The organism is Geodermatophilus sp. SYSU D01105, assembly GCF_054050095.1.
The window spans coordinates 56024-111778 of record NZ_JBJGYR010000013.1; the positions used below are offsets into that span (position 1 = coordinate 56024).

Genomic DNA, 55755 nt, shown 5'->3' on the forward strand with positions numbered 1-55755 from the left:
GAGCGTGTCGTGGGGGGCAGCCGGGTCCTTCACCAGCTGGACTTGCTGACGCCCGGGAGCTCGCCGGCGTGGGCCATCTCCCGCAGGCAGATCCGGCACAGGCCGAACTTGCGGAAGACCGAGTGCGGACGGCCGCACCGCTGGCATCGGGTGTAGCCGCGGACCGCGAACTTGGGCTTGCGGGCCGCCTTGTTGATCAGCGCCTTCTTGGCCATCTGTCTGTCTCCTCGCCCCGGCTCAGCGGGTGGTGGTCACGACGGGCTGGCCGGCGAACGGGAAGCCCAGCAGGCGGAGGAGCTCGCGACCCTCCTCGTCATTCGTGGCAGTGGTGACCAGCGTGATGTCCATGCCGCGGGGACGGTCGATCTTGTCGACGTCGATCTCGCGGAACATCGACTGCTCGGTCAGCCCGAACGTGTAGTTGCCGTGACCGTCGAACTGCTTGGCGGACAGGCCGCGGAAGTCACGGATGCGGGGCAGGGCCAGCGACAGCAGCCGGTCCAGGAACTCCCACATGCGGTCGCCACGCAGGGTCACCTTGGCGCCGATCGGCATGCCCTCGCGGAGCTTGAACTGCGCGATGGACTTCCGGGCGCGGACGACGGCCGGCTTCTGACCGGTGATGGCGGTGAGGTCGCGGACCGCGCCGTCCATCAGCTTCGCGTCGCGGGTCGCCTCGCCGACGCCCATGTTGACGACGATCTTCGTCAGCCGCGGGATCTGCATGACGTTGGCGTAGTTGAACTCCGACTGCAGCGCCGGCGCGATCTCCGCGCGGTAGCGCTCGAGCAGGCGGGGCAGCTCACGGGTGGGTGCACTCATGGGGTCAGAGGTCCTTACCGGTGCGCCGCGAGACCCGGATGCTGCGGCCTTCCTCGTCCTTGCGGTAGCCGACCCGGGTCGGCTTGTCCTCGGAGTCGATCACCATCACGTTGCTCACGTGGATGGGAGCCTCCTGCGTGACGATCCCGCCCGACTGGGCACCACGCTGGTTGGAGCTGATCCGGGTGTGCTTCTTCACCCGGCCGACGCCCTCCACGAGGACCTTCTGCTGCTTGGGGTAGGCGGCGATGACGCGGCCCTTGGCGCCCTTGTCCTTGCCGGACAGCACGACGACCGTGTCGCCCTTCTTGACCTTCATCGAGGGGGTCTTCTCGGCCATGGTCACAGCACCTCCGGGGCGAGCGAGATGATCCGCATGAAGCGCTTGTCGCGGAGCTCCCGGCCGACCGGGCCGAAGATGCGCGTACCGCGCGGGTCGCCGCTGTCGCGGATGATGACCGCGGCGTTCTCGTCGAAGCGGATGTAGGAGCCGTCCGGACGACGACGCTCCTTCACCGTGCGGACCACGACGGCCTTGACCACGTCACCGCGCTTGACCCCGGCGCCGGGCAGCGCGTCCTTGACGGTGGCGACGATCACGTCACCGATGCCCGCGTAGCGTCGCCCGGACCCGCCGAGAACACGGATGCAGAGGATCTCCTTCGCACCGGTGTTGTCGGCGACCCGCAGTCGCGACTCCTGCTGGATCACGTCCTACTCCCTGATCTTTCGATGTGACAGCCGGGCCGGAACGGTGAACCGGCTGTCCGGTACCCACGTGCGGACGCACCGGCAGCGTTCGCCGCCGGTGCGTCCGAGGCACGGGTACCGGGATGCGGCGCGCACCCGGAGGGCGCGCCAGTCGTCCAGCGTACCTGCTCCTGGACCTCCCCCGGAGGGGCGCTGGTCACTCGGCCCGCGTGCGGGCCGGGTGACCGGGGATCACTTGGCCTTCTCGAGGACCTCGACCAGCCGCCACCGCTTGGTGGCCGACAGCGGCCGGGTCTCCATGATCTGCACGCGGTCACCGATGCCGGCGACCTGCTGCTCGTCGTGGGCCTTCAGCTTGCTCGTGCGACGGATGACCTTGCCGTAGAGGCCGTGCTTCACGCGGTCCTCGACCTCGACGACGATCGTCTTGTCCATCTTGTCGCTGACCACGAGGCCCTCACGGACCTTGCGGTAGCCACGGCCGGCCAGGCCGGGGCCCGACGCGGTCGCAGTGTTCGGCGCAGCCGCCGACTGGGGCTCGCTCATGCCACACCCTCGTTCGGGGCGACCGAGAGACCGAGCTCGCGCTCGCGCATGATCGTGTAGATCCGGGCGATGTCGCGGCGAACGGTCTGCAGCCGCCGGTTGTTGTCCAGCTGGCCGGTGGCCACCTGGAACCGCAGGTTGAACAGTTCTTCCTTCGACTCGCGCAGCCGCGTGGCGAGCTCCTCGGCGGAGAGCTCACGCAGCTCGGGGGCGGTCAGACCGGCGGCCATCACACCTCTCCTTCACGAGTGATGAAGCGGCACTTCATGGGCAGCTTGTGGATCGCGCGGCGCATGGCCTCGCGGGCCACCGGCTCGGCGACGCCGGAGAGCTCGAACATGATGCGGCCCGGCTTGACGTTGGCGACCCACCACTCGGGCGAGCCCTTACCCGAACCCATGCGGGTCTCGGCCGGCTTCTTGGTGAGCGGACGGTCCGGGTAGATCGAGATCCACACCTTCCCGCCACGGCGGATGTGCCGGGTCATGGCGATACGGGCCGACTCGATCTGCCGGTTGGTCACGTACGCCGGCTCGAGGGCCTGGATGGCGTACTCACCGAAGTTGATCGCGGTGCCGCCCTTGGCCCGGCCCGATCGGCTCGGGTGGTGCTGCTTGCGGTGCTTGACGCGCCGTGGGATCAGCACGTGTCAGCCCTCCGTCGTGTTCTGTGCGGCCGTGTTCTCGGCCGCGGCGGTGGCCTCGGCGCCCACGTTCTCGGCGACGGTCTGCTCGGGAGCGACCTCGCCCGAGGTCGCGGCCACGGCGCTCTCGGTGGTGTCGACCGGACCGGTCGAGGACTCGACCGCGGCGCGGCCGGCCTCGGTGCCGCCGGCGGTGGTGCCGGACGAGCCGGACCGGCGCGGACGCTGGGCGCGCTCGCGGCGCTGCTGCCGGGCGGCGAGGGCCTCGAGGGCCTCCCGCTCGGCACGGGAGCCGCTGACGTCACCCTTGTAGATCCAGACCTTCACGCCGATGCGACCGAAGGTGGTGCGGGCCTCGTAGATGCCGTAGTCGATGTTCGCGCGCAGCGTGTGCAGCGGCACCCGACCCTCGCGGTAGAACTCCGACCGGCTCATCTCGGTGCCGCCCAGGCGCCCGGAGCACTGCACCCGGATGCCCTTGACCTGCGGGCTGCGCTGGGCCGACTGCATGGCCTTGCGCATGGCTCGACGGAAGCTCACGCGGCTGGAGAGCTGCTCGGCGACGCCCTGGGCGACCAGCTGCGCGTCGGACTCGGGGTTCTTGACCTCGAGGATGTTCAGCTGCACCTGCTTGCCGGTGAGCTTCTCCAGCTCGCCACGGATGCGGTCGGCCTCCGCGCCACGCCGGCCGATGACGATGCCCGGCCGGGCGGTGTGGATGTCGACGCGGACGCGGTCACGGGTGCGCTCGATCTCGACCTTGGAGATCCCGGCCCGCTCCATCCCCTTGCTCATGAGCTTGCGGATGGCCACGTCTTCCTTGACGTAGTCCTTGTACAGCTTGTCGGCGTACCACCGGGACTTGTAGTCGGTGGTGATGCCCAGTCGGAACCCGTGCGGGTTGACCTTCTGACCCACTAGCGGGTCCCTCCTCTCGTGTTGCTGCTCTGCTGCTGGGTCGCCGGGCCGGACTGGCCGGTGCGGCGGCGGGCGGTGCGCGACTTGCCGGCCAGCTCGGCGCTGGACGACACCTCGGCCACCTCGACGGTGATGTGGCAGGTCCGCTTGTTGATGCGGTACGCGCGGCCCTGGGCCCGCGGGCGGATCCGCTTCAGGGTCGGGCCCTCGTCGACGTACGCCGCGCTGACCACCAGCGCGGCCGGGTCCAGCCGCAGGTTGTGCTCGGCGTTGGCGACGGCGCTGGCGACGACCTTGAGCACCGGCTCACTGGCGGCCTGCGGCGCGAAGCGCAGCAGGGCCAGGGCCTCGTCGGTCGGCAGGTAGCGGATGAGGTCCACCACCCGGCGTGCCTTCATGGGGGTGACGCGGACGAACCGGGCCGTAGCCCGGGCGACCGGCACCTCCTGTCCCACCTGGGAAGTCATGTGGATTCTCTCTCTACCTGGTCAGCCGCGCCGGGACCGGCGGTCGTCCTTGACGTGCCCACGGAACGTGCGGGTGGGCGCGAACTCGCCGAGCTTGTGCCCGACCATGGCCTCGGTCACGAACACCGGGACGTGCTTGCGGCCGTCGTGCACGGCGATCGTGTGCCCGAGCATGTCGGGGATGATCGTCGAGCGGCGCGACCAGGTCCGGATGACGGTCTTGGTGCCCTTCTCGTTCTGCGCGTCCACCTTCTTGAGCAGGTGGTCGTCGACGAACGGGCCCTTCTTCAGGCTGCGTGGCATGTCTGTCGGACTCCTCTACCCGCTCAGCGCTTCTTGTTGGTGCGCCGGCGGCGCACGATCAGGGCGTCACTGGCCTTCCGCTTGCGCGTCCGGCCCTCCGGCTTGCCCTTCGGGTTCACCGGGTGGCGACCACCGGAGGTCTTGCCCTCACCACCACCGTGCGGGTGGTCCACCGGGTTCATGGCGACACCGCGGACGGTCGGGCGCTTGCCCTTCCACCGCATGCGGCCGGCCTTGCCCCAGTTGATGTTCGACTGCTCGGCGTTGCCCACCTCGCCGACGGTCGCGCGGCAGCGGACGTCGACGTTGCGGATCTCCCCCGAGGGCATGCGCAGCTGCGCCAGGCGGCCCTCACGGGCGACCAGCTGGACGCTGGTCCCGGCCGAGCGGGCGATCTTCGCGCCGCCACCGGGACGGAGCTCGATGGCGTGAACGACGGTGCCCACGGGGATGTTCCGCAGCGGCAGGTTGTTGCCCGGCTTGATGTCGGCCGCGGGACCGCACTCCACCGTGTCGCCCTGCTTGAGGCGGGCCGGCGCGATGATGTAGCGCTTCTCGCCGTCGGCGAAGTGCAGCAGCGCGATGCGCGAGGTGCGGTTCGGGTCGTACTCGATGTGCGCGACCTTCGCCGGCACGCCGTCCTTGTCGGCCCGGCGGAAGTCGATCACCCGGTAGGCGCGCTTGTGCCCACCGCCCTGGTGCCGCGCGGTGACCTTCCCATGCACGTTGCGCCCGCCGCGACCGTGCAGCGGCCGGACCAGCGACTTCTCGGGATGGTCGCGGGTGACCTCGGCGAAGTCGGCGACGCTGGAGCCACGGCGGCCCGGCGTCGTCGGCTTGTACTTGCGGATAGCCATTGCTGACTCAGTCCTCTATCTCTGGTCCGAACGGTCGCGGCGCTCAGGCGCCGGGACCACCGAAGATCTCGATGCGGTCGCCAGGCGCCAGCGAGACGATGGCCCGCTTGGTGTCCTTGCGCTTGCCGAGCTTGTTGCCCCGGCTGCGCTTGCGCTTGCCCTGGCGGTTGATGGTGTTCACGCCGAGGACCTTCACGTTGAAGATCTGCTCGACCGCGATCTTGATCTGCGTCTTGTTGGCCTCGGGCAGGACGACGAACGTGTACTGGTTCTCGTCCAGCAGGCCGTAGCTCTTCTCCGAGATGACCGGGGACAGCAGGACGTCCCGGGGGTCGCGGACGCTCATGCCTTCTCCTCGGGAGTCGCGTCGGTGGTGCCGTCCTCGGTGGGCGGCGTGGCGTCGGCACCGGCGTTGGCGGCCTCGGCCTGCGCGACCGGAGCCGCGGCGGCCTCGGCGGCGGTGGCCGGAGCGGCCTCCTGCGGCGTGGTGGCCGTGGGCGCGGCGGTCCTCGCGGCGGAGGTCGTCTCCGGAGCCGGCTCGGCCGGGCTCTCGCCCAGGTCGAGGTCGGTCGTCCCCTCACCCTGGATCGACGGGATGGCGCCCGGGATGTCCGGCGTCGTGAGGTCGGGCTTCTCCACGCCACGGCCCTTGCCGGCGGCCGGGCCGGCCACGAACTCGGCGAGCGCGGCCTCGGTGAAGACGACCTCGTCGGCGACCAGGACGTCGTAGGTGTTGAGCTGACCGGCCTCGATCAGGTGCACCTGCGGCACGTTGCGCAGGCTCACCCAGTTGAGGACGTCCTCGCGGTCGAGGACCACCAGGACGCGCTTGGCGGAGGTGATCGCCTCGAGGGTGGCCAGGGCGGCCCTCGTCTTCGGCGCGTCGCCCTCGACGAAGGTGCTCACCACGTGCACGCGGTTCTCGCGGGCCCGGTCGGAGAGGGCACCCCGCAGCGCGGCGGCCTTCATCTTCTTCGGGGTCTTCTGCGTGTAGTCCCGCGGCTGCGGGCCGTGGACGGTGCCACCGCCGGCGAACTGCGGCGCCCGGATGGAGCCCTGACGGGCCCGGCCGGTGCCCTTCTGCCGGTAGGGCTTGCTGCCACCGCCGCTGACCTGGCCGCGGGTCTTCGTCGCGTGCGTGCCCTGGCGGGCGGCGGCCAGCTGGGCCACCACGACCTGGTGCATCAGCGCGACGTTGGCCGACGCGTCGAAGAGCTCACCGGGCAGCGTCACGCTGCCGGCGGTCTCCCCCGCCGGGGTCCGGACGTCGACCTGGCGGTCGGTCCGGGTCTGGGTCGACTGGGTCACTGGTTGTCACTCCCCACGGGGCCGCCCTTGACGGCCGAGCGGACGAGCACGAGGCCGCCCTTCGGGCCCGGGATCGCGCCCTTGATCAACAGCAGCCCACGCTCGGCGTCCACCGCGTGCACGTTGAGCGAGAGGGTGGTGGTCTTCACCGCGCCCATGCGGCCGGCCATGCGCAGGCCCTTGAAGACGCGGCCGGGGGTCGAGGCCCCGCCGATGGAACCGGGCGACCGGTGCTTGCGCTGGGTGCCGTGCGCGGCGCCCAGGCCGCGGAAGCCGTGCCGCTTCATGACACCGGCCGTGCCCTTGCCCTTGCTGGTGCCGATGACGTCGACCTTCGCGACGCCGTCGAAGACCTCGGCGGTCAGCTCCTGGCCGACCGTGTAGTTCGAGGCGTCCTCGGTGCGCAGCTCGACCAGGTGACGACGCGGCGTGACGCCCGCCTTGGCGAAGTGCCCACCCTCGGGCTTGTTCACCTTGCGCGGGTCGATCTCACCGAACCCGAGCTGGACGGCGGAGTAGCCGTCGACCTCGGGGGTGCGCACCTGGGTCACCACACACGGGCCCGCCTTGACGACGGTCACCGGCACGATGCGGTTGTTCTCGTCGAAGACCTGGGTCATGCCCAGCTTCTCGCCGAGGAGACCACGGAATGTGCTCGCCATGTCTGCTGACTGCCCTTACTGGATGTTCACGTCGACCGAGGCCGGCAGGTCGATGCGCATGAGCGCGTCGACCGTCTTCGGCGTCGGGTCGAGGATGTCGATGAGCCGCTTGTGCGTCCGCATCTCGAAGTGCTCCCGCGAGTCCTTGTACTTGTGCGGCGAGCGGATGACGCAGTACACGTTCTTCTCCGTCGGCAGCGGCACCGGGCCGACGACGCGCGCACCGGTCTTGGTCACCGTGTCGACGATGCGCCGCGCCGAGGCGTCGATCGCCTCGTGGTCGTAGGCCTTCAGCCGGATGCGGATCTTCTGTCCCGCCATCGCTGTCTTCTGCTCCTGCCGATCGGTGTCTGTTCTAGCTGGGGAACGCCGGGTGGTCGCAGACCTCATCCGGTCTGGCCCCAGCGGGGTGGGTGGCGCTGCACACAGGCGACGGCCACCCGGGGACGGGCGGCGGCACGGGAACGCACCGCCGCCCGTCAGGGGGACTACTTGATGATCTTGGTGACGCGACCAGCGCCGACGGTGCGGCCACCCTCACGGATGGCGAACCGCAGGCCCTCCTCCATGGCGATCGGCTGGATGAGCTCGACCGTCATCTCGGTGTTGTCGCCCGGCATGACCATCTCGGTGCCGGCCGGCAGGGTCACGACGCCCGTGACGTCCGTGGTCCGGAAGTAGAACTGCGGACGGTAGTTGTTGAAGAACGGCGTGTGACGGCCACCCTCGTCCTTCGAGAGGATGTAGACCGAACCCTCGAAGTTGGTGTGCGGGGTGATCGAGCCGGGCTTCACGACGACCTGGCCGCGCTCCACGTCCTCGCGCTTGATGCCGCGCAGCAGCAGACCGACGTTGTCGCCGGCCTGGCCCTGGTCGAGCAGCTTGCGGAACATCTCGACGCCGGTGACGGTGGTCTTGGTCGACGAGGAACGGATGCCGACGATCTCGACCTCCTCGTTCACCTTGACGATGCCGCGCTCCACGCGACCGGTGACGACGGTGCCGCGACCGGTGATGGTGAAGACGTCCTCGACGGGCATGAGGAACGGCTTGTCGATCTCACGCTGCGGCTCGGGGATCGCGGTGTCGACGGCGTTCATCAGCTCCATGAGCTTGTCGCCCCACTCCGCGTCGCCCTCGAGCGCCTTGAGCGCGGACACGCGCACCACGGGGACGTCGTCGCCCGGGAACTCGTACTCGCTCAGCAGCTCGCGGACCTCCAGCTCGACGAGCTCGAGGATCTCCTCGTCGTCGACCATGTCGGCCTTGTTGAGCGCCACGACGATGTAGGGGACGCCGACCTGGCGGGCCAGGAGGACGTGCTCCTTGGTCTGCGGCATCGGGCCGTCGGTCGCCGCGACCACCAGGATGGCGCCGTCCATCTGCGCCGCACCGGTGATCATGTTCTTGATGTAGTCGGCGTGACCGGGGCAGTCGACGTGCGCGTAGTGACGGTTCTCCGTCTGGTACTCGACGTGCGCGATCGAGATCGTGATGCCGCGGGCCTTCTCCTCGGGCGCCTTGTCGATCTGGTCGAAGGCGGAGGCCTCGTTGAGGTCCGGGTACTTGTCGTGCAGCACCTTGGTGATCGCCGCGGTCAGCGTGGTCTTGCCGTGGTCGATGTGCCCGATGGTGCCGATGTTGACGTGCGGCTTGGTCCGCTCGAACTTGGCCTTGGCCACTGGGTTCCTCTCCTCGTGGTCTCGCGTCGTGCGCGAACTCTGGGGTGGGCTTGCTGGGGCCCGGGCGGGGGCTTACCCCCGCCCGGCAGGTCACTCGCCGGTCGCCTTGGCGATGATCTCCTTGGCGACGTTCTGCGGGACCTCGGCGTACGAGTCGAACACCATGGTGTAGCTCGCCCGCCCCTGGGTGCGGCTGCGCAGGTCGCCCACGTAGCCGAACATCTCCGAGAGCGGGACCAGGGCCCGGACGACGCGGGCGCCGGAGCGCTCCTCCATCGCCTGGATCGTCCCGCGCCGGGAGTTCAGGTCGCCGATGACGTCGCCCATGTAGTCCTCGGGCGTGACGACCTCGACGGCCATGAGCGGCTCGAGCAGGGCCGGGCTGGCCTTGCGTGCGGCCTCCTTGAAGACCATCGAGCCGGCGATCTTGAAGGCCATCTCCGAGGAGTCGACCTCGTGGTACTGACCGTCGACCAGCGTGGCCTTGACACCCACCAGCGGGTAGCCGGCGAGGACGCCGTACTGCATCGCGTCCTGGATGCCCTGGTCCACCGAGGGGATGTACTCCTTGGGGATGCGGCCACCGGTCACGGCGTTCTCGAACTCGTAGGTCGGCCCGTCGCCGGAGACCTCGAGCGGCTCCAGGGTGACCTGGACCTTCGCGAACTGGCCGGACCCACCGGTCTGCTTCTTGTGCGTGTAGTCGTACTTCTCGACGGCCTTGCGGATCGTCTCGCGGTACGCGACCTGCGGCTTGCCGACGTTGGCCTCGACCTTGAACTCGCGCCGCATGCGGTCGACGAGGATCTCCAGGTGCAGCTCGCCCATGCCGGAGATGACCGTCTGGCCGGTCTCCTCGTCGAGGCGGACCTGGAAGGTCGGGTCCTCCTCGGCCAGCTTCTGGATGGCGGTGCCGAGCTTCTCCTGGTCGCTCTTGGTCTTCGGCTCGATGGCGACCGAGATGACCGGGGCCGGGAAGGTCATCGACTCCAGGATCACCGGCTTCTGCGGGTCGCTGAGCGTGTCACCCGTGGTGGTCTGCTTCAGACCCACGACCGCGACGATCTGGCCGGCACCCACGCCCTCGCGCTCCTCGCGCTTGTTGGCGTGCATCTGGTAGATCTTGCCGATCCGCTCCTTGCGGTCCTTGGTGCTGTTGAGCACCGGGGACCCGGAGTTGACCTTGCCCGAGTAGACCCGGATGTAGGTCAGCTTGCCGAGGTGCTGGTCGGTCTGGATCTTGAAGGCCAGCGCCGAGAACGGCTCGTCCTCGTCGGCGTGCCGGATGACCTCCGTCTCGCCGTCCAGCGCGGTGCCGACGATCGCCTCGATGTCGAGCGGGCTGGGCAGGTAGTCGACGACGGCGTCGAGCAGGGGCTGCACGCCCTTGTTCTTGAACGCCGTGCCGGTGAGCACCGGGTTGATCTGAGCCGCGATGGTGGCCTTGCGGATGGCCGCCTTCAGCCGCTCGACGGTGATCTCCTCACCGCCGAGGTAGGCCTCCATGAGGTCGTCGTCGGTCTCGGCGATCGTCTCGAGCAGCTTCTCGCGGTACTCGGCGGCCTGGTCGGCGAGCTCGGCCGGGATCTCCTCGACTGCGTAGTCCTCACCCATCTTGGTCTCGCCGCGCCAGGTGAGGGCACGCATCTGCACCAGGTCGACGACGCCGATGAAGTCGGCCTCGGCACCGATGGGCAGCTGGAGCACGGCGGGGTTGGCGCCGAGGCGCTCGACCATCATGTCGACGCAGCGGAAGAAGTCCGCGCCGGTCCGGTCCAGCTTGTTGACGAAGCACATGCGCGGGACGCCGTACTTCTCGGCCTGCCGCCAGACCTGCTCGGTCTGCGGCTCGACGCCGGCGACACCGTCGTAGACCGCAACGGCACCGTCGAGCACCCGCAGCGACCGTTCCACCTCGACGGTGAAGTCGACGTGCCCGGGGGTGTCGATGATGTTGATGTCGTGGCCGTTCCAGGAGCACTTCGTCGCGGCGGACGTGATGGTGATGCCGCGCTCCTGCTCCTGCTCCATCCAGTCCATCGTGGCCGCGCCGTCGTGGACCTCACCGATCTTGTAGTTGATACCGGTGTAGAAGAGGATGCGCTCGGTCGTGGTGGTCTTGCCGGCGTCGATGTGCGCCATGATCCCGATGTTCCGGGTCTTGGCGAGCTGGGCCTGGGTGTCGGCCATCTCTCTCTCCTCTGTGGTTCGCAGTGCGCGTGCAGGTGGTCCAGGGGTGGCCCGGTCCACCCGCCGGCCGCGGGGGCTGGCGGAGCCAGCCGGGGGAGCACTTACCAGCGGTAGTGCGCGAAGGCCTTGTTCGACTCGGCCATCTTGTGCGTGTCCTCGCGGCGCTTGACCGCGGCACCGAGGCCGTTGCTCGCGTCGAGCAGCTCGTTCATCAGGCGCTCGGTCATCGTCTTCTCGCGACGGGCGCGGCTGTACTGGATCAGCCAGCGCAGGCCCAGCGTGGTGCTCCGCGAGGCGCGGACCTCGACCGGGACCTGGTAGGTCGCACCACCGACGCGGCGGCTGCGGACCTCGAGGGCGGGCTTGACGTTGTCCAGCGCGCGCTTGAGGGTCACCACAGGGTCGGTGTCGGTCTTGTCCCGGCAACCCTCGAGGGCGCCGTAGACGATCGACTCGGCGACCGAGCGCTTGCCGTCGACGAGCACCTTGTTGATCAGCTGGGTCACCAGAGGCGACTGGTACACCGGGTCGGCGACCAGCGGCCGGCGCGGCGCGGGGCCCTTGCGCGGCATGTCAGCTCTTCTCCTTCTTCGCGCCGTACCGGCTGCGAGCCTGCTTGCGGTTGCGGACACCCTGGGTGTCGAGCGAGCCGCGGATGATCTTGTAGCGCACGCCGGGCAGGTCCTTCACACGGCCGCCACGCACGAGCACCATCGAGTGCTCCTGCAGGTTGTGCCCGACGCCCGGGATGTAGGCGGTCACCTCGATGCCACTGGTGAGGCGAACGCGAGCGACCTTGCGCAGCGCCGAGTTCGGCTTCTTCGGCGTCGTCGTGTACACGCGGGTGCACACACCACGACGCTGAGGGGAGCCCTTCAGCGCCGGGGTCTTGGTCTTCTCGACCTTGTCCTCGCGGCCCTTGCGGACCAGCTGGTTGATCGTGGGCATGGGTGGCCTGGATCTCCTACCTGCGCTGCGACGTGCTGTGGACGGTGCTCTGGTCTGTCGTACTCGGGGTGCCGGTCCTGCTGGGGTCGTACCCGGCCCGCGGCGTGGACCACCACCGGTCCCCGCGGTCGGGCGTGTCGCCTTCCCCGGAACCGGCCGGCGATTCATACCGGTTCGGTCGCCCCCCGCGACTCGGCGCCACCACCTGTCGGCAGGCGCACCGCGAACGGGAGCAGGCCCAGGGCACCCTGGGCACGGCTGACCACGATACCCGCGTGCCGGAACCCGGTCAAAGCCGGGTCCGCCACACCTCGGCGGGCAGGGTCAGGCCCCGTCCACCGGGCTCGTACGTCCTGGTCAACGCCTCCCGCGCCCGGGGTGTTCCCGGGCGGTGACGCGGCGGAGGGCCGGGCAGTGGCGGCGACTGTACCGCCCCGCCGGCCGGCCGACCGGCCCTCCGGCAGGCGACACCCCGGGCCTCCGGCGGGTCGGGGGCAGTCGCGCGAGTGTCGTACCTCGGCCCTACGGTCGGTGTCAGGACGCCCACCGACCGCCACCGGAGGATGCCGTGCACGTCGACCTGGCCCGCGAGCTGAAGACGCACCTGGCCGCGCGCCTGGCCGAGACCGGGGGGCTGGTCACCGCCAGCGACGTGGGCGGCCCCCGCGGCTGGGCCCGTCCCGCCCTCGGCCTGGCGCCCATCGGCCCCGACCAGGCCCACCTCGCCATCCGGCTGGCGGTGAAGGACGACGCCGACGTCCTCCTCGCCGGCCTGGACGACGCGGTGCTCGACGAGATCGACGTCCGGGTGATCGGACCGGTCCGGGCCCTCTCCTCCCCCACACCGGACCGGCTGCAGCGCCGGACCCGCCCCCTGCACCCCGGCCTCTCCGTCGCGCACGTCGCGGTGACGGCGGGGACCCTGGGCGGGTTCGTACGGGTCGACGGGCGGCTGGCGATGCTGTCCAACAACCACGTGCTGGCCGCCAGCGACGCCGCCACCCTGGGGGACCCGGTGCTGCAGCCGGGCCCGGCGGACGGCGGCGTGCCCGACGCCGACCGCGTCGCCACGCTGGCGGCCTTCGTGCGGTTCCGGGGCGACGGCGGGACCAACCTGGTCGACGCCGCCGTCGCCGTCCTCGACCCGGAGGTCCCGGCCGAGCCCGGCCGGCTGCCGGGCGGCCCGCTCGCCGGCGAGGCGCCCGACGTGGACGACGTGGACCCCGACGAGCGGGTGGAGAAGGTGGGCCGCACGACGGGTCACACGCTCGGCCGGATCACCGCCGTGGAGGTCGACGGGGTCACGGTGCAGTACGACGACGCGGTGCACACCTTCGACGACCAGGTGGAGGTCGAGGGGCTCAGCGGGGGCTTCAGCGCGGGCGGCGACAGCGGCTCGGTGATCTGGCGGAGCGCGGACCGGGCGCCGCTGGGGCTGCTCTTCGCCGGCAGCGAGACCGGCGGGCGCAACGGCGGCGGGGTCACCTACGCCAACCCGATGGCCACGGTGCTGGAACTGCTCGACCTGGAGTGGGTGCCCGCCTAGACGGAGGACCCCCTGCTCCCCCTGCAGGGGCCACCGTCGGCTGCTCGGTCGGGGGTGTCGTGTCCGGCTGATCAGGGGCACCATGGGTGCCATGACCGACCGCGCCTCCGCCTCAGCCGCCAAGCGGACCCTCAGCGCGCGGCTGGCGGCCGATCCCGGCGTCGTCGGCGTGGGCGTGGCCCGCGGCGAGAGCGGTTACGTGGTCAAGGTGGACCTGGCCGACACGCACGCGGCCAGCCGCGTCCCCGGCGACATCGACGGGGTGCGCGTCGTCACCGAGGTCGTGGGGGTCGTCCGCGCCCTCTGAGCCGCGCGAGGCCGTGCTGCGCTGCCGATACGGTCGGCTCCGGTGCCGACGAGGGCGCCGCCGACCTGAGGAGTGGACGTGCGCATCGGCATCCAGGCCAGCTACAGCGGCGGGTTCCGCGAGACCGCCGCGGAGATCCGCGACCTCGAGTCCGCCGGGCTCGACCTCGCGATGGTGGCGGAGGTCTACACCTTCGACGCGGTGAGCCAGCTCGGGTACCTGGCGGCGGTGACCCAGCGGGTCGAGCTGATGAGCGGCATCTTCCCCATCTACAGCCGCACCCCGGCCCTGACCGCCATGACCGCGGCGGGGCTGGACTTCGTGTCGGACGGCCGGTTCACCCTGGGCCTGGGCGCCTCGGGCCCGCAGGTCATCGAGGGCTGGCACGGGGTCCGCTACGACGCCCCGCTGCAGCGCACCCGCGAGATCGTGGAGATCTGCCGGCAGGTGTGGCGCCGGGAGCGGCTCGTCCACGACGGGCCGAAGTACACCATCCCGCTGCCGGCGGACCAGGGCAGCGGCCTGGGCAAGCCGCTGAAGCTGATCAACACGCCGGTGCGGGAGCGGATCCCGGTGCTGCTGGCCGCTCTCGGTCCCAAGAACGTCGAGCTGGCCGCGGAGATCGCCGACGCCTGGGAGCCGATCTTCTTCATGCCGGAGAAGGCGGCCGCGGTGTGGGGCGACTCGCTGGCCGCGGGCCGGGCGCGGCGCGACCCGAGCCTCGGTGACCTCCAGGTCGTGACCGGCGTGCCCGTGGCGATCGGGGACGACGTCGAGCCGCTGCTGGACCACGTCCGGCCCTCCCTGGCGCTCTACATCGGCGGCATGGGCGCCCGCGGCAAGAACTTCTACAACGACCTGGCCCGGCGCTACGGCTACGAGGACGAGGCTCGGACGATCCAGGACCTCTACCTCGACGGCAAGAAGGACGAGGCGGCCGCGGCGGTCCCCGACGAGCTGGTGCGGGCGACGTCGCTGATCGGGCCGGAGGGCCACGTCGCCGAGCGGGTCGCCGCGTTCCGGGAGGCCGGCGTCACCACGCTCATGCTGCAGCCGCTCGACGGCAGCCCGGAGGGGCGCCTGAGGACGGTGGAGACGATGCGGCGCCTGGCCGGGTGACGGCAGCCGTCGCCGTGGTCGTCCTCGGCGACCGGTGGCGGCTGCTCCCGGACCGGGTCGCCGGCGTGTGGCCGTGGTCCCCCGACACGCTCCCCTCCACGGCTGCACAGGGCCGAGCCGGCCGCCGGGACTCCGGTAGCCGGCTCTGGCTCTCCCCCACCCCCAGTGCAGGCGCCCCCATCCGGGCGCTGCGGGAGATCGTCGACCAGCCCTGACCCGGCCCGAGCACGCCCCGTCCGGGACAGGGCCGGTGGAGCCCCGTGCCGGTCAGGACGCGAGAGGGCCCCGCAGGCGGTTCGCCTGCGGGGCCCTGTCTCACTGCCTACCGGGGGTTCAGCCCCGCCAGTCGTACTCCTCGAGGCGGACGGCCTCGCCGGAGCCCTGACCGAAGACGTCCGGGCTGTAGTACTGCCCGTCGTCGTACCCGGCCATCGTGTAGACGGCGGCGCGGGCCTCCTCGGTCGGCTCGACCGTGATGTTCCGGTAACGGCTGATGCCGGTACCGGCCGGGATCAGCTTCCCGATGATCACGTTCTCCTTGAGGCCGAGCAGGCTGTCGCTCTTGCCCTGGATCGCGGCGTCGGTGAGCACCTTGGTCGTCTCCTGGAAGGAGGCGGCCGACAGCCACGACTCGGTCGCGAGCGAGGCCTTGGTGATGCCCATCAGCACCGGGCGGGCCGAGGCCGGCTCGCCACCCTCGGCGACGACCCGACGGTTCTCGGTCTCGAACAGCGTCCGCTCGACCAGCGCCCCGGGCAGGAACTCCGTCGCCCCCGAGTCGATGATGGTCACCCGCTTGAGCATCTGGCGGATGATCACCTCGATGTGCTTGTCGTGGATCGACACACCCTGGCTGCGGTAGACCTCCTGGACCTCGCGGACCAGGTGCAGCTGCACCTCGCGCGGGCCCATGATCCGCAGCACCTCGTGCGGGTCGACCGCACCCTCGGTGAGCTGCTCGCCGACCTCGACGTGGCCGCCGTCCTCGACCCGCAGCCGCGAGCGACGCGACAGCTTGTCGTAGACGACCTCGTCGGACCCGTCGTCCGGCGTGATCGTGAGCTTCCGGAACTGCTCGCCGTCCTCGATGCGGACGCGGCCGGCCAGCTCGGCGATCGGCGCCTTGCCCTTGGGGACGCGGGCCTCGAAGAGCTCCACGACACGCGGCAGACCGTGGGTGATGTCCTCACCCGCGACACCACCGGTGTGGAAGGTGCGCATCGTCAGCTGGGTGCCGGGCTCACCGATCGACTGGGCGGCGATGATGCCGACCGCCTCGCCGACGTCCACCAGCTTGCCGGTCGCCAGCGACCGCCCGTAGCAGGTGGCGCAGGTGCCCAGCAGCGACTCGCAGGTCAGGACGCAGCGGACCTTGACCTCCGCGACGCCGGCGTCGACCAGCTGGCCGATCAGCACGTCGCCGAGGTCCTGCCCGGCCTGCGCGATCAGCGTGCCGTCCTCGGCCACCACGTCGGCGGCCAGGGAGCGGGCGTACACGCTGGTCTCGACGTGCGCGTCCCGGGTGAGCTGGCCGTCGACCACGGTCGCGATCGGCATGATCACGCCGCGCTCGGTGCCGCAGTCCTCCTCGCGGATGATGACGTCCTGCGAGACGTCGACCAGCCGGCGGGTGAGGTAACCCGAGTCCGCCGTCCGCAGCGCGGTGTCGGCCAGACCCTTGCGCGCACCGTGCGTGGAGATGAAGTACTCCAGCACGGACAGACCCTCCCGGAAGTTGGCCTTGATCGGCCGCGGGATGATCTCGCCCTTCGGGTTGGCGACCAGACCACGCATACCGGCGATCTGGCTGATCTGCATCATGTTGCCTCGGGCGCCCGAGTTGACCATGACCCAGACCGGGTTGGTGGTCGGGAAGTTGTCCACCATCGCCTGGGAGACCTCGGCCCGCGCACGGGTCCAGATCTCGATCAGCTCGCCACGACGCTCGGCGTCGGTGATGACACCGCGCTCGTACTGGCGCTCGATCTGCCGCGCCTCGGCCTCGTGCCGGTCGAGGATCTCCTGCTTGGCCGGCGGGGTCACCACGTCGTCGATGGCGATCGTGACGCCCGAGCGGGTCGCCCAGCGGAAGCCGGCCGACTTGAGGGCGTCCAGGGTCGCCGCGACCTGCACCTTGGGGTAGCGCTCGGCGAGGTCGTTGACGATCGCCCCGAGCTCCTTCTTCGGCACCTGGTAGTTGACGAACCGGTAGTCCTCGGGCAGGGCCTCGTTGAACAGCACCCGGCCCAGGCTGGTCGCCACCAGCGCGGGCTGGCCCGGGGTCCAGTCCGCCGGCTGCTCCCACGGCTCGTTGACCTTGCCGTTGTCGACGCCGAAGACCTCGTCGAGGCGGATCAGCGCCCGCTCCTGCAGACCCAGCGCGCCCTGGTCGTAGGCCATGACCGCCTCGGCCGCCGAGGCGTACGCCGCCGGCTGGCCGCCGTCGGCCTCGTACCGGCTGGGCACCAGGGTGGTCAGGTGGTACAGGCCCAGCACCATGTCCTGGGTCGGCGCGGTGATCGGGCGACCGTCGGCCGGGGACAGGATGTTGTTCGACGACAGCATCAGGATGCGGGCCTCGGCCTGGGCCTCGGCCGACAGCGGCAGGTGCACCGCCATCTGGTCACCGTCGAAGTCCGCGTTGAACGCGGTGCAGACCAGCGGGTGGATCTGGATGGCCTTGCCCTCGACCAGCTGCGGCTCGAAGGCCTGGATGCCCAGACGGTGCAGCGTCGGTGCGCGGTTGAGCAGCACCGGGTGCTCGGTGATGACCTCCTCGAGCACGTCCCACACGACCGGCCGGGCGCGCTCGACCATCCGCTTGGCGGACTTGATGTTCTGCGCGTGGTTGAGGTCGACCAGCCGCTTCATGACGAAGGGCTTGAACAGCTCCAGGGCCATCTGCTTGGGCAGACCGCACTGGTGCAGCTTCAGCTGCGGGCCGACGACGATGACCGAGCGGCCCGAGTAGTCGACGCGCTTGCCGAGCAGGTTCTGGCGGAACCGGCCCTGCTTGCCCTTGAGCAGGTCCGACAGCGACTTGAGCGGACGGTTGCCCGGGCCGGTGACCGGCCGGCCGCGACGGCCGTTGTCGAACAGCGCGTCGACGGACTCCTGCAGCATGCGCTTCTCGTTGTTCACGATGATCTCGGGCGCGCCGAGGTCCAGCAGCCGCTTGAGCCGGTTGTTCCGGTTGATCACGCGCCGGTACAGGTCGTTCATGTCGCTGGTCGCGAAACGGCCACCGTCGAGCTGCACCATCGGGCGCAGGTCCGGCGGGATGACCGGGACGCAGTCCAGCACCATGCCCATCGGCGAGTTGCGGGTCTGCTGGAACGCCGCGACGACCTTGAGCCGCTTGAGCGCCCGCAGCTTGCGCTGGCCCTTGCCGCTGCGGATGGTCTCGCGCAGCGAGGCGGCCTCGGCGTCGAGGTCGAAGTCGGCCAGCAGCTTCTGCAGCGCCGCGGCACCCATGCCGCCCTCGAAGTACTCACCGAACCGGTCGCGCAGCTCCCGGTAGAGCCCCTCGTCGGCGATGAGCTGCTTGACCTCGAGCTTGCGGAAGGTGTCGAGCACCTCCTCGAGGCGGTCGATCTCCCGCTGGGCGCGGTCGCGCAGCTGGCGCATCTCGCGCTCGCCGCCCTCGCGGACCTTGCGGCGGACGTCGGACTTGGCGCCCTCGGCCTCGAGCTCGGCCAGGTCGGCCTCCAGCTTCTGCTGGCGGGCCTCGACGTCGGCGTCGCGGCGGGTCTCGAGGTTGTGCTTCTCCGCGCTGATCTCGGCCTCGATGGTCGGGAGGTCGCGGTGACGCGTCTCCTCGTCGACCGAGGTGATCAGGTACGCGGCGAAGTAGATGATCTTCTCGAGGTCCTTGGGCGCCAGGTCGAGCAGGTAGCCCAGGCGCGAGGGGACGCCCTTGAAGAACCAGATGTGGGTGACCGGCGCGGCCAGCTCGATGTGGCCCATCCGCTCACGGCGGACCTTGGCCCGGGTCACCTCGACGCCGCAGCGCTCACAGATGATGCCCTTGAACCGGACCCGCTTGTACTTGCCGCAGTAGCACTCCCAGTCCCGGGTGGGACCGAAGATCTTCTCGCAGAAGAGACCGTCCTTCTCCGGACGCAGCGTCCGGTAGTTGATGGTCTCGGGCTTCTTCACCTCACCGTGGCTCCACTGGCGGATGTCGTCGCCGGTGGCCAGACCGATGCGGAGCTCGTCGAAGAAGTTGACGTCGAGCAAGGGGACCCCTTTCCGGGGCTAGTTCGCTTCTGTGTCAGAGATGTGTGGCCGGCCGGCCCCGGAGCTCAGGGCCGGCCGGCGGGGACGATCAGACGTCCTCGACGCTGGAGGGCTCGCGGCGGGACAGGTCGATGCCCAGCTCCTCCGCGGCCCGGAAGACCTCGTCGTCGGTGTCCCGCAGCTCGATCGCCTGCCCGTCACCGGACAGCACCTCGACGTTGAGGCACAGCGACTGCAGCTCCTTGAGCAACACCTTGAACGACTCGGGGATGCCCGGCTCGGGGATGTTCTCGCCCTTGACGATCGCCTCGTAGACCTTGACCCGGCCCAGGATGTCGTCGGACTTGATGGTCAGCAGCTCCTGCAGCGCGTAGGCCGCGCCGTAGGCCTGCATCGCCCAGCACTCCATCTCACCGAAGCGCTGGCCACCGAACTGCGCCTTACCACCCAGCGGCTGCTGCGTGATCATCGAGTAGGGGCCGGTCGACCGGGCGTGGATCTTGTCGTCGACCAGGTGCAGCAGCTTCAGGATGTAGACGTAGCCGACCGAGATCGCCTCCGGGAACGGCTCCCCGGACCGGCCGTCGAACAGCCGGGCCTTGCCGGTGGGCTGCACCATCCGGTTGCCGTCGCGGTTCGGGATGGTCGAGCTGAGCAGCCCGACGATCTCCTCCTCGCGCGCACCGTCGAACACCGGCGTCGCCGTCCGGGTGCCCGGCTCGGCGGAACGGGCGGCCTCGGGCAGGTTCGCCGCCCACTCCTGGTCGCCCTCGACCTGCCAGCCGGACTTGGCGACCCACCCGAGGTGGGTCTCCAGGACCTGGCCGACGTTCATCCGGCCGGGGACGCCGAGCGGGTTCAGGACGATGTCCACCGGGGTGCCGTCCTCGAGGAACGGCATGTCCTCCTGCGGCAGGATCTTCGCGATGACGCCCTTGTTGCCGTGGCGGCCGGCGAGCTTGTCACCGTCGGAGATCTTGCGCATCTGGGCGACGTAGACCCGGATCAGCTCGTTGACGCCGGCGGGCAGCTCGTCGCCGTCCTCGCGCGAGAACACGCGGACGCCGATGACCTTGCCGGACTCACCGTGCTTCACCTTCAGCGACGTGTCGCGGACCTCGCGCGCCTTCTCACCGAAGATCGCCCGGAGCAGCCGCTCCTCGGGGGTCAGCTCGGTCTCGCCCTTGGGCGTGACCTTGCCGACGAGGATGTCGCCGGGGACGACCTCGGCACCGATGCGGATGATGCCGCGCTCGTCGAGGTCGGCGAGGACCTCCTCGGAGACGTTCGGGATGTCCCGGGTGATCTCCTCGGCACCGAGCTTGGTGTCGCGGGCGTCGACCTCGAACTCCTCGATGTGGATCGAGGACAGGACGTCGTCCTGCACGAGGCGCTGCGACAGGATGATCGCGTCCTCGTAGTTGTGGCCCTCCCACGGCATGAAGGCGACGAGCAGGTTCTTGCCCAGCGCCATCTCACCCTGGTCGGTGCACGGCCCGTCGGCGATGACCTGGCCGACCTCGACCCGCTGGCCCTCGTCGACGACGGGGGTCTGGTTGATCGAGGTGCCCTGGTTGGAGCGGCGGAACTTCAGCAGCCGGTAGGTCTGCCGGGTGCCGTCGTCGGCCATGACGGTGACGTAGTCGGCGGTGGAGTCCTCGACCACACCGGCCTTCTCGGCCACCACGACGTCGCCGGCGTCGACCGCGGCCCGCAGCTCCATGCCGGTGCCCACCAGGGGCGCCTCGCTGCGCAGCAGCGGGACGGCCTGACGCTGCATGTTCGCGCCCATGAGCGCGCGGTTGGCGTCGTCGTGCTCGAGGAACGGGATCATCGCCGTCGCGACCGAGGTCATCTGCCGCGGCGAGACGTCCATGTAGTCGACCTGCTCGGGCGAGAGGTAGTCGACCTCGCCGCCCTTGGTGCGGACCAGGACGCGCTCCTCGGAGAAGCGGCCCTGGGCGTCCAGCGGCGAGTTCGCCTGGGCGACGACGAAGCGGTCCTCCTCGTCGGCGGTCAGGTAGTCGATCGAGTCGGTGACCACACCGTTGCTCACCCGGCGGTACGGCGTCTCGATGAAGCCGAACGGGTTGACCCGCGCGTAGGCCGACAGCGAGCCGATCAGGCCGATGTTCGGGCCTTCCGGCGTCTCGATCGGGCACATCCGGCCGTAGTGGCTCGGGTGCACGTCCCGGACCTCCATGCCGGCCCGCTCACGGGACAGACCACCCGGGCCCAGCGCCGACAGGCGGCGCTTGTGGGTCAGGCCCGACAGGGGGTTGGTCTGGTCCATGAACTGGGACGACTGGCTGGTGCCGAAGAACTCCTTGATGGAGGCGACGACCGGCCGGATGTTGATCAGGGTCTGCGGCGTGATCGCCTCGACGTCCTGGGTCGTCATCCGCTCGCGCACCACGCGCTCCATGCGGGAGAGGCCGACCCGGATCTGGTTCTGGATCAGCTCGCCGACGGTGCGCAGGCGACGGTTGCCGAAGTGGTCGATGTCGTCGACGCCGTGGTCGGGCTCGCCGGCGTGGAGGCGCACGACGTACTCGATGGTGGCGACGATGTCGTCCTCGGTCAGCGTCGAGGTGCCCTGCGGCACGTCGACGCCCAGCTTCTTGTTGACCTTGTACCGGCCGACCTTGGCCAGGTCGTAGCGCTTGGCGTTGAAGAAGAGGTTCTCCAGCAGCGCCTGGGCGCTCTCCCGCGTCGGCGGCTCGCCCGGCCGCAGCTTGCGGTAGATGTCGAGCAGCGCCTCGTCCTGCCCGGCGATGTGGTCCTTCTCCAGGGTGGCGAGGATGGTCGGCGACCACTGGAAGTGCTCGCGGATGCGGTCCTCGGTCCAGCCCAGCGCCTTGAGCAGCACGGTGACCGGCTGCCGGCGCTTGCGGTCGATGCGGACGCCGACGGTGTCGCGCTTGTCGACGTCGAACTCCAGCCACGCACCGCGGCTGGGGATCACCTTGGCGCTGAAGACGTCCTTGTCGGAGGTCTTGTCCAGGGTCTTGTCGAAGTAGACACCGGGGCTGCGGACCAGCTGCGAGACGACGACACGCTCGGTCCCGTTGATGACGAACGTGCCCTTGTTCGTCATGATCGGGAAGTCGCCCATGAACACCGTCTGGCTCTTGATCTCGCCGGTGGTGTTGTTCATGAACTCGGCGGTGACGAACAGCGGCGCCGCGTAGGTCATGTCCTTGTCCTTGCACTCCTCGAGGGACGCCTTGACGTCCTCGAAGCGCGGGTTGGAGAAGGACAGCGACATGGAGCCGCTGAAGTCCTCGATCGGGGAGATCTCCTCGAGGATCTCGGCCAGGCCGCCGACGGCGTCGGCCTGCTCCTCGGGCGGGAGGGTGGCCCGCCACTCGGGGCTGCCGACCAGCCAGTCGAAGGAGGCCGTCTGGAGGGCCAGCAGGTCCGGCACCTCGAGCGGCTCGGAGATCTTGGCGAACGAGACGCGCAGCGGCGCGCCGGGGATCTTCTGCTGATCGGCCTCGCCGGTGCGGGGGCCGGTCTGCGGGGACTGCGGGGTGATGCCGGTGGTGCCTGACTCGGTGGTGCTGGCGGAGATGCTGGTGGGGCGAGAGCCTGCCAAGATGCGTCCTTCCAAGGACCTCACGACGTGCGGGCGGTGGGTGCTGGTTCGTCCTGGGTCGTCGTCGGTAATGGCGGGGCTGTCCGCGTCGTCCTGCACGATGGGGGTCCACCGGGTCCGGGACGGATCCCGGGCACCACTGGTGACCCGTCAGTAGCGGGCAGGCAGTCAGGGGGCAGCGCAACAGAGAACCCTACCCCTGCTACGGCGGGCTGTCCACGTCGGGGGTCCGGTGCGACCGGAGACACACCCGGGAAGGACAGCCGGCCCGCAGGGGCCGGGTGGGTCGTGCGCGACGACACGGCCATGATGCCAGTCGGACGGCCGCTGCGGGACCGCCACGCCGGGGATCCCCTGGTCGGGGACCGCGGGGTCCCCGCTGCGGCGGCGCCTGGCAGGGCGGGACGGCGCAGGGGCCGCCCTCCGGGTGGAGGACGGCCCCTGCGGGTCGTGCGAGGTGGTGCTCACCCGGCGTTCGCCGGGCGACGGGTCACTTGACGGTGACGGTGGCGCCGGCGCCCTCGAGAGCGGCCTTGGCCTTCTCGGCGGCGTCCTTCGCGACCTTCTCCAGGACCGGCTTCGGCGCGCCGTCGACCAGGTCCTTGGCCTCCTTGAGGCCCAGCGAGGTCAGGCCGCGCACCTCCTTGATGACCTGGATCTTCTTGTCACCGGCGCTCTCGAGGATGACGTCGAACTCGTCCTGCTCCTCGGCAGCGGCGGCACCGCCGTCGCCACCGGCGCCACCGGCGGCCGGGGCGGCCGCGACGGCGACGGGCGCAGCAGCGGTGACCTCGAAGGTCTCCTCGAACTGCTTCACAAAGTCGGACAGCTCGAGCAGCGTCATCTCCTTGAACGCGTCGAGCAGGTCCTGGGTGGACAGCTTGGCCATGATCTCTCCTTCGGGGGTCAGTCGGTGCTGGCCGCGGCGTCGCCGGCGGCAGCGTCGGAGTCGGTGGTGGTGGTGTCAGCAGCAGCGGAGTCGGCGCCCTCGGCGGGCTTCTTCTCCTGCAGCGCAGCGGCCAGGCGGGCGACCTGGGACAGCGGGGCCTGGAACAGACCCGCGGCCTTGGTGAGGTTGCCCTTCATCGCGCCGGCCAGCTTGGCCAGCAGGACCTCGCGCGGCTCGACGTCGGCGAGGGCGGTGACCTCGGCGGCGCCGACCGTGCGGCCCTCGACCACGGCGCCCTTGACGACGAGCAGCGGGTTGGCGCGCGCGAAGTCACGGATGGCCTTGGCGGCGTTCACCGGGTCGCCCTCGATGAAGGCGATCGCGGTGGGCCCGTTGAGCAGCGGGGCCAGGTCGGCGAAACCGACCTGCTCCGCGGCCCGCTTCGTCAGGGTGTTCTTGACGACGGCGTAGCTGCTGCCCTCACCGAGGGAACGGCGCAGCTGGGTCAGCTGGGCCACGGTCAGCCCGCGGTACTCGGTGAGCACCGCCGCGCTGGACGACTGGAACCGCTCGGTGATCTCGTCGATCACCGCGGCCTTCGCCTGCGTGGGCATGGGCCTCCTCTCGTCTGTCGGGCGACCACCGGCCGGTGCACGACGGCGGGCGATGCCGGGCCCGGAGACGAGGAACGCCCCGGCGCAGGGCGCACGGGGCGAGGGACGGGCGCAGCGCGCCCGTCGATCGGACCGTCCTCCTGCGCGGGTCGCCCGGGATCCGGGACCTTCGATCGCACGCGGACGTGCGACGACCAGCGGTCTTGGGGGGAACGGGACCAAGAGTACGCGATGGATGCGCCGAGCCGGTAGCCGGCCGGTCCACGGCTCCCCGCCGTCAGCTCCGCGTGGCGGCGGCCAGGTGCGCGCGCAGCTGCCCGGCGTCGTCCTCGGCTCCGTAGCCGGGGGTCCCCGGCTCGATCCGCCAGCTGTCGGCCAGCGTGCCGAGGTCCACGACGTCGAAGCCCAGCTCCTCGATGAACGCGGCGACCCGCTGCTTGGCGGCGGCGTCGTCCCCGGCGATCGCCAGGGCCCGGCGGTGCTCGGAACCGGCCGGTGACCGGTGGTCGACGATCTGCGCGGCGGCGATGTGGTTGAAGGCCTTGACCACCGAGGACGTCGGCAGCCGCCGCTGGAGCAGCTCCGAGCTCGTGGCCCGACCCTCGTCCAGGTCGGCGATCCGGCCGTCCCGCTGCGGGTAGTAGTTGCCGGTGTCGATGACGACCTTGCCGGCGAGCGGCTCGACCGGCACCTGACCGATCGCGTGCAGCGGGACGGTCACCACGGCGAGGTCCGCGGCCGCGGCCGCCTCCTGCGCGGTGGCCGCCCGCACCGAGCCGCGTGACGTGGGGCGGGCGGCGAGCTCGGCGACGAGGTCGGCGAGCGTCTCCGGGCCGCGTGAGTTGGACAGGACGACGTCGTGACCTGCGTCGAGCGCGACGCGGGCGAGTGCGCTGCCGATGTGACCGGCGCCGATGGTCCCCAGGGTGCTCATGACCGCGACAACCGCGCCCCGCCACGGTCCCTTCCGGCCCCGCAACGCCGGAGGCCCCGCAGCGACGTGCGCTGCGGGGCCTCGGGCGACGTGCCGGGGCGGCCTCCTCGCAGGGCCCCGCCGCGAGCGTCAGCGAGCGGTGGGGGCGAGGAGGTCCTTCCTCAGGCGGTGGGCTCGTCCACCGTCAGGTTGCGGGTGCGGTTCGGGTCGACCGGGATGCCCGGGCCCATGGTCGTGGAGATGGTGACCTTCTTGAGGTACCGGCCCTTGGCCGCGGCGGGCTTGGCCCGCAGGACCTCGTCCAGCGCCGCGGCGTAGTTCTCCACCAGCTTGGCCTCGTCGAACGAGGTCTTGCCGATGACCAGGTGCAGGTTGGCCTGCTTGTCGACGCGGAAGTTGATCTTCCCGCCCTTGATGTCGTTGACGGCCTTGGTCACGTCGGGGGTGACCGTGCCGGTCTTCGGGTTCGGCATCAGGCCGCGGGGGCCGAGGATGCGGGCGATCCGGCCGACCTTGGCCATCTGGTCGGGGGTGGCGATCGCCGCGTCGAAGTCCAGGAAGCCGCCCTGGATCCGCTCGATCAGGTCGTCGGAGCCGACGACGTCGGCGCCGGCCGCCTCGGCCTCGGCGGCCTTGTCGCCGGTCGCGAAGACGATGACGCGGGCGGTCTTGCCGGTGCCGTGCGGCAGGTTGACGGTGCCGCGGACCATCTGGTCGGCCTTGCGCGGGTCGACGCCCAGCCGCATGGCGACCTCGACGGTGGCGTCGTAGGACGTCGGCGAGGTCTCCTTGGCCAGGGAGGCCGCCTGCAGCGGGGAGTACAGGTTGTCGCGGTCGACCTTCGCGGCCGCCTCGCGGAACTTCTTGCCGTGCTTCGCCATGGTGTGTCCTCTCCCCCGGCGCGCGGCCGGGAGGTCGTGTGGTGCGCGGGCCTGGCGCAGGCCCTCCCACGGGTGCTCGAACGGGTCCGGTGCGGACTTGGTGGTGCAACGCCGCCGGACGGCGGCGGCTTCCTCAGCCCTGGACGGTGATGCCCATCGACCGGGCGGTGCCGGCGATGATCTTCTCGGCCTCGTCGAGGGAGTTGGCGTTGAGGTCGGCCATCTTCGTCTGGGCGATCTCGCGGACCTGGTCACGCGTGACGGTGGCGACCTTGGTCTTGTGCGGCTCGCCGGAGCCCTTCTCCACGCCGGCCGCCTTGAGCAGCATGCGCGCCGCCGGCGGGGTCTTGGTGACGAAGGTGAACGAGCGGTCCTCGTAGACCGAGATCTCGACCGGGATCACGTTGCCGCGCTGCGACTCCGTGGCGGCGTTGTAGGCCTTGCAGAACTCCATGATGTTGACGCCGTGCTGGCCGAGCGCCGGACCCACGGGCGGGGCGGGGGTGGCCGCACCGGCGTTGATCTGGAGCTTGATGACCGCGGTCAACCGCTTCCTGGGGGGCATGTCTTCCTTCTTCTGTTTCCGCGTGAACGAGTCGGCCCGCCTCGCTGCAGGGTCCCACCACGAGCGTGCGAGTGGTGGGGGGCAGCGAGGCCCTACAACTTCTGGACCTGGTTGAACGAGAGCTCGACCGGCGTCTCCCGGCCGAAGATGGAGACGAGCACCTGCAGCTTCTGCTGCTCGGCGTTGATCTCGTTGATCGTGGCCGGGAGCGTGGCGAACGGGCCGTCCATGACGGTCACCGACTCGCCGACCTCGAAGTCGACGACGGCGGCCGGCGCGGCCGTGGTGGTCGTCGTCTCGGCGGCCTTGGCCGCCTGCTTCTGGGTGGCCGGGGCGAGGATCTTGACGACCTCGTCGAGGGTGAGCGGCGAGGGCCGCGAGGTGGCGCCCACGAAACCGGTCACCCCGGGGGTGTTGCGCACCGCGCCCCAGGACTCGTCGTTGAGCTCCATGCGGACCAGCAGGTACCCGGGGAAGACCTTGCGGTTGACCTGCGTGCGCTTGCCGTTCTTGATCTCGGTGACCTCCTCGGTGGGCACCTCGATCTGGTAGATGTAGTCCTCCATGTCCAGCGACTGGATGCGGGACTCGAGGTTGGTCTTCACCTTGTTCTCGTAGCCCGCGTAGGAGTGGACGACGTACCAGTCGCCGGGCGCGATCCGCAGCGCCTTGCGCAGCGCCTCGGCCGGGTCCTCGTCCTCACTCTCGGCCAGGTCGGAGGACGGCGCCGGAGCGGACAGCGGGTCGCTCACCAGGCTGTCGGCATCCCCGCTCTCGACCTCGGGGGTCGCGTCGGCCACGCCGGTGAGGACGTCCTGGTCGGCGGTGTCGGAGGAGCCCTCGGCGGCACCGGGCTCGGTCACGCCGGTCTCCACGTCCGCGGCGCCGCGGACGTCGAAACGGGCGTCGTCGAGGTCGATCCCCTCGACGGCGCTGTCGGTCTCGAAGGGCTCGCGGGGGTCGGTCACGGTGTCTCTTCCTCGTGGGCGTCGTGTGGTCGGGGCGGGTGGGCTCAGCCGAAGACGGCGAGCACGCCCTGGGCGAAGAGGAGGTCCAGGCCGGCCACCAGCGCCACGATGAAGGCCACGAAGACGATGACGACGGTCGTGTAGGTGATCAGCTCACGCCGCCCCGGCCAGATGACCTTGCGCAGCTCGGCGACGACCTCACGCAGGAACCGGCGCAGGCTGCGCCGCTGGCGGACCTCCTCGGTGCGGGCCCGCTGCGCGGCCGCGCGCGAGCGCGTGCCCGCACCCTCCGCGGCCCGTCCGGCGGGACGGGAGGCGGTGCGCTCGCGGGCCGGCCGCCGGGTGCGCGGGGCGACGGGCTCGTCGTCGTCCTCGTCGTCGCCGGCGGTGATGCGGCTCCCGCGACGCGCACCGGTGGTCCGACCGGCCACGACCTTGTCCTCGTCGGCCTCGGCCTCGGCGGCGACGTCGGCCTCGGCGGCCTCGAGCTCGGCGGCGTCCTCGACGCCCGGCGCCTCCCGATCGAGCTGCTCGTCGGTCAGCTCGGCGTCGGAGGCGGCGCGAGGGTCGTCCTCGCGTCCCGGCTTCTCGTCGCTCACTGCGCCTCGCTCGCCTCGTGGGTGGTGGCCGCTGCCCGAGGGCCGGCGGTCGGTGGTCTCTGCTGCCGTCGTACGTGTCGTGCTCGTCGCCGGCGGGAGCCGGCGGCACGGGCAGGGGTGACAGGACTTGAACCTGCAGCCTGCGGTTTTGGAGACCGCTGCTCTGCCAATTGAGCTACACCCCTAGTGCCCTGAGCCGGGCCTGGGACCGCGCACCCCACCACGGTCTGCACCGAGCCCCGTCGGGGGGATCCGGGGCACGCCGGTGGCGGGGTCACTGCCCCAGTGACACCGAGTGTACGGGACCGACGGGACCGGCAGCCAACGCGCCTCCTCCTGGGGTGGCAGAGGACCGAGGAGCGGGGTGAGGACCGGCCGTTCCACCCCGACGTCCCCTCACCCTCGGTGACCCACGTGCGGCTGCGCCGGGACGCCGGGACGGGGCGTCCGGGAACGGGGGCGACCCCGGACGCCGCCCTTTGACACGATGAGGGCATGACCGCCGTCTCCTCCTCGGAGCCCGCTGCCCCCGCCCCCGACCTGCCGCCCGCGCAGCGGCGGATCTCCCGCCGGATCGCCGCCATCGCCGAGTCGGCGACGCTGGCCGTGGACGCCAAGGCCAAGGCGCTCAAGGCGGCGGGCAAGCCGGTGATCGGCTTCGGCGCCGGTGAGCCGGACTTCCCGACGCCGGACTACATCGTCGAGGCCGCCGTCGCCGCCTGCCGGCAGCCGGCCATGCACCGCTACACCCCCGCGGGTGGCCTGCCGGCACTCAAGGAGGCGATCGTCGCCAAGACCGCCCGCGACTCGGGCCTGACCCTCACCCCGGCCAACGTGCTGGTCACCAACGGCGGCAAGCAGGCCGTCTACGAGGCGTTCGCGACGATGCTCGACCCCGGCGACGAGGTCCTGCTGCCCGCGCCGTACTGGACGACCTACCCGGAGGCGATCGCCCTCGCCGGCGGCGTCCCGGTGCCGGTCGTGGCCGACGAGCAGAGCGGCTACCTGGTGTCGGTGGCCCAGCTGGAGGCCGCCCGCACGTCCCGCACCAAGGTCCTCCTGTTCTGCTCGCCGTCCAACCCGACGGGCGCGGTGTACCCGCCCGAGCTGGTCGAGGAGATCGGCCGCTGGGCGCTCGACAACGGGCTGTGGGTGCTCACCGACGAGATCTACGAGCACCTGACCTACGACGGGGCGACCGCGCCCTCCCTGCCGGTCGTCGTCCCCGAGCTGGCCGACCGGTGCGTCGTCGTCAACGGCGTGGCCAAGACCTATGCGATGACCGGCTGGCGGGTCGGCTGGGTCGTCGGCCCCACCGACGTGGTCAAGGCCGCCACCAACCTGCAGTCGCACGCCACGTCGAACGTGGCCAACGTCTCGCAGGCCGCCGCCATCGCCGCCCTCAACGGCGACCTGTCGGCGGTGGAGACGATGAGGGAGGCCTTCGACCGGCGGCGCCGGACGATCGTGTCGATGTTGCGGGAGATCCCCGGGGTGGCCTGCCCGGAACCGCAGGGCGCCTTCTACGTCTACCCGTCGGTGAAGGGCCTGCTGGGGCGGTCCATCGCCGGCCGGACGGCGAGCAACAGCGTCGAGCTGGCCGAGCTGGTCCTCGAGGAGGCCGAGGTCGCCGTCGTCCCCGGTGAGGCGTTCGGCACCCCCGGCTACCTGCGCATGTCCTACGCGCTCGGCGACGACGACCTGGTCGAGGGCGTGCGCCGGATGCAGCGGTTGCTCGGCTCCGCCGGCTGAGCGCCGCCAGGGTCGGCTCCGGCCAGGTGACCTGATCGGAGCGCGTCCTCCCGCACGGCGGGCGGTGCGGGAGGACACGCTGCGGGAGGGGGGACGGCCTCCCCGGCGCTCGAACGGCCTCCCCGGCGCTCAGCGGGGCAGGTCGTCCTCCTGCAGGGCCCCGGCGTCCACGAGGACGTCGAGGGCCGCGGGCAGGTCCCCGAGCGCCCGTGCGACGTCGTCGGGGGTGGCGATGGACCAGGCGTTGGCGTCCACGTAGCAGCGCAGCGCGGTGTCGAAGGCCTCGGCTCCGGCGGCCTCCCGCGCGGCCAGCAGCGCGGCGCCGCCCTTGCCGTAGACCCGGCCGAAGTACGCCCGGGTGTCGGCGAACTGGTCCATCGCCGAGCCGACGTCCCCGGGGACCCCCAGCGCCCGGTCCACCTCGGCCTCCGACTCCGGGAAGACGACCGACTCGGCGTAGCTGGCGAACGCCTCGTCGAGCCAGGGGTCGCGGAACTGGGAGTCCCCGACCATCCCGTAGAACCACATGTGCGCGACCTCGTGCAGCAGCACCACGCGGTTGGCACCGGCCAGCAGGATCGAGCTGGGGTACTCGATGCCCCCGCCGTAGTCCGGCAGCAGCGGCACGGTGAGGGTCGTGTACGGGAACGCCCCGAAGCGCTGCTCGAGGTCGGTGATCGCCTGGACCGTCCAGCCGGCGAGCTCGTCGGCGGGGACCTCCGGGTCGGGCAGCACCCCGGTGGTCACCTCGACGCCGGCCGGCGTGGTGGCCGTGGCCGTCGTGAACTCCCCCACCGCGACGCTCACGTCCCGGGCCACCGGCTCGGTCGACGTCCAGGTGCGCCGGCCGTCGCGGGCGGCGGAGGGCGGGTCCTGGTCGCCGGTCATGAGGACGGTGAGGGCCTCCGGCGCCGAGACCCGGACGGTGGTGTCGGCGACCGGGCTGGTCGCGGTCTCCCCGGTGACGTCGACGAACGGGTCGCGGGCCCAGCCGACCCCCGGCTCCCAGGCCAGCAGTGGCGCGCCGCTGGCCCACCAGGAGACGCCCTCGGCCGTGCCGACCCGCTCGAAGCCACCCCGGCCCAGCGTCAGGGTGAAGTCCAGCTCCACCTCCGTGGACGCCCCGGCCGCGAGCTCGCCGTCCAGCCGGACGACGTACAGCCCGCCGGGCCCGTCGGCGCCCGCGTCCTCGTGGTCACCCCCGGCCACGTCGGCACCGCGGACGCCGTCGACGACCAGCCGGTTGCCGGCCCGCGCCGCGTCGGGGGCGTTCGGGACCAGCCGGAAGACCAGCTCGTCGGTGGCGCGGTCGGGGGTGAACACCACCGTCTCCGTACCGGTGACCGTGTGCAGGTCGTCGGCCAGCCGGAAGTCGAGGTCGACCACGGGACGGTCCGGGTCAGGTGCGGCCCGCCGGTCACAGCTGCCGGGCTCCGCCGTGGGAGCGGCACCCGGTCCGGCGGCGCGGTCGGCGGCGAGGGTCTCGACGAAGGAGGTCCCGCACCCGGTGAGGAGCAGCGCCGAGGCGGCCGCGACGACGGCTCGGCGCCGCGCGTTCACGCCAGCTGGACGGTGGCGCGGGCCAGCGAGAGGACCTTCTCGCCGCCGCTGGTGACGGTGAGGTCGACGCGGGCGCGACCGTTCTCCCCGAGGGCGGCGACCTTCCCGCGCACGACGACCGACGCGCCCTCGTCGTCGTCCGGCACGAGCACCGGCCGGCCGAAGCGGACGTGGTACTCCACCAGGGCCCCGGGGTCCCCCGCCCAGGCGGTGACCGCGCGGCCGGCCAGCGCCATCGTGAGCATGCCGTGGGCGATGACGCCGGGCAGGCCGACGGCCGTGGCCACGCGCTCGTTCCAGTGGATGGGGTTGAAGTCGCCCGAGGCGCCGGCGTAGCGCACCAGGTCGGCGCGGGTGACCCGGTAGGTCTGCTCGGGCAGCTCCGTGCCGACGGCGACGTCCGCGGCCCGCACCAGCGCGCTCACGCCGTCCCCCTCGCGACGAGCATGGCGGACGCCGAGCACACCGGCTCGCCGTCCTCGGTGGCGACGTCGACCCGCGTGGTGAGCAGGTCGTTGCCCGCGACGCTGCGCACCGCCTCGATGGTGGGGGTGGCGACCAGCCGGTCGCCGGCACGGATCGGGCGGTGGTGGGTGAACTTCTGCTCCCCGTGCACCACGCGGCTGTAGTCGAGGGCGACGTCGGGGTCCTCGACGACGACACCGGCCGCCGAGAGGGTCAGCACGATGGCGAAGGTGGGCGGGGCGATGACGTCGAGGTGCCCGGCGGCGCGAGCGGCGCCGGGGTCGCGGTGCACGGGGTCGGTCGCGCCGATGGCCGCGGCGAACTCGGCGATCTTCTGGCGGCCGACCTCGTAGACGGCGGAGGGCGGGTAGCTGCGCCCGACCAGTGTCGGATCAAGCGCCATGCTCCCGCCCTCCTTCGCGCGTATCCGCTGGGGCAGCGGGTCTCTGCGGTGGCAGAGACCGCGTCAGCGCGTCTCGCGGTGGATCGTGTGCCGACGGTCCTTCGGGCAGAACTTCTTCAGCTCGAGCCGGTCGGGGTCGTTGCGCCGGTTCTTGCGGGTGATGTAGTTCCGGCTCTTGCACTCCTGGCAGGCCAGGGTGATCTTCGGACGGACGTCGGTGGCTGCCATGGAGGCGCTCCTCGCCTTGTCGGGACGGGCCCTCGGGGCCCGACCTGCGGGCGGGCGCCCGCAGGGTCGTACAACACGTCGACGGACCCCGGAGTGCGGGGTCCGTCGAGAGTAGCGGTGACCGGATTTGAACCGGTGACACAGCGATTATGAGCCGCTTGCTCTGCCTGGCTGAGCTACACCGCCGGGAGGACCGTGCGGCCCGGTCTCGCGACTGGACCGGTTGGTCGGAGCCCCTTTACGGAATCGAACCGTAGACCTTCTCCTTACCATGGAGACGCTCTGCCGACTGAGCTAAAGGGGCGGTGGCCGGAGCCGTCGACGACTCTACCCGACGCCCGCGGGCGCCTGCTGCAGGGGGGTCCCCGGCCGGTCAGGTGCGGACGAACAGCCGCCGGTGCGGCGTCCCCGGGACCGCGGACCGGACCCCGGTGCGGGCGAGGATCCAGCTCTCCAGGCGGTCGTCGGGCAACGGCCGGCTGACCAGGAAGCCCTGCAGCTTGTCGCAGCCCATCTCGGCCAGGAGGTTGCGCGTCAGCTCGTCCTCGACGCCCTCGGCGACCACCCGGAGGCCCAGGTTGTGGGCCAGCTCGATGATCGAGCGGGCGATGAACGACTCCCCCTGGCTGGTGGACATGCCCAGCACGAAGGACTTGTCGATCTTCACCTCGTCGATCGGCAGCTGGCGCAGCTGGGACAGGGACGAGTAGCCGGTGCCGAAGTCGTCCATCGACAGCCGCAGGCCCAGGGCGTGCAGGTCGGCCAGGACGGTGCTGCTGCGCACCGAGTCGTCCACGACGCTGCCCTCGGTGAGCTCGAGGGTCAGCAGCTCCCCGGGGACGCCGTGCCGCCGCAGCGCCCGCCGCACCCGGTCGACCAGGTCGGGCTCGGCCAGGCAGCGCGCCGACAGGTTCACCGCGACCGACAGGGCGATGTCCTGGTCGAGCCACTTGCGGCAGCGGGCCAGGGCGAGGTCGAGCACGTGGTCGGTGAGCAGGCCGATCCGGCCGATCTGCTCGGCCAGGTGGATGAAGTCGTCGGGCGCGATGGCGCCGTAGCGCGGGTGGGCCCAGCGCACCAGCGTCTCCACGGAGACGATGTCGGAGGACCGCGCGTCGATGATCGGCTGGAAGACGACGCTGATCTGCCCGTCGGCCATGGCCTGCTCGAGCTCGGTGCCCAGCTGGAGGCGCCGCAGGCTCTGCTGGTCGAGCACCGGGTGGTAGCTGGCCACGCCGCTGGAACCGGAGCCGGCGAGCAGGGCGACGTCGGCGCGCTGCATCAGCGTGCCGGCGTCGGTGCCGTGGACCGGGGCCGCGGCCACCCCGATGGAGAGGGTGACCTCCAGGTCGAGGCCGGCGACCCGGGCGCGCGTGGAGGTGGCCTCCCGCAGCCGGCGGGCGGCGCGCTCGGTCGCGGCCAGGGACAGACCGGGCAGCAGGACGGCGAACTGCTCGCCCTCCATGCGCGCGACCAGGGCCTGGGGCGGCGCGTGCTCCCGGAGCAGGCCGGCGGTGACCAGCAGCAGCTCGTCGCTGGCCGCGTGCCCGAGGGTGTCGGTCACCTCGGTGTAGTTGTCGAGCGCGGCGAGGATCAGCCCCGCTCGGCCGCCCACCGGGTCGGCGGCCAGGAGCTGGTCGATCTCCACCGCCAGGCGCTGCCGGTTCGGCAGGCCGGTGAGCCGGTCGTGGTCGGCGTCGTAGCGGATCTGCGTGAGCAGCTGCTGCTGGCGGATCGCCGCGTTGACGTGGGTGAGCATCGAGTCCAGCGCCGAGCGGTCACCGCCGCCGAGGGAGACGGTGTCGCTCTGCCGGTCGCAGACCTCGAGGTAGCCCGGCTCACCCGCGGCCGTGGCGACCGGCGCGGCGAGCAGGTCCCGGGCGCCCCGCCGGGCCAGCGCCTCGGCCTCGGCCTCCGTGGCACGGGCGAGGGACACCAGCAACGGACCGTCGTTGGACCCGTCGGTCGCGCGGCGGCGGATGAGGTCGTCGGGGTCCCCGGGGCCGTCGTACCAGGAGCGGCCGTCCTCGGCGGCGACGACGAGCTGCGGTCCCTCGTCGAGGTACGGGGGCAGCCACAGCGCGACGCGCTCGGCGTTGAGCAGCTCCCGGACGGCGTCGACGATCTGGAGGGTCCCCTCCTCGTCGGGCGAGACCCCCTCGACACGACGGGCGAACTCGTAGACGCGCTCGAGGTTCTGGCGCTCCTGCGCCACGAGCGCGAAGCGACGGAAGAGCAGGACCACCGCGAGCGCGGCCGGCACCATGAGCACCGAGGCCCAGGGCGTCTGGCTGGTGAGCATGAGCGTCACGATCGCCACGGACACCGCGAAGGGCCCGACCACGGCCACCGGGAGCAGGAGCTCCTGCCACATCCGCCGGCCGGGGTTGCCACCGCTGAGCCGGATCGCCGCGATCACCGGCGGGGTGCCGACGATGTCGGCGAGCAGCACGGCCACCATCAGGGACACCCAGGTGCCCGGCTCGGTCAGCTCCCCGAGGGGCAGGACCTCGAGGACGGCGACGGCGACGGCGACCTCGAGCACGGCCACCGCGATGTTGAAGACGGCCTTGGCCGGCGCGTAGCGCTGGACCACCTGGCTGACCCCGAGGCCCAGGACGCGGGCGACGGCGGCCCACACGCCGCCGATCTCGAGCAGGGCGATGGTCAGGGGGATCTCGCTGACCGACCACAACCAGGTCTGCCGCCGGAACTCGACGTGCAGCGACACCGTCTCGGTGAGGAAGAAGGCGGCGGCGACGACGAGGAAGGGGAACGGCTGCAGCCCCGTCTCCGCCCCCGGGAACACGAGGACGGCCGCGATCACCGCGAGCAGGCAGCCGCCTGCCGTGATGGTCCACGGATGGAGTGGCGCGGCGGCCCGTGGCTGTGGCGCGCGCGGCTCGGGACTGGCCAACGTCACCCGGATTCTGGGGAAGGGGAGGAGAGCGCGCCGAGGCTAACAGCGGACTACGCCCCGGAGGGAGCGCTCCAACCCGAAGGGGGCAGCCGGCCCACCGCCGGACCGGCTGCCCGAGAAGTGCCTAGTGGGAGCTCAGCAGCCCCACTTGGAACCGCGACCCCACTTCGAGCCACGGCCCCACTTCGAACCCCGACCCCACTTCGAACCACGCTGCGTGTTCATGACGCCTCCTCAGGCATGAAGGACTGCTGGAAGTAGCGCGGCAGTCACCCAGGCGCGGGGGCAGAGCGTCGTTCGGTACGGACCGCGCCCGGAAGATTGCTGCCCGTCACCCGATCGGGACAAGCACGGAAGATCACGACGGTGTGACGAACCGTCATGCCGTCACGCTGAGTCACGACTTCTGCCTCTGTGTCACCTGATCGTGTGACCACCGGGACGGGTGAGCACGCTGTGCCACCCGGGGCCGGAGAGGGACAGTGGACGCCGTGTCGCGCGTCGTCCACAGGGGCATCAGCCCTGCACCGGGGATCCGATCGCCCCGTCCACAGCTGTCCACAGCGCCGTCCACAAGCCGTGGACAGGACGGGGTGCGCCCTACGCTGCCCGCCGTGGGATCCGGGGCGGTGCAGTCCGAACGCGGCTCGACGTTGCCCCTGGTCCTGGTCTGCTGGCTGGTCGCCGCACTCATGGCGTTCGGGGCGATCGCCGCGTCCGACGCCTTCCTGGAACAGCAGCAGGTGCAGGCGGTCTGCGACGGCGCGGCGCTCGCAGCGGCGAACGCCACGGACGAGGCCACGCTCTACGCCACGGGACTGGGCACGGCCCTCCCGCTCACCGCGGCCAGCACGCAGGCCGCCGTGGCCGACCAGCTCGCCGACGGCGGGACGCCGCTCCACGCGTGGTCCGCCGAGACCGACGGGGTGGAGGTCACCGTCCACTGCACCCGTCGCGTGGAGATCGCGTTCGGCTGGCTGTTCCTCGGCGGGGAGCCGCTCGACCGCACCGCCGTCGCCAGCGCCCGGGCCCCGACGGCCGCGTGACGCACCGCCGGAGGAACACGGAGGCCCCCGACCTCTGCGGAGGTCGGGGGCCTTCGGCGTACCTGTGGCGGGTGAAGGATTCGAACCTTCGTAGGCTGTGCCGACGGATTTACAGTCCGCTCCCATTGGCCACTCGGGCAACCCGCCGTGGTGGTACCGGGAGAGCGTACAAGACGACGCCGCCGCCCCCGCCGAGACCCCACCACGGAACGGCGCAGGGACGACGGACCGAGAGGAGCACCGACACATGGCCGACTCGTCCTTCGACGTGGTGAGCAAGGTCGACCGCCAGGAGGTCGACAACGCGCTCAACCAGGCCGCCAAGGAGCTCGCCCAGCGCTTCGACTTCCGCGGCACCAACGCCAGCATCGCGTGGTCCGGCGAGGAGGGCGTCACGCTGCAGGCCGACACCGAGGAGCGGGTGACCGCCGCCCTGGACGTGTTCAAGGACAAGCTGGTCAAGCGCAAGATCTCGCTCAAGTCCCTCGACGCCGGCGAGCCGCAGTCCTCCGGGAAGAGCTACAAGATCTCCGCCCGCATCAAGCAGGGCATCGAGTCCGACACCGCCAAGAAGATCGCCAAGATCATCCGCGACGAGGGTCCGAAGGGCGTGCAGGCCCAGATCCAGGGCGACCAGCTGCGGGTCAGCGGCAAGAAGCGCGACGACCTGCAGGCCGTGCAGCAGCTGCTGCGCGGCAAGGACCTCGACGTCGCCCTGCAGTTCGACAACTACCGCTGACCTGGCAGGTCCCTGCACGGCAGCGCGTCGTGCAGCGTCCTGGCTCGCAGGGAGTCCGCACGTGCCCCGGCCGTCGGCCATCGGGCCTCCGGCCGGGGCGACGCTCCGCCGTGACGGGGCCGCCTCCGGCAGCCCCGGACGCGCTCGTACGTGCTGCGGTCAGCCGATGCGGCGCAAGCGGGCAAGGGCCAGCCCACCGAGGACGATGGCGATCAGCCCGACCGCCAGGGCCAGGAAACCCCCGACGATCCCGTAGCCGGTGCCGGGACCACCGTCGGCGGCGGCCACGACGAGCCCGCCGACGACCGCGCCGGTCACCCCTGCGACCAGGGCCACGATGGCCCCGTTCCTCCCGGTGCCGCCACCGACGCGACCGGCGGAGCGCAGAGCCACTCCCCCGATGACCACACCGGCCAGTCCCAGCAGCGCGGCCACCAGGGACCAGAGACGCCCGGGGGTCACGGCGTCAGCACTGACGGCGACCGGCTGGGCGAGGACGTGCGCGGCTGCCGGGGTGGCGAACCCGAGGACGCCCAGCGGGGCGGCCGCGCCGGCGGCGAGCAGGTGGCGGACTGACATGGTTGCTCCTCCTCCCACAACGGGACGCCGCTGATCATGTCCACCCGTCCCCTGGCCGGTCGTCCTCCGGACGCAGGCAGTTCGCGCTACCGCCGATGCCGTAGCCGGCCACCACGCGGATGCCGCAGGGGTCGGAGGTACCGCGTCTGCGGTAGGCGGTCGATCATCCGTGCGCCGGAGTCGCCTGCGCGGACACCGGGCTAGCGTGCCCGCATGGGCGGGGCGCGGATCAGCGTCGGAGACTGGGCGATCGCCGTCGGCGTGGGGGCGACCCTGCTGGTGGCCGGACTGTCCGGCCACCACCCCTCCACCGACCTCGACCCGCTGGGCTACGCGCTGCTGACAGCCGGTGGGCTGTCGCTGGTCGCCCGCCGCTGGGCTCCGGTCACCGTGCTGGTCGTCACCGGGTTGTGCGCGGTGGGCTACCAGAGCCTCGGTTTCGACGTGCCGGTCGTCGCGTTCCTGTTCGCGGTGTACGCCGCGGTCCGGACAGGACACCGCATCGTCACGGTGGCCGGGTCGGTGACCATGCTGGCTGCTCTCCCGCTGGCGATCCTGGTCTCCCCCCACGACTGGCCCGTGGGCGAGGCGTTCACGCAGTCCCGGGACGTCCTCGAACTGGCCTGGCTGATCGCCGCCGGTGCGGCCGGTGAGGCGCTGCGGCAGGCCGAGCGCCGGGCGGACGAGGCCGAGCGCACCCGCGAGGAGACCGCGCGGCGCCGCGCCAGCGAGGAGCGCCTGCACATCGCGCGGGAGTTGCACGACTCGCTCACCCACCAGATCTCCGTCATCAAGGTGCAGGCCGAAGTCGCCGTCCACCTGGCCCGCAAGCGGGGCGAACAGGTGCCCGAGGCCCTGCTGGCGATCCGGGAGGCCGGTCGCGAGGCGGCCCGAGAGCTACGAGCGACCCTGGGGGCGCTGCGTGATGACGAGGAGAACCCGCCGGCGGGGCTCGATCACGTCCCCGACCTGGTGGAACGGGCCCGGATGTCCGGTCTGGACACGGAGCTGACGATCGAGGGACACCACGAGGACGTGCCGACCGCGGTGGACCGGACCGCGTACCGGATCGTCCAGGAGTCGCTGACCAACGTCGCCCGTCACGCCGCCGCCACCACCGCGTCGGTCCGGATCGACTACCGACCCGACGCCGTGCTCATACGGGTGGATGACGACGGCAGGGCCACGCCGGCCGCCGCGCCGCTGCCCGGCGTCGGGCTGCTGGGGATGCGCGAACGAGTGACCGCTCTGGGAGGTCGTCTGCGCGCGGCACCGCGCAGCGAGGGCGGCTTCACCGTCGAGGCCGAGCTCCCCCTGGGCCACGCGTCGTGATCCGGGTCCTGCTGGTCGACGACCAGCCGCTCATCCGCAGCGGGTTCAGGGCGCTCCTGGACACCGAGGACGACATCGAGGTGGTGGCCGAGGCCGGCGACGGCAGGGAGGGCCTGGCGCGGGCCAGGGAACACCTGCCCGACGTCGCGCTCATCGACATCCAGATGCCGGTCCTCGACGGTATCGAGGCGACCCGCCGCATCGCCGGGGACCCGACCCTGGCGTCGGTGCACGTCGTCATCCTGACCAACTACGGCCTGGACGAGTACGTCTTCAACGCACTCCGGGCCGGCGCGGCCGGGTTCCTCGTCAAGGACATTCAGCCGGAGGACCTCCTGCACGCCGTACGCGTCGCCGCGCGCGGCGACGCCCTGCTCGCGCCGTCGATCACCCGCAAGCTGATCGACCGCTACGTCACCCAGCCGCTCACCGCCGGCACCGGCACGGGGCTGACGGAACTGACCAACCGCGAACGGGAGGCCGTCGCCCTGGTCGCGCAGGGCCTGTCCAACGGACAGATCGCCGACCGCATGGTGATCAGCCCGCTCACCGCGAAGACCCACGTCAACCGAGCCATGACCAAGCTCCACGCCCGCGACCGCGCCCAACTCGTGGTCCTCGCCTACGAGACCGGCCTGGTGGCCCCGCACGACTCCTGACAGCCACGGTCCGGCCGCAGACCTGCCCGCCGACGCCCCTCTCACCGGTCGCCCTCACGTGTTCCACGAGCTGCGCTCCACCGTGGGCCGCGAGCGGGGCCACTCAGGTCTCGAGCACCACCACGTCGAGGGCGTTCAGGACGACCGGGTCGGAGACGACCTCGACGGCGGTGATCCGCCCGCCCGTGACGACGAAGTCCAGCGCCGCGCGCAGCCGGCCGTCCGTGGTCCACACGGCGCCTGCGGTTCCATCGAGCAGCGCGGCGCGGGCGGCCTGGGCCTTGCCGAGGAAGGCCCGGGCGACCGCCTCGCCGCCGCGCAGCCGCGTGAGCCCGCCGAGCGCGGCAACGGGGGCGTCGGCGCGGAACACGACGTGCGGGTCGAGCACGGCCAGCAGTCGGGCGAAGTCACCCTCGCGCGAGGCGGCGAGGAACGCCTGCACCACCTCCCGGCGGCGCGCCGCGTCTGCCGGGCCGACGGCGTGCGGAGCCGCGCCCTGCACCCGGCGCCGAGCACGGCTGGCCAGCTGGCGCGCCGCGGCCGGGCTGCGGTCGAGGACCGCCGCGACATCCCCGAACGGGGCGGCGAAGAGGTCGTGCAGCACGAAGGCGAGTCGCTCCGGCGGCGTCAGCGCATCGAGCACGACGAGGAGCGCGAGGCCGACGGAGTCGGCCAGCACCGCCTCGCGTTCCGGCTCCGGCCCGTCCTCGAGGTCCGGCCGGTGCAGCTCCAACGGCTCCTCGCGGCGCGCGCCTCGGCGGCGCAGCATGTCGAGGCACACTCGGCCGACGACCGTGGTCAGCCAGCCGGCGAGGTTGTCCACGCCGGTGGACCCGTTGCCCTGCAGGCGCAGCCATGCCTCCTGGACGGCGTCGTCGGCCTCGGCCGGGGAGCCGAGCACCCGGCGCGCGACCGCCCGCAGATGTGCGCGGTGCGTCCCGAACTGCTCGGCCAGCAGGTCCACTCGTGCCACCTCCTCGCTCACCTGTCACATCCTCCCGTCGGGGTCCGTCAGTGCTTTGACGTCGCCGGACGCGGCGATGTGACCGTCGGCAGAGGAGGACCCCGTGCAGGCTGACGAGCAGGATCCGGTCACCGTGCCCGAGGAGTGGGGCAGCGTCCCTCACCCGGTCGAGCTCGTCGAGCCCGCGGGCGCCCGACCGCGCCGCCCCGTCGGGATCGAGAGGAACCCGATGCCCCCCGACCTCCGCAGCACCATCCTCCTGCGCGGTGAGGACAGCGGCGGCCACGTCTCCGTCGTGGAGAACGTCGTCCCGGCGCGCAGCGCGGGACCGCCGCTGCACAGGCACCACTTCGACGAGACCTTCTGTGTCCTGGAGGGCGAGCTCGTCTTCCGCGTCGGCGACGTCCTCCTCGTGCGGACGGCGGGACAGCTCGCCTTCGCGCCGCGCGACGCCGCGCACGCACTGGCCAACCGCCGGGACGACCCGGCGCGCTACCTGCTCGTGTGCACCCCCGCCGGCTTCGAGCGCCAGTTCGCCCGGATGGCCGCGCAGGCCAGTGGCACGGAGCCGCCGCCGTGGGCGCTCCAGCCGGTCCCGGAGGTGGTGCCGCTCGGCCCGCCCATCCTCCGGGAGGTCCTCGACCGCCTGGGGTGACGTGCCATGGCACGCCGGGTCGCCCGCCGGTCGCTCAGCCCCGGCCGAGCTCCCGGGCCAGCTGCTCCAGGCGGGCGATGCGCTCCGGCATCGGCGGGTGGGTGGCGAACAGCGACGCCAGCCCCTGCCCCCGGAACGGGTTGGCGATCATCAGGTGGCTCTGGGTCACCAGCCGGTCCTCCTGCGGCAGTGGCCGGGCGGCCGCCCCGCGCTCGATCTTGCGCAGGGCCGAGGCCAGGGCCAGCGGGTCGTGCGAGAGGACGGCCCCGGAGGTGTCGGCCTGGTACTCGCGGCTGCGGCTGACCGCCATCTGCACCAGCCCGGCCGCGATCGGGCCCAGGAACACCAGCAGGAGGCTGCCCAGCGCGTTGCCGCCGCCGCGCTCGTCGGACCGCCCGCCGAACAGCGACGCGAACATCGCCATGTGCGCGAGGTAGGTGATCACCGTCGCCATCGCGCCGGCGACCGAGCTGATCAGGATGTCGCGGTTGTAGACGTGCGAGAGCTCGTGGGCGAGGACGCCGCGCAGCTCCCGGCGGTCGAGCAGCTCGAGGATGCCCTGGGTGACGCAGACGGCGGCGTTGCGCGGGTTGCGCCCGGTCGCGAACGCGTTGGGCTGGTCGGTGGGGCTCACGTAGAGGCGGGGCATCGGCTGCCGGGCCTCGGTGGCCAGCTCGCGGACCATCGCGTACAGCGCCGGGGCCTGCGTCTCGGTGACCGGGAAGGCCCGCATCGCCCGCAGCGCGAGCTTGTCGCTGTTGAAGTACGCGTAGCCGTTGACCGCCAGGGCGACGACGAGCGCGATGAGCAGGCCGCCCCGTCCGCCGATCAACGCACCGGCGGCGAGGATGAGCCCGCCCATGAGACCGAGGAGGACCGCGGTCTTCAGCCCGTTGCTCCAGCGATGCACGTCCGGACAACGGAGCGTCCGGGGCCGCCGTTCCCCGTGGTGGACGGCGGCCGACTGCGAGCACGGTCACGGAATGACACCGGTCGCCGCGGGGTTGTCCCGTGCAGGTGCCGGGGGGACCCGGCCGCTCTCGACCGTCGTCCCCGCAGCAGGACCGTGGGTTGTGACGGACACGTAACCTCGGCCGGTGGAGGTGCACCACTCATGACCACGACCAACCCGCCCGACACCGCCGGTACGGCGGGGAGCACGGTGCCTTTCGTCAAGAGCGTCGTCGAGCTGGACCGGGTCGTCATCCGGCTCGCCGGCGACTCCGGCGACGGCATGCAGCTGACCGGGAACCGCTTCACCAGCGAGACGGCGTCCTTCGGCAACGACCTCTCGACGCTGCCCAACTTCCCCGCCGAGATCCGCGCACCGACGGGGACCCTGCCCGGCGTCAGCTCCTTCCAGCTGCACTTCGCCGACCACGACATCATGACCCCGGGCGACGCCCCGGACGTCCTGGTCGCGATGAACCCGGCCGCGCTCAAGGCCAACCTCTCCGACCTCCCCGGTGGCGGGCTGCTGATCGTCGACTCCGACGAGTTCACCCCGCGCAACCTGGCCAAGGTCGGCTACGCGACCAACCCCCTCGAGGACGGCTCCCTCGACGGCTGGCAGCTGGTGAGCGTGCCGCTGACGAGCATGACCCTCGACGCGCTCGCCGACTCCGGCCTCGGCAAGAAGGAGGCCGAGCGCTCGAAGAACATGTTCACCCTCGGCCTGCTGAGCTGGATGTACCACCGGCCCACCGAGGGGACGATCCGCTTCCTCGAGCGGCAGTTCCGCCGCAAGCCCGAGATCGCCGCGGCCAACATCGCCGCCTTCCGGGCCGGCTACAACTACGGCGAGACGACGGAGGCCTTCGCGGTCTCCTACGAGATCAAGCCCGCGCCGATGGCACCGGGCCGCTACCGCAACATCTCCGGCAACCAGGCCCTGGCGCTCGGCATCGTCGCCGCCGGGCAGCGGTCGGGCCTGCCGGTGTTCCTCGGCGCCTACCCGATCACCCCGGCGTCGGACATCCTGCACGAGCTGTCCCGGCACAAGTCCTTCGGCGTCCGCACGTTCCAGGCCGAGGACGAGATCGCCGGCGTCGCCTCGGCGATCGGCGCCTCCTTCGGCGGCGCGCTCGGCGTCACGACGACGTCCGGACCGGGGATCTCGCTGAAGTCGGAGGCCATCGGCCTGGCGGTGATGACCGAACTGCCGCTGGTGGTCGTCGACGTGCAGCGCGGTGGGCCCTCCACCGGCCTGCCGACCAAGACCGAGCAGTCGGACCTGCTGCAGGCGATGTTCGGCCGCAACGGCGAGGCACCGCTGCCGGTGATCGCCCCGCGCTCCCCCGCCGACTGCTTCGACGCGGCGCTGGAGGCGGCCCGGATCGCGCTGACCTACCGCACGCCGGTGATGCTGCTGTCCGACGGCTACCTCGCCAACGGCGCCGAGCCGTGGCAGATCCCGGACGTCGACGAGCTGCCGGACCTGCGGGTGGAGTTCGCGACGGAGCCCAACGGTGAGGACGGGTCCTTCCTGCCCTACCTGCGCGACCCCGAGACGCTCGCCCGGCCGTGGGCGATCCCGGGCACGGCGGGGATGCAGCACCGGATCGGTGGCCTGGAGAAGGCCGACAAGACCGGCAACATCTCCTACGACCCGGCCAACCACGACCTGATGACCCGCCTGCGCCAGGCCAAGGTCGACGGCATCGCGGCGACCCTGCCGCCCACCGAGGTCGACGACCCCGACGGCGACGCCCGCGTCGCCGTCATCGGCTGGGGCTCGACCTACGGCCCGATCGGCGCCGCCTGCCGCCGGATCCGCAGTTCCGGGCGCTCGGTCGCGCAGATCCACCTGCGCCACCTCAACCCGATGCCCGCCGATCTCGGCGACGTCCTGCGCCGCTACGACCGGGTGGTCTGCCCCGAGATGAACCTCGGGCAGCTGGCCCTGCTGCTGCGCGCCAAGTACCTCGTCGACGTCCAGAGCCACACGCAGGTGCGCGGGCTGCCCTTCCGGGCCGCCGAGCTCGCTGCGGTGGTCCAGGACGTCATCGACTCCACCACCGGAGGCACCCTGTGACCACCATCGACCTCGGCATGCCGGCCGACGGTCCCATCGCCGACGCGATCGCCCGCTCTCTGGAGACCCAGGGCGAGAAGCAGACCGGGCTGAAGGCCAAGGACTTCAAGACCGACCAGGAGGTCCGCTGGTGCCCCGGCTGCGGTGACTACGTCATCCTCAACGCCGTCCAGAGCTTCCTGCCCAGCCTCGGCATCGCGCGCGAGGACATGGTCATCGTCTCGGGCATCGGCTGCTCGTCCCGCTTCCCGTACTACATGAACACCTACGGGATGCACTCCATCCACGGCCGCGCCCCGGCGATCGCCACCGGCCTGGCCGCGTCCCGTCCCGACCTGTCGGTCTGGGTCGTGACCGGGGACGGCGACGCGCTGTCGATCGGCGGCAACCACCTGATCCACACCCTGCGCCGCAACGTGAACCTGAAGATCCTGCTGTTCAACAACCGGATCTACGGGCTCACCAAGGGCCAGTACTCGCCCACCAGCGAGGTCGGCAAGATCACCAAGTCCACGCCGATGGGCTCGCTGGACCACCCGTTCAACCCGGTGTCGCTGGCCCTCGGGGCCGACGCGACCTTCGTCGGGCGGGCGATGGACTCCGACCGCAAGGGCCTCACCGACGTGCTGCGGCAGGCCGCGGAGCACCAGGGCACGGCGCTGGTGGAGATCTACCAGAACTGCAACATCTTCAACGACGGCGCCTTCGACCTGCTCAAGGACCCGACCACCGGGACGCAGTGGTCGATCCCGCTGGAGCACGGCAAGCCGCTGGTGTTCGGCCCGGACGGCGCCTCGTGCGTGGTCCGCGACGAGTTCGGCGGGCTGCGCATCGCCGAGACCAACCAGGTGGCCGCGGAGGACATCGTCGTCCACGACGTCACGCGTCAGGACCCCTCCTACGCCTTCGCGCTGTCGCGGTTGTCCAGCCAGGACCTCCGCTACACCCCGATGGGCGTCTTCCGGGCGGTGCAGAAGCCGACCTACGACCGGATGATGGCCGACCAGGTCGAGGAGGCCCGGACGCAGTCCCCGGCCGACCTCGACGCCATCCTGGCCGGCGGCGACACCTGGACCGTCGGCTGACAGGGCTCCGTCGCCTGACGGTCCGCGCCTGAACGGGCGAGGGGCGCCCGGGAACCTGTGGTTCCCGGGCGCCCCTCGTCGTTGCGGAGCTCAGCCCCTCAGGGCGCTGGGCTCAGTGGTGGTCCTTGTGGTGGTCCTTGTCGCCGTCGCGGTGCCCGTTGTCGTCACCGTTCTCCTCGTCCACGACCTCGACCCACTCGGACTCCTCGTCGAGCTCGTCGTCGCCGTCGCTGATGGTGACGGTGACCTCGACCCAGTCACCCTCCTCGGCAGCCTCGTCCTTCTTGTCGAGCGTGACGGTGATCTCGTTCTCCTCGCCGTCGCACTTGAGCTCTTCGTCCTCCGCCTCGTACTTGATGTCGTCCTTCTCGGCGGTCACGTCGGCCGTGATGTCGTCCTTGTCGTCGTCGTCCTCGCACTTGTACGTGAACGTGACGTCCAGCGTGTCGCCGTCGTCGCCGAGTTCGGCCTCGTCGTCGATCTCGACGACCTTGGCCCAGGCGTCGTCGCCGTTGTGGTGTCCGTCGTCACCGCCGGCCCAGGCGGGCGCGGCGCCGGTGAACACCAGTGCCGTGGCGGCGGGCAGGGCGAGCAGCAAGCGGGAGCGGCGCATGGAGATTCCCCTTTGTGCGCGGCCGCGAGGGCGGCCGTGGACCTCTGACGCGAGCCACCATTACGAATTCATGACGATCGTCACAACCCCGTGATCTGGAACTCTCGATGTCCGGGACCGGGTCACGGGCGAGGCATGACCCGGAGTATCTGGTCGTCCCCGTTCCCGTTGTCGGTCGTGACGTACAGCAGGCCGTCGTCGCCCAGCTGGACGGTGCGGATCCGGCCGTGGGTGCCCTCGAACTCCGGCAGCCGGAACTGCTCGAGCAGGGCGCCGTCCTCGGCCACCCGCAGCGCCAGGACACCCCGCCCCTTGAGGACGCCGAGCAGCAGCAGCCCCTCGTAGGCCTGCCACCGGTCGCCGTCGAGGAAGGTGGCACCGGAGGAGGCGATGGTCGGGTCCCCGGAGGCCCAGGTCGCCGGCAGGACGTCGGGCAGGGAGAGGTCGGTCATCGGGACGAACTCGCCGTAGCCGGGCCCCTGCGGCGCGAACCCGCCGTTGCCGCCGCGCCGCAGCAGGGTGACCTCGTCGTCCCGGTCGGGCCCGTGCTCGGCGGCGTAGACCTGGCCGCTGCCGGGGCGCACGGCCAGCCCCTGGACGTTGCGGTGCCCGTAGGTCCACACCCGGGCCTCGGCGCCCGGGCGGCCGGCGAACGGGTTGCCCGCGGCCGGTCCTCCGGTGGCCGGGTCGATGCGCAGCACCTTGCCGGCGGTCGTGCCGAGGTCCTGGGCGCGCGAGGGGTCGGCGGTGTCGCCGGTGCCGACGAGCAGGGCGCCGGTCCCGTCGAAGCGCAGCCGGCAGCCGCCGTGCCGGCCGATGCGCTCGTTGACCGGGATGCCGCCGAGCAGCGGGTCGGCGACCCGGGTGGCGCTGCGCCAGCCGGCGTCCACGGTCCAGGCCACCACCGCGACGGATCGTCTGCCGCCGTCCTGGCGCCCCTGGCAGGTGTAGAAGCGCCGGTTGCCCGTGAAGCCCGGGTCGAGGACCAGCCCCATCAGGCCGGTCTCCCCGCGGGCGAACAGGTCGGAGAAGTCGGCCTCGACCTCCTGGACGGTCCCGTCGGGCAGGACCGCGGTGAGCCCGCCGCCCCTCTCGTCGACCAGCAGCGTCCCGTCGGGGGCCTGCGCGAGGTCCCACGGGTGGTCCAGCCCGTCGGCGACGACCGTGACGTCGAGAGCCGGGACGACGGGCGGGGGAGTCGTCGGGGGCGGAGGGGCGCTGCTGTCCGGCGGCGGAGCCGTCGTCCTGGAGGGCGGGCCGGGGACCTCGGACGGGCCGCCGGTGCAGGCCGTCAGTAGCGCCGCGGCAGCGACCAGGCAGGTCAGGCGGGCGCGCACCCGCCCAGCATGCCCGCGACGCTCAGCTGGTGCGCGTGACGACGTAGTCGCACAGGGCGCTGAGCGCGTCGCGGACCGGCCCCTCGGGGACGGCGGACAGCCGCGCCCGGGCCCGGTCGGCGTACTCCCGCAGCACCTCGGTGGCCCGCACCAGGCCCGCCGACGAGCGCAGCAGGGTCAGCGCCTCGGCGTGCTCGACGTCGTCGGTGATCGGCCGGGAGACGAGGTCCCGCAGCCGCTGCTCGGCCGGGTCGTCCCCGGCCAGGGCGAACAGCGCCGGCAGGGTGGCGATGCCCTCGCGCAGGTCGGTGCCGGGCAACTTCCCCGAGGCGCCGTCCTGGCTGACGATGTCCAGCAGGTCGTCGGAGAGCTGGAAGGCGACCCCGACCTCCTCGGCGAAGGCGGTCAGCGCGGCGACGAGGTCCTCCCCCACCCCGGCGAAGGACGCGCCGAAGCGCGCCGAGGTGGCCACCAGCGAGCCGGTCTTGTCGGCCAGCACCTGCAGGTGGTGGGCGACCGGGTCGGCCCCGGGACGCGGCCCGACGGTCTCCAGGATCTGGCCGGTGACCAGCCGCTCGAAGGTGCGCGCCTGGATGCGCACCGCCTCCGGGCCCAGGTCGGCCAGCAGGTCCGAGGCGCGGGCGAAGAGGAAGTCGCCGGTCAGGATGGCGATGCTGTTGGACCACCGGCTGTTGGCGCTGGGCGCCCCCCGGCGGACGGCGGCCTCGTCCATGACGTCGTCGTGGTAGAGCGTCGCCAGGTGGGTGAGCTCGCAGACCACCGCGGCCTCGGTCACCCCGGGGGCGTGCGGGTCCCCGAGCTCGGCGGCCAGCAGCGCCAGCAGCGGCCGGAACCGCTTGCCGCCCGCGGCGACCAGGTGCCCGGCCGCCTCGGCGATGAACGCGTGCTCGCTGGCGACCGCGGTCCGCAGCGCCTCCTCGACGCGCGACAGCCCCTCGGCGAGGCGCGGACCGAGGTCCCCCTCGGGCAACCAGGGCCCCATCGTCGAGGCGGGCGTCGAGATCCGCTGCCAGGTCTCGACCGGGGTGTCCCCGTCGACGGCGGCGCTGGCTCCGGTCATCAACCGACGAAGATAGCCGCCTTCTCGGCCAGGTCGAGCACCGCCCCGGGCACGATCCCCAGCACGAGGGTGGCGGCCACGGTGACGGCGAGCACGATCGTGGTGGGCAGGCCGGGCACACCGACGGTCGGGCCGTCGGCGGCGGGCTCGGAGAAGTACATGAGCACGATGACCCGCAGGTAGAAGAAGGCCGCCACCGCGCTGGCCAGCAGCGCCACGACCACCAGCGGCCACGCGCCGTCGTCGATGGCGGCCCGGAACACCGCGAACTTGCCGGTGAAGCCACTCGTGAGCGGGATCCCCGCCAGCGCCAGGAGGAACAGGGCCATGACCGCGGCGGTCAGCGGCGAGCGCCGGGCCAGGCCGGCCCACTTGGCCAGGTGCGTGGCCTCCCCGTCGCCGTCCCGGACCAGCGTGAGCACCGCGAAGGCGCCGAGCGTGGTGAGGCCGTAGGCCAGCAGGTAGAACATCGTCCCCGGCAGCCCCGAGCCGGAGCCGTCCGCGCCGCCGCCGAACCCGATGACGCCGGTGAGCAGGAACCCCGCGTGCGCGATCGAGGAGTACGCCAGCATCCGCTTGAGGTCGGTCTGGGTGAGGCCGAGCACGGCGCCGACGACCATCGACACGATCGCGATGCCGTAGACCAGTGGCCGCCAGGTCCACTCGCTGGTGCCGAAGGCGACGTAGAGAAGCCGCAGGATGGCCCCGAACGCGGCGACCTTGGTGCAGGCGGCCATGAAGGCGGTCACCGGCGTCGGGGCGCCCTGGTAGACGTCCGGCGTCCAGGAGTGGAACGGCGCCACGCTGGCCTTGAACATCAGCCCGACCACCAGCAGCGCCAGGCCGAGGACCAGCAGCACGTCGCTGCCGCCGACCGCGGCCGCCGACCGGACGTCGGAGAGCCGGACGCTGCCGGTGGCGCCGTAGACCAGGGCCACGCCGTAGAGGAAGAACGCCGAGGCGAACGACCCGAGGAGGAAGTACTTGACCGCCGCCTCCTGGGACAGCAGCCGACGCCGGCGGGCCAGCCCGCTGATCAGGTACAGCGGCAGGCTGAGCACCTCGAGGGCGACGAACATGACCAGCAGGTCGTTGGCCGCGACGAACAGCATCATGCCGCCGATCGCGAACAGGGCCAGCGGGTAGACCTCGGTCTGCACCCGTGGTGCGGTCATCAGCTCCCGGTCGCGGGGGCTGCCGGCGGGCACCGCGGCGGCCGCGACGAACGCCGACCGGGCGGGGTCCAGGGAGCGCTCGGCGAACAGCAGGACCGACAGCGCCCCGAGCCCGGCGATGGTCGCCTGGAGGAAGACCGTCGGGCCGTCGACGGCGAGCGCGCCGCCGGCGGTGACCATCCGCTCCTCCCCCGCCAGCAGCAGGCTGGTGACCAGCCCGCCGAGGGTGCCGACGAGGGCGACGGCGACCTGCACCGGGTGCCGGCTCTCCCGCGGGGCGAAGGCCTCGACGAGGACGCCGACGCACGCGGCCCCGAGGACGATCGCCAGCGGCGCCAGGGCCCCCAGCGACAGGCTCGGCGCCTGGATCGCGTCGACCGCGCTGACCAGCATCAGTTCCCCCCGGCAGTGTCGTCGGCGGCCGGGGCCGCGGCCGGCTGCACGCCGGCAGGGTCGGCGCCGACGTCGGTCATCGTCGCGGCGACCGCGGGCTCGATCAGGTCCAGCAGCGGCTGCGGGTAGACCCCGAGCGCGATGACCAGCGCGACCATCGGCGCGGCGACGGCCAGCTCCCGGCGGGACAGGTCCTGCACCCGCAGCCGGGCCGGCGCGGGGGCGGGCGCGGTCAGGGTCGCGGTGCCGCCGTCCGCCGGGGTCACCGCTGCCGACGGCGTCCCCCCGCCGACCGCGCCCTCCGCGGTCTCCAGCAGCACGCCGCGGGGCGGGCCGTGCATGGTGCGCTGGTACACCAGCAGGACGTAGAGCGCGGCCAGGATGATCCCGACGGTCGCCAGGACCGTGTAGACGGGGACCTCCGGGAAGGACCCGATCAGCACGAGGAACTCGCTGACGAAGCTGTTGGTGCCCGGCAGGGCCAGCGAGGCGAGCCCCGCCACGAGGAAGACCCCGGCCAGCAGGGGGGCCTGGGCGGCGACGCCGCCGTAGTCCCCGACCTGGCGGCTGCCGCCGCGGGCGATGAGCATCCCGACGACGAGGAACAGCAGGCCGGTCGCGATGCCGTGGTTGACCATGTAGAGCACCGCGCCGGTGGCCGCCTCGGTCGTGAAGGCGAAGATGCCCAGCGCGATGAAGCCGAAGTGGGCGATCGAGGTGTAGGACACCAGCCGCTTCATGTCCGACTGCCCCATCGCCAGGAGCGCGGCGTAGAGGATCCCGGCGACGGCGAGGACGAGCACGTACGGGGCGAGGTCGCGGGAGGCGTCCGGGAACAGCGGCAGGCAGTAGCGGATGAACCCGAACGTGCCGACCTTGTCCAGGACGCCGACCAGCAGCACCGCACCGCCGATCGGTGCCTCGGCACCGGAGTCGGGCAGCCAGGTGTGGAAGGGCACCAGCGGCGCCTTGATCGCGAAGGCGACGAAGAAGCCGAGGAACAACAGCTTCTGCACACCCGGGTCGATGTCGATCTGCCGCAGCGCGTCGAAGGCGAACGTCCCCTGCCCGAGTTCGCTGTTGCTCACCACGTACAGCCCGATGACCGCGGCCAGCATGACCAGCCCGCCGACGAGGCTGTAGAGGAAGAACTTGACCGCCGCGTACTGCCGTCGCGGGCCGCCGAAGCTGCCGATCAGGAAGTACATCGGGACCAGCATCGCCTCGAAGAACACGTAGAAGAGGAAGACGTCGGTCGCGGCGAAGACGCCGACCATCATCGCCTCGAGCAGCAGCAGCCAGGCGAAGAAGGCGCGCATCGAGCGCCGGCCGACGGGGGTGTCCCGCCAGGAGGCGACCACGACCACCGGCACCAGGACGCCGATGAGCAGCAGCATGACCAGCGCGATGCCGTCGACGCCGAGGGCGAAGTCCACCCCGAAGTCCGGGATCCAGGACACCGACGTGGTCAGCTGGAACCGCTCGCCACCGGTGTCGAAGGCGACCGTGGCGAGCACGGCCAGCAGCAGGACGACGCCGCTGACGCCGAGGGCGACCTGCTTGGCGAGGTCGTCACGGCCCCTGGGCAGGGCGGCGACCACGGCCGCTCCGGCCGCCGGGACGACGATCATCGCCAGCAGCCACGGGAAGTCCGTCACGGTCGGGGACCCCTCTCGTTCGTCGTCGGTCGGGTCATCCCGCCGTCACCGCCAGCAGCGCCCCGGCGACGACGACGGCGCCGCCGAGCATGGACAGCGCGTAGGAGCGCACGAAGCCGGTCTGCGTGCGGCCCAGCCGGGACGAGGAGCCGCCCAGCGTCGCGGCCAGCCCGTTGACCGCGCCGTCGACCCCGCGGTTGTCGACGAACACCAGCGCCCGGGTCAGCCACTGCCCGGGCCGCATGAACAGCGACTCGTTGACCGTGTCGGCGTACAGCGCCCGGCGCGCGGCCCGGACCGGGAGGGAGACCCGGGCCGGCGCGGTCACCGGGACCTCGCGGCGGCCGACGAACAGCCAGGCGGCGCCGACCCCGAGCAGCATCACCAATGTCACCAGCACGCTCACCAGCAGCGGCGCGACCACGTGCTCGGCGGCCTCGGGCTCGCCGAACACCGGCGTGAACCACTCCTCCAGCGGGAAGGCCACGACCAGCAGGAAGCCGGCGACCACCGAGCCGACGGCCAGCAGCACCATCGGCACCGTCATGACCGGCGGCGCCTCGTGCGGGTGGACGCCCTCCTCCCAGCGCGGCCGTCCGAAGAAGGTCATGAGCATCAGCCGGGTCATGTAGAAGGCGGTCAGCCCGGCGGCCAGGATCGCCAGCGTGCCGAGCAGGTAACCCCAGCCGTCGCCGCGGTCGAACGCGGCCTCGATGATCGCGTCCTTGGTGTAGAAGCCGGACAGGAACGGGAAGCCGATGAGGGCCAGGTAGCCCAGCCCGAAGGTCACGAAGGTGGTGCGCATCCGCGTGGCCAGCCCGCCGAAGCGGCGCATGTCCACCGAGTCGTCCATCGCGTGCATGACCGACCCGGCGCCGAGGAACAGCCCGGCCTTGAAGAAGCCGTGGGTGAGCAGGTGCGCCAGGCCGGCGACGTAGCCGACCGGCCCCAGCCCCACGGCCAGGAACATGTAGCCGATCTGGCTGACCGTCGAGTAGGCCAGCACCTTCTTGATGTCGTCCTGCGCGCAGCCGGCGATCGCGCCGATGGTCAGCGTGATCGCCCCGACGGCGAGGACGACGGCCCGGGCGGTCGCCGTCTCGTCGTAGATCGGGGCGGCGCGGGCGATGAGGTAGACGCCGGCGGTGACCATGGTCGCGGCGTGGATCAGCGCGGAGACCGGGGTCGGACCCTCCATGGCGTCCGGCAGCCACGCCTGCAGCGGGAACTGGCCGGACTTGCCACAGGCCCCGAGCAGGAGCAGCAGCCCCAGGGCGGTGACCGTGCCGCCGGCCAGCGTGCCGACCGCGCCGAAGACGCCCTCGTAGGTGACGGTGCCCAGCTGGGCGAACATCAGGAAGATCGCCAGCGCCAGCCCGACGTCGCCGACCCGGTTCATGATGAACGCCTTCTTCGCGGCGGTGGCCGCCGACGGGCGGGTGTACCAGAAGGCGATGAGCAGGTAGGACGCCAGGCCGACGCCCTCCCAGCCCACGTAGAGCATCACGAAGTTGTTGCCGAGGACGAGCAGCAGCATCGCCGCGACGAAGAGGTTGAGGTAGGCGAAGAACCGGCGGCGGCCGGGGTCGTGGGCCATGTAGCCGACCGAGTAGACGTGGATGAGCGCGCCCACGCCGGTGATCAGCAGGACGAACACCGCCGACAGCGGGTCGTAGAGCAGCCCGGCCTGCACGTCGAGCGAGCCGGTCGCGACGAAGGTGAACAGGTCGACGCTCACCGACCGCCCGTCGAGCTGGAAGGTGCAGACCAGCCCGATGACGAAGGCCACGACCACGGTGGCGACGCCGAGCAGGTGGCCCCAGCGGTCGGTGCGGCGTCCACCCAGCAGCAGCACGGCGGCGCCGGCCAGGGGCAGCGCGATCAGCAGCCAGGAGGCGGCGAGCAGCCCGTCGGCGGGCACGGTGTCCATCCCCGGATCCCCGTTCTCAGTACTTGAGCAGGTTGGCGTCGTCGACCGACGCCGATCTGCGGGTCCGGTAGATCGACATGATGATCGCCAGGCCGACGACGACCTCTGCGGCGGCGACGACCATGACGAAGAACGCCATGATCTGGCCGTCGACGGTGCCGCTGGCCCGGGCGAAGGTGACCAGCGTGAGGTTCACCGAGTTGAGCATCAGCTCGATGCACATGAAGACGACGATCGCGTTGCGCCGCACCAGCACGCCGACCGCGCCGATGGTGAACAGGATCGCGGCCAGCACCAGGTAGTGCGCGAGGCTCATCGCTGGTCCCCTCCGCGCACGCCGTCGACGTCCCCGAGCGCCGCGTCGGGGCTGCCGAGCTCGGCCCGGCCGGTGGGACGCGGCATCTGCTCGACCTCCTGGGGATCGATCCCGGTGGCGAGGCTGTCCTCGGCCGTCCGGCCGTCGGGCAGCAGCGCGGGGGCGGCGACGGAGTTGGCCCGCGCGTACACGCCGGGGCCGGGCAGGGTCTGCGGCCGGTCGGTGAGGAACCGGGCCCGCGAGAGCTCCTTCTGGGTGCGGCGGCTGCCGGGCTCGCGCTCGATGTGGGCCAGGACCATGGCCCCGACCGCGGCGGTGATCAGCAGCGCGCTGGTGACCTCGAACGCCAGCAGGTACCGGGTGAACAGCAGCTGGGCGACCGCCTCGATGTTGCTGGTCTCCCCGCCCTGCACCGCCGCCAGGCCGGTGAGCGGGAGGTCCTGGGTGGCCCGGGCGATCCCGGCGCCGACCAGCCCGGCGAAGCCGATGCCGAGCACGATCGCGGCCACCCGCTGCCCGCGCAGGGTCTCCACCACCGAGTCCGAGGAGTCCCGGCCGACCAGCATGAGGACGAACAGGAACAGGATCATGATCGCGCCGGTGTAGACGATGATCTGCACCGCGCCGAGGAACGGCGCCTCCTGGACGACGTAGAAGACGCCCAGCGCCAGCATCGTGTTCACCAGCCACAGCGCCGAGTGGACGGCGTTGCGCGAGAGCACCATGCCCAGCGCGCCGGCCAGCGCGATCGGGCCGAGCACCCAGAAGACGACCGCCTCGCCGGTGCCGATCACCACGTCGGGGTTCACGCCGCGCCCCCGGGGACCGGCTGGTCCTCCCGCGCCCCGGCGGAGCGGTCGGCCGGCGGGACCGGGACCTCCGGCGTCCGGACGTAGTAGTCCTTCTCGTCGGCCCCGAGCCGCATGGGGTGCGGCGGGGCCTCCATCCCGGGCAGGAGCGGGGCCATGAGCTGCTCCTTGGTGTAGATCAGGTCCTGCCGGTTGTCGTCGGCCAGCTCGAAGTCGTTGCTCATCGTCAGCGAGCGGGTGGGGCAGGCCTCGATGCACAGCCCGCAGAAGATGCAGCGCAGGTAGTTGATCTGGTAGACGCGCCCGTACCGCTCACCGGGCGAGTAGCGCGCGTCCTCGGTGTTGTCCCCGCCCTCGACGTAGATGGCGTCGGCCGGGCACGCCCAGGCGCACAGCTCGCAGCCGACGCACTTCTCCAGCCCGTCGGGGTGCCGGTTGAGCACGTGCCGCCCGTGGTAGCGCGGCTTGGTCACCTTGGGCTCGTAGGGGTACTCCTCGGTGGTCACCTTGCGGAAGATCTGCGCGAAGGTGACCCCGAAGCCCTGCGCCGGGCCGGGCAGCCGGCTGGAGCGCTTGACCGGCCCGGCGTCCTGGTCGTCGCGGCGGGCCAGCTCGCCGCGGGCCGCCTGCGCCAGGCCCTTCTCCGAGCCCTCCGTGAACGGGTCCCGCTCAGGCATCGCCGTCCTCCTCTGCGGTCGGGGTGCCG

General features: G+C 71.8%; 58 protein-coding genes and 4 tRNA genes (1 of these 62 running past the window's edge). 12 read left to right on the forward strand and 50 right to left on the reverse strand.

The features are described from left to right. Positions 1 to 29: 29 nt before the first annotated feature. The 19 genes from ACI79I_RS13925 to rpsL form a co-directional block, all read right to left on the reverse strand. Positions 30 to 215, reverse strand: coding sequence for a type Z 30S ribosomal protein S14 (locus tag ACI79I_RS13925; protein ID WP_012950469.1), 186 nt, complete (start codon positions 213 to 215; stop codon positions 30 to 32). 22 nt (positions 216 to 237) lie between these two features. After that, positions 238 to 822 carry a 50S ribosomal protein L5 gene (gene rplE / locus ACI79I_RS13930; protein WP_456992921.1) on the reverse strand — a complete coding sequence of 195 codons (585 nt, stop codon included), beginning with the start codon at positions 820 to 822 and terminating at the stop codon, positions 238 to 240. A 4-nt stretch (positions 823 to 826) separates the two neighbouring features. Beyond that, a complete protein-coding gene (gene rplX / locus ACI79I_RS13935) occupies positions 827 to 1162 on the reverse strand; it encodes a 50S ribosomal protein L24 (RefSeq protein WP_456909084.1) in 336 nt (111 codons plus the stop codon). Between the two features lie 2 nt (positions 1163 to 1164). Beyond that, positions 1165 to 1533, reverse strand: coding sequence for a 50S ribosomal protein L14 (gene rplN, locus ACI79I_RS13940; protein WP_012950472.1), 369 nt, complete (start codon positions 1531 to 1533; stop codon positions 1165 to 1167). 231 nt (positions 1534 to 1764) lie between these two features. Then, on the reverse strand, positions 1765 to 2079 hold the full coding sequence (gene rpsQ, locus ACI79I_RS13945; RefSeq protein WP_456992922.1) for a 30S ribosomal protein S17: 315 nt from the start codon (positions 2077 to 2079) through the stop codon (positions 1765 to 1767). Then, on the reverse strand, positions 2076 to 2309 hold the full coding sequence (rpmC, locus tag ACI79I_RS13950) for a 50S ribosomal protein L29 (protein ID WP_072919070.1): 234 nt from the start codon (positions 2307 to 2309) through the stop codon (positions 2076 to 2078). The genes rpsQ and rpmC overlap by 4 nt, the downstream gene beginning before the upstream one ends. Next, entirely contained in the window at positions 2309 to 2725 is a 417-nt protein-coding gene (rplP, locus tag ACI79I_RS13955) for a 50S ribosomal protein L16 (RefSeq protein ID WP_091362954.1), read from the reverse strand. Before rplP ends, rpmC begins: the two co-directional genes overlap by 1 nt. A gap of 3 nt (positions 2726 to 2728) precedes the next feature. Then, on the reverse strand, positions 2729 to 3640 hold the full coding sequence (rpsC, locus tag ACI79I_RS13960) for a 30S ribosomal protein S3 (RefSeq protein WP_456992923.1): 912 nt from the start codon (positions 3638 to 3640) through the stop codon (positions 2729 to 2731). Continuing rightward, the gene (gene rplV, locus ACI79I_RS13965) at positions 3640 to 4107 is read right to left on the reverse strand and encodes a 50S ribosomal protein L22 (RefSeq protein ID WP_456992924.1); all 468 of its coding nucleotides are present in this window, start codon (positions 4105 to 4107) and stop codon (positions 3640 to 3642) included. The genes rpsC and rplV overlap by 1 nt, the downstream gene beginning before the upstream one ends. A 21-nt stretch (positions 4108 to 4128) precedes the next feature. Continuing rightward, entirely contained in the window at positions 4129 to 4410 is a 282-nt protein-coding gene (gene rpsS / locus ACI79I_RS13970; protein WP_089402109.1) for a 30S ribosomal protein S19, read from the reverse strand. Positions 4411 to 4433: 23 nt separating this feature from the next. Continuing rightward, positions 4434 to 5267, reverse strand: a complete 834-nt coding sequence (rplB, locus tag ACI79I_RS13975) for a 50S ribosomal protein L2 (protein WP_091156717.1) — start codon at positions 5265 to 5267, stop codon at positions 4434 to 4436. A gap of 43 nt (positions 5268 to 5310) precedes the next feature. Then, positions 5311 to 5613 carry a 50S ribosomal protein L23 gene (rplW, locus tag ACI79I_RS13980; RefSeq protein ID WP_448610260.1) on the reverse strand — a complete coding sequence of 101 codons (303 nt, stop codon included), beginning with the start codon at positions 5611 to 5613 and terminating at the stop codon, positions 5311 to 5313. Continuing rightward, the gene (gene rplD / locus ACI79I_RS13985; protein ID WP_456992925.1) at positions 5610 to 6575 is read right to left on the reverse strand and encodes a 50S ribosomal protein L4; all 966 of its coding nucleotides are present in this window, start codon (positions 6573 to 6575) and stop codon (positions 5610 to 5612) included. The genes rplW and rplD overlap by 4 nt, the downstream gene beginning before the upstream one ends. After that, positions 6572 to 7237: a 50S ribosomal protein L3 gene (gene rplC, locus ACI79I_RS13990; RefSeq protein WP_456943763.1), complete on the reverse strand. Its 666-nt coding sequence runs from the start codon at positions 7235 to 7237 to the stop codon at positions 6572 to 6574. Before rplC ends, rplD begins: the two co-directional genes overlap by 4 nt. Before the next feature lie 15 nt (positions 7238 to 7252). Continuing rightward, entirely contained in the window at positions 7253 to 7558 is a 306-nt protein-coding gene (gene rpsJ / locus ACI79I_RS13995; protein ID WP_014742859.1) for a 30S ribosomal protein S10, read from the reverse strand. A 167-nt stretch (positions 7559 to 7725) separates the two neighbouring features. After that, on the reverse strand, positions 7726 to 8919 hold the full coding sequence (gene tuf, locus ACI79I_RS14000) for an elongation factor Tu (protein ID WP_456943762.1): 1194 nt from the start codon (positions 8917 to 8919) through the stop codon (positions 7726 to 7728). A gap of 90 nt (positions 8920 to 9009) precedes the next feature. Next, on the reverse strand, positions 9010 to 11109 hold the full coding sequence (gene fusA, locus ACI79I_RS14005) for an elongation factor G (protein ID WP_456992926.1): 2100 nt from the start codon (positions 11107 to 11109) through the stop codon (positions 9010 to 9012). 101 nt (positions 11110 to 11210) lie between these two features. Further along, entirely contained in the window at positions 11211 to 11681 is a 471-nt protein-coding gene (gene rpsG / locus ACI79I_RS14010; RefSeq protein WP_456943760.1) for a 30S ribosomal protein S7, read from the reverse strand. 1 nt (position 11682) lies between these two features. After that, positions 11683 to 12057: a 30S ribosomal protein S12 gene (gene rpsL, locus ACI79I_RS14015; protein ID WP_012950487.1), complete on the reverse strand. Its 375-nt coding sequence runs from the start codon at positions 12055 to 12057 to the stop codon at positions 11683 to 11685. Positions 12058 to 12625: 568 nt separating this feature from the next. Here rpsL and ACI79I_RS14020 point away from each other — a divergent pair. From ACI79I_RS14020 to ACI79I_RS14035, 4 genes are all read left to right on the forward strand, one after another. Continuing rightward, entirely contained in the window at positions 12626 to 13603 is a 978-nt protein-coding gene (locus tag ACI79I_RS14020) for a hypothetical protein (RefSeq protein ID WP_456992927.1), read from the forward strand. A 91-nt stretch (positions 13604 to 13694) separates the two neighbouring features. After that, entirely contained in the window at positions 13695 to 13910 is a 216-nt protein-coding gene (locus tag ACI79I_RS14025; protein WP_456992928.1) for a hypothetical protein, read from the forward strand. Between the two features lie 78 nt (positions 13911 to 13988). Next, on the forward strand, positions 13989 to 15029 hold the full coding sequence (locus ACI79I_RS14030) for an LLM class F420-dependent oxidoreductase (RefSeq protein WP_456992929.1): 1041 nt from the start codon (positions 13989 to 13991) through the stop codon (positions 15027 to 15029). Continuing rightward, the gene (locus ACI79I_RS14035) at positions 15026 to 15244 is read left to right on the forward strand and encodes a hypothetical protein (protein WP_456992930.1); all 219 of its coding nucleotides are present in this window, start codon (positions 15026 to 15028) and stop codon (positions 15242 to 15244) included. The genes ACI79I_RS14030 and ACI79I_RS14035 overlap by 4 nt, the downstream gene beginning before the upstream one ends. Before the next feature lie 118 nt (positions 15245 to 15362). Here ACI79I_RS14035 and ACI79I_RS14040 read toward each other — a convergent pair whose 3' ends face one another. The 10 genes from ACI79I_RS14040 to ACI79I_RS14085 all read right to left on the reverse strand — a co-directional run bounded on the left by ACI79I_RS14040 (position 15363) and on the right by ACI79I_RS14085 (position 28501). Beyond that, on the reverse strand, positions 15363 to 19268 hold the full coding sequence (locus ACI79I_RS14040) for a DNA-directed RNA polymerase subunit beta' (protein WP_456992931.1): 3906 nt from the start codon (positions 19266 to 19268) through the stop codon (positions 15363 to 15365). 88 nt (positions 19269 to 19356) lie between these two features. Next, positions 19357 to 22866, reverse strand: coding sequence for a DNA-directed RNA polymerase subunit beta (rpoB, locus tag ACI79I_RS14045; RefSeq protein ID WP_456992932.1), 3510 nt, complete (start codon positions 22864 to 22866; stop codon positions 19357 to 19359). Positions 22867 to 23356: 490 nt separating this feature from the next. Then, complete coding sequence (rplL, locus tag ACI79I_RS14050; RefSeq protein ID WP_456943754.1) at positions 23357 to 23755, reverse strand: 50S ribosomal protein L7/L12; 399 nt, start codon at positions 23753 to 23755, stop codon at positions 23357 to 23359. A 17-nt stretch (positions 23756 to 23772) separates the two neighbouring features. Beyond that, on the reverse strand, positions 23773 to 24369 hold the full coding sequence (gene rplJ, locus ACI79I_RS14055) for a 50S ribosomal protein L10 (protein WP_456943753.1): 597 nt from the start codon (positions 24367 to 24369) through the stop codon (positions 23773 to 23775). Between the two features lie 277 nt (positions 24370 to 24646). After that, positions 24647 to 25303 (reverse strand): NADPH-dependent F420 reductase, encoded by a 657-nt coding sequence (locus ACI79I_RS14060; RefSeq protein ID WP_456992933.1) that lies wholly within the window; start codon positions 25301 to 25303, stop codon positions 24647 to 24649. A 161-nt stretch (positions 25304 to 25464) separates the two neighbouring features. Continuing rightward, positions 25465 to 26184: a 50S ribosomal protein L1 gene (gene rplA, locus ACI79I_RS14065; protein WP_456992934.1), complete on the reverse strand. Its 720-nt coding sequence runs from the start codon at positions 26182 to 26184 to the stop codon at positions 25465 to 25467. Between the two features lie 133 nt (positions 26185 to 26317). Beyond that, positions 26318 to 26749: a 50S ribosomal protein L11 gene (gene rplK / locus ACI79I_RS14070; RefSeq protein WP_091446692.1), complete on the reverse strand. Its 432-nt coding sequence runs from the start codon at positions 26747 to 26749 to the stop codon at positions 26318 to 26320. Between the two features lie 92 nt (positions 26750 to 26841). Continuing rightward, positions 26842 to 27717, reverse strand: coding sequence for a transcription termination/antitermination protein NusG (gene nusG, locus ACI79I_RS14075; RefSeq protein WP_456992935.1), 876 nt, complete (start codon positions 27715 to 27717; stop codon positions 26842 to 26844). 44 nt (positions 27718 to 27761) lie between these two features. After that, positions 27762 to 28316, reverse strand: a complete 555-nt coding sequence (gene secE, locus ACI79I_RS14080; protein WP_456992936.1) for a preprotein translocase subunit SecE — start codon at positions 28314 to 28316, stop codon at positions 27762 to 27764. 112 nt (positions 28317 to 28428) lie between these two features. Continuing rightward, positions 28429 to 28501 (reverse strand) — tRNA-Trp (locus ACI79I_RS14085). A gap of 310 nt (positions 28502 to 28811) precedes the next feature. Between ACI79I_RS14085 and ACI79I_RS14090 the strand changes: the two genes are divergently transcribed. Further along, positions 28812 to 30068 carry a pyridoxal phosphate-dependent aminotransferase gene (locus ACI79I_RS14090; protein ID WP_456992937.1) on the forward strand — a complete coding sequence of 419 codons (1257 nt, stop codon included), beginning with the start codon at positions 28812 to 28814 and terminating at the stop codon, positions 30066 to 30068. A 129-nt stretch (positions 30069 to 30197) separates the two neighbouring features. On the opposite strand, the gene ACI79I_RS14095 is transcribed toward ACI79I_RS14090, so the two are convergent. The 7 genes from ACI79I_RS14095 to ACI79I_RS14125 form a co-directional block, all read right to left on the reverse strand. Then, positions 30198 to 31628, reverse strand: coding sequence for a M1 family aminopeptidase (locus tag ACI79I_RS14095; protein ID WP_456992938.1), 1431 nt, complete (start codon positions 31626 to 31628; stop codon positions 30198 to 30200). Next, positions 31625 to 32053, reverse strand: a complete 429-nt coding sequence (locus ACI79I_RS14100; RefSeq protein WP_456992939.1) for a MaoC family dehydratase — start codon at positions 32051 to 32053, stop codon at positions 31625 to 31627. The genes ACI79I_RS14095 and ACI79I_RS14100 overlap by 4 nt, the downstream gene beginning before the upstream one ends. Then, positions 32050 to 32496, reverse strand: a complete 447-nt coding sequence (locus ACI79I_RS14105; protein WP_456992940.1) for an FAS1-like dehydratase domain-containing protein — start codon at positions 32494 to 32496, stop codon at positions 32050 to 32052. Before ACI79I_RS14105 ends, ACI79I_RS14100 begins: the two co-directional genes overlap by 4 nt. 63 nt (positions 32497 to 32559) lie before the next feature. Next, complete coding sequence (gene rpmG / locus ACI79I_RS14110) at positions 32560 to 32724, reverse strand: 50S ribosomal protein L33 (protein WP_456992941.1); 165 nt, start codon at positions 32722 to 32724, stop codon at positions 32560 to 32562. 112 nt (positions 32725 to 32836) lie between these two features. Further along, positions 32837 to 32910, reverse strand: a tRNA-Met gene (locus ACI79I_RS14115). A gap of 45 nt (positions 32911 to 32955) precedes the next feature. Beyond that, a tRNA-Thr gene (locus tag ACI79I_RS14120) sits at positions 32956 to 33028 on the reverse strand. A 69-nt stretch (positions 33029 to 33097) separates the two neighbouring features. Continuing rightward, on the reverse strand, positions 33098 to 35551 hold the full coding sequence (locus ACI79I_RS14125) for a putative bifunctional diguanylate cyclase/phosphodiesterase (protein ID WP_456992942.1): 2454 nt from the start codon (positions 35549 to 35551) through the stop codon (positions 33098 to 33100). Positions 35552 to 36258: 707 nt separating this feature from the next. Here ACI79I_RS14125 and ACI79I_RS14130 point away from each other — a divergent pair. Then, a complete protein-coding gene (locus ACI79I_RS14130) occupies positions 36259 to 36690 on the forward strand; it encodes a pilus assembly protein TadG-related protein (RefSeq protein ID WP_456992943.1) in 432 nt (143 codons plus the stop codon). 65 nt (positions 36691 to 36755) lie between these two features. Here the strand turns inward: ACI79I_RS14130 and ACI79I_RS14135 are convergent. After that, a tRNA-Tyr gene (locus tag ACI79I_RS14135) sits at positions 36756 to 36837 on the reverse strand. A 100-nt stretch (positions 36838 to 36937) separates the two neighbouring features. On the opposite strand from ACI79I_RS14135, the gene ACI79I_RS14140 reads away from it, so the two are divergent. Then, a complete protein-coding gene (locus ACI79I_RS14140; RefSeq protein WP_456992944.1) occupies positions 36938 to 37429 on the forward strand; it encodes a YajQ family cyclic di-GMP-binding protein in 492 nt (163 codons plus the stop codon). Positions 37430 to 37588: 159 nt separating this feature from the next. Here the strand turns inward: ACI79I_RS14140 and ACI79I_RS14145 are convergent, their stop codons facing one another. Beyond that, the gene (locus ACI79I_RS14145) at positions 37589 to 38008 is read right to left on the reverse strand and encodes a DUF6223 family protein (protein ID WP_456992945.1); all 420 of its coding nucleotides are present in this window, start codon (positions 38006 to 38008) and stop codon (positions 37589 to 37591) included. Positions 38009 to 38221: 213 nt separating this feature from the next. On the opposite strand from ACI79I_RS14145, the gene ACI79I_RS14150 reads away from it, so the two are divergent. Continuing rightward, positions 38222 to 39340, forward strand: a complete 1119-nt coding sequence (locus ACI79I_RS14150) for a sensor histidine kinase (RefSeq protein ID WP_456992946.1) — start codon at positions 38222 to 38224, stop codon at positions 39338 to 39340. Next, entirely contained in the window at positions 39337 to 39999 is a 663-nt protein-coding gene (locus ACI79I_RS14155; RefSeq protein WP_456992947.1) for a response regulator, read from the forward strand. Before ACI79I_RS14150 ends, ACI79I_RS14155 begins: the two co-directional genes overlap by 4 nt. 103 nt (positions 40000 to 40102) lie before the next feature. Here the strand turns inward: ACI79I_RS14155 and ACI79I_RS14160 are convergent, their stop codons facing one another. Next, positions 40103 to 40984 carry a sigma-70 family RNA polymerase sigma factor gene (locus ACI79I_RS14160; RefSeq protein WP_456992948.1) on the reverse strand — a complete coding sequence of 294 codons (882 nt, stop codon included), beginning with the start codon at positions 40982 to 40984 and terminating at the stop codon, positions 40103 to 40105. Between the two features lie 82 nt (positions 40985 to 41066). Here ACI79I_RS14160 and ACI79I_RS14165 point away from each other — a divergent pair, with 82 nt between their 5' ends. Next, positions 41067 to 41618 (forward strand): cupin domain-containing protein, encoded by a 552-nt coding sequence (locus tag ACI79I_RS14165; protein ID WP_456992949.1) that lies wholly within the window; start codon positions 41067 to 41069, stop codon positions 41616 to 41618. A 34-nt stretch (positions 41619 to 41652) separates the two neighbouring features. Here ACI79I_RS14165 and htpX read toward each other — a convergent pair whose 3' ends face one another. Beyond that, positions 41653 to 42528 (reverse strand): zinc metalloprotease HtpX, encoded by an 876-nt coding sequence (gene htpX / locus ACI79I_RS14170; RefSeq protein ID WP_456992950.1) that lies wholly within the window; start codon positions 42526 to 42528, stop codon positions 41653 to 41655. 204 nt (positions 42529 to 42732) lie between these two features. On the opposite strand from htpX, the gene ACI79I_RS14175 reads away from it, so the two are divergent. Further along, on the forward strand, positions 42733 to 44652 hold the full coding sequence (locus tag ACI79I_RS14175; protein WP_456992951.1) for a 2-oxoacid:acceptor oxidoreductase subunit alpha: 1920 nt from the start codon (positions 42733 to 42735) through the stop codon (positions 44650 to 44652). Further along, positions 44649 to 45737 (forward strand): 2-oxoacid:ferredoxin oxidoreductase subunit beta, encoded by a 1089-nt coding sequence (locus ACI79I_RS14180; protein ID WP_456992952.1) that lies wholly within the window; start codon positions 44649 to 44651, stop codon positions 45735 to 45737. The genes ACI79I_RS14175 and ACI79I_RS14180 overlap by 4 nt, the downstream gene beginning before the upstream one ends. 112 nt (positions 45738 to 45849) lie before the next feature. On the opposite strand, the gene ACI79I_RS14185 is transcribed toward ACI79I_RS14180, so the two are convergent. The 10 genes from ACI79I_RS14185 to nuoH form a co-directional block, all read right to left on the reverse strand. Further along, positions 45850 to 46350, reverse strand: a complete 501-nt coding sequence (locus ACI79I_RS14185) for a hypothetical protein (protein WP_456992953.1) — start codon at positions 46348 to 46350, stop codon at positions 45850 to 45852. 122 nt (positions 46351 to 46472) lie between these two features. Next, a complete protein-coding gene (locus ACI79I_RS14190; protein ID WP_456992954.1) occupies positions 46473 to 47687 on the reverse strand; it encodes a PQQ-dependent sugar dehydrogenase in 1215 nt (404 codons plus the stop codon). A 22-nt stretch (positions 47688 to 47709) separates the two neighbouring features. Further along, positions 47710 to 48768: a polyprenyl synthetase family protein gene (locus ACI79I_RS14195; protein WP_456992955.1), complete on the reverse strand. Its 1059-nt coding sequence runs from the start codon at positions 48766 to 48768 to the stop codon at positions 47710 to 47712. Next, a complete protein-coding gene (gene nuoN / locus ACI79I_RS14200) occupies positions 48768 to 50336 on the reverse strand; it encodes an NADH-quinone oxidoreductase subunit NuoN (RefSeq protein WP_456992956.1) in 1569 nt (522 codons plus the stop codon). The genes ACI79I_RS14195 and nuoN overlap by 1 nt, the downstream gene beginning before the upstream one ends. After that, on the reverse strand, positions 50336 to 51994 hold the full coding sequence (locus ACI79I_RS14205) for an NADH-quinone oxidoreductase subunit M (protein ID WP_456992957.1): 1659 nt from the start codon (positions 51992 to 51994) through the stop codon (positions 50336 to 50338). The genes nuoN and ACI79I_RS14205 overlap by 1 nt, the downstream gene beginning before the upstream one ends. A 34-nt stretch (positions 51995 to 52028) precedes the next feature. Further along, positions 52029 to 53924, reverse strand: a complete 1896-nt coding sequence (nuoL, locus tag ACI79I_RS14210) for an NADH-quinone oxidoreductase subunit L (protein ID WP_456992959.1) — start codon at positions 53922 to 53924, stop codon at positions 52029 to 52031. Between the two features lie 16 nt (positions 53925 to 53940). Then, on the reverse strand, positions 53941 to 54240 hold the full coding sequence (gene nuoK, locus ACI79I_RS14215; protein ID WP_456943727.1) for an NADH-quinone oxidoreductase subunit NuoK: 300 nt from the start codon (positions 54238 to 54240) through the stop codon (positions 53941 to 53943). Next, positions 54237 to 55049 (reverse strand): NADH-quinone oxidoreductase subunit J, encoded by an 813-nt coding sequence (locus tag ACI79I_RS14220; protein WP_456992960.1) that lies wholly within the window; start codon positions 55047 to 55049, stop codon positions 54237 to 54239. Before ACI79I_RS14220 ends, nuoK begins: the two co-directional genes overlap by 4 nt. Beyond that, positions 55046 to 55726: an NADH-quinone oxidoreductase subunit NuoI gene (nuoI, locus tag ACI79I_RS14225; protein ID WP_456992961.1), complete on the reverse strand. Its 681-nt coding sequence runs from the start codon at positions 55724 to 55726 to the stop codon at positions 55046 to 55048. Before nuoI ends, ACI79I_RS14220 begins: the two co-directional genes overlap by 4 nt. After that, positions 55719 to 55755, reverse strand: partial view of an NADH-quinone oxidoreductase subunit NuoH gene (gene nuoH, locus ACI79I_RS14230; RefSeq protein ID WP_456992962.1) — the final stretch only. 1430 nt of this gene lie beyond the right edge of the window; the window shows 37 of its 1467 coding nt (coding positions 1431-1467); its start codon lies beyond the right edge, outside the window; the stop codon is at positions 55719 to 55721. The genes nuoI and nuoH overlap by 8 nt, the downstream gene beginning before the upstream one ends.

Excerpts from the sequence above, each read along its gene's own strand:
- ACI79I_RS14060 (WP_456992933.1), bottom strand. The coding sequence starts at position 25,303 with ATGAGCACCCTGGGGACCATCGGCGCCGGTCACATCGGCAGCGCACTC.
- ACI79I_RS14175 (WP_456992951.1), top strand. The coding sequence starts at position 42,733 with ATGACCACGACCAACCCGCCCGACACCGCCGGTACGGCGGGGAGCACG.
- ACI79I_RS14105 (WP_456992940.1), bottom strand. The coding sequence starts at position 32,496 with ATGGCGCTTGATCCGACACTGGTCGGGCGCAGCTACCCGCCCTCCGCC.
- rplC (WP_456943763.1), bottom strand. The coding sequence starts at position 7,237 with ATGGCGAGCACATTCCGTGGTCTCCTCGGCGAGAAGCTGGGCATGACC.
- rpmC (WP_072919070.1), bottom strand. The coding sequence starts at position 2,309 with ATGGCCGCCGGTCTGACCGCCCCCGAGCTGCGTGAGCTCTCCGCCGAG.
- ACI79I_RS13925 (WP_012950469.1), bottom strand. The coding sequence starts at position 215 with ATGGCCAAGAAGGCGCTGATCAACAAGGCGGCCCGCAAGCCCAAGTTC.
- rpsS (WP_089402109.1), bottom strand. The coding sequence starts at position 4,410 with ATGCCACGCAGCCTGAAGAAGGGCCCGTTCGTCGACGACCACCTGCTC.
- ACI79I_RS14185 (WP_456992953.1), bottom strand. The coding sequence starts at position 46,350 with ATGCGCCGCTCCCGCTTGCTGCTCGCCCTGCCCGCCGCCACGGCACTG.
- nuoN (WP_456992956.1), bottom strand. The coding sequence starts at position 50,336 with ATGCTGGTCAGCGCGGTCGACGCGATCCAGGCGCCGAGCCTGTCGCTG.
- rpmG (WP_456992941.1), bottom strand. The coding sequence starts at position 32,724 with ATGGCAGCCACCGACGTCCGTCCGAAGATCACCCTGGCCTGCCAGGAG.
- ACI79I_RS14145 (WP_456992945.1), bottom strand. The coding sequence starts at position 38,008 with ATGTCAGTCCGCCACCTGCTCGCCGCCGGCGCGGCCGCCCCGCTGGGC.
- rplK (WP_091446692.1), bottom strand. The coding sequence starts at position 26,749 with ATGCCCCCCAGGAAGCGGTTGACCGCGGTCATCAAGCTCCAGATCAAC.
- rplJ (WP_456943753.1), bottom strand. The coding sequence starts at position 24,369 with ATGCCCACGCAGGCGAAGGCCGCGGTGATCGACGAGATCACCGAGCGG.
- ACI79I_RS14090 (WP_456992937.1), top strand. The coding sequence starts at position 28,812 with ATGACCGCCGTCTCCTCCTCGGAGCCCGCTGCCCCCGCCCCCGACCTG.
- fusA (WP_456992926.1), bottom strand. The coding sequence starts at position 11,109 with ATGGCCGACACCCAGGCCCAGCTCGCCAAGACCCGGAACATCGGGATC.
- rplA (WP_456992934.1), bottom strand. The coding sequence starts at position 26,184 with ATGGCGAAGCACGGCAAGAAGTTCCGCGAGGCGGCCGCGAAGGTCGAC.
- rplX (WP_456909084.1), bottom strand. The coding sequence starts at position 1,162 with ATGGCCGAGAAGACCCCCTCGATGAAGGTCAAGAAGGGCGACACGGTC.
- rpsQ (WP_456992922.1), bottom strand. The coding sequence starts at position 2,079 with ATGAGCGAGCCCCAGTCGGCGGCTGCGCCGAACACTGCGACCGCGTCG.
- nuoK (WP_456943727.1), bottom strand. The coding sequence starts at position 54,240 with ATGAGCCTCGCGCACTACCTGGTGCTGGCCGCGATCCTGTTCACCATC.
- rplB (WP_091156717.1), bottom strand. The coding sequence starts at position 5,267 with ATGGCTATCCGCAAGTACAAGCCGACGACGCCGGGCCGCCGTGGCTCC.
- nuoL (WP_456992959.1), bottom strand. The coding sequence starts at position 53,924 with ATGGACACCGTGCCCGCCGACGGGCTGCTCGCCGCCTCCTGGCTGCTG.
- rplE (WP_456992921.1), bottom strand. The coding sequence starts at position 822 with ATGAGTGCACCCACCCGTGAGCTGCCCCGCCTGCTCGAGCGCTACCGC.
- ACI79I_RS14150 (WP_456992946.1), top strand. The coding sequence starts at position 38,222 with ATGGGCGGGGCGCGGATCAGCGTCGGAGACTGGGCGATCGCCGTCGGC.
- rplL (WP_456943754.1), bottom strand. The coding sequence starts at position 23,755 with ATGGCCAAGCTGTCCACCCAGGACCTGCTCGACGCGTTCAAGGAGATG.
- rplW (WP_448610260.1), bottom strand. The coding sequence starts at position 5,613 with ATGAGCGTCCGCGACCCCCGGGACGTCCTGCTGTCCCCGGTCATCTCG.
- ACI79I_RS14140 (WP_456992944.1), top strand. The coding sequence starts at position 36,938 with ATGGCCGACTCGTCCTTCGACGTGGTGAGCAAGGTCGACCGCCAGGAG.
- rpsL (WP_012950487.1), bottom strand. The coding sequence starts at position 12,057 with ATGCCCACGATCAACCAGCTGGTCCGCAAGGGCCGCGAGGACAAGGTC.
- nuoI (WP_456992961.1), bottom strand. The coding sequence starts at position 55,726 with ATGCCTGAGCGGGACCCGTTCACGGAGGGCTCGGAGAAGGGCCTGGCG.
- rpsG (WP_456943760.1), bottom strand. The coding sequence starts at position 11,681 with ATGCCGCGCAAGGGCCCCGCGCCGCGCCGGCCGCTGGTCGCCGACCCG.
- ACI79I_RS14195 (WP_456992955.1), bottom strand. The coding sequence starts at position 48,768 with ATGACCGGAGCCAGCGCCGCCGTCGACGGGGACACCCCGGTCGAGACC.
- ACI79I_RS14025 (WP_456992928.1), top strand. The coding sequence starts at position 13,695 with ATGACCGACCGCGCCTCCGCCTCAGCCGCCAAGCGGACCCTCAGCGCG.
- rpsJ (WP_014742859.1), bottom strand. The coding sequence starts at position 7,558 with ATGGCGGGACAGAAGATCCGCATCCGGCTGAAGGCCTACGACCACGAG.
- rplV (WP_456992924.1), bottom strand. The coding sequence starts at position 4,107 with ATGACTTCCCAGGTGGGACAGGAGGTGCCGGTCGCCCGGGCTACGGCC.